Below are 56919 nucleotides of genomic sequence, written 5' to 3' on the forward strand. Positions count from 1 at the left end.
TATTGCGCAGTCATGTGTGAACGAGCGGTGACTTTGTCCGACCAGTCGGAGGACTCGCTCTGGAACAGGCGCATGCCACCGACCCGCAACAGCGGCAAGATGGCCACGGCCATGCCGATGAAGCCGATGCCCCCCAGCCAGTGCAGCATCGAGCGCCAGATCAGCAGGCCGGGCGAAGCCGTATCGAGGCCGGTGAGTACAGTAGAGCCGGTGGTGGTGATACCCGACATCGTTTCGAAGAACGCATCCGTGTAGCTGATGTGCTGCAATAGCACCATTGGCAGGGCACCAAAGGCGCAGACGACCACCCAGCTGGCCGTTGTCAGAAAGTACATGTGCCGGGGTCGCAGATGCGTGTCCTTCGGCTGGCCCTTGACGACCAGCGCCAAGCCACATGTGAAGGTAATCAGGCTCGACCAGAGAAAGGCGGAAAGTCCGTCGTTGCGGTCATAAATCATTAACGTCAGCATGGGGAGGGTCATGCTCACGGCCAGGGTGATCAGAAAAATCCCCAGGATGAAGCCGACAAGACGCAAAACCGCTAGGGACATGGAGAGACTCTGTCTATTGATCGAACCCGAGCAGTGTCGGCGTGGCAGTTATTATGCGGTGAAATATTTAGTTTCATAAGCGCTATCACGGGAGTGTAGGGGAGACTACTGAGTACCTTCCAGCCATGGGCCTGAGGCGCGTGGGCTGACAGAGTAAACTGCGGGTAGCTATATCTTGTCGAAGGAGTGGTCATGATCGGTGCCGAACTGTTGTCCGACGAAAGCCTGACGTTCGGCTGGCTGGCCTACGTGCCGGTGCTGGCCTGGGCCATCGCCAAGGCACCCTGGGTCGAGCTGTTCAGTGACAGCCGGCGTCAGCACCTGATGTTCGGCACCGTTTTCGCCCTGTTCGTGCTCTGGCTGATACGGCGTGATTTCGAGACGGGCGTGTCCTACCACTTTATCGGCATGACGGCCGTCACCCTGCTACTGGACTGGCCGCTGGCAATCGTCGGTGGCCTGGTGGCGCAGGTCGGACTGGTGCTGCTGGGGCGCCAGGATCTGGCAGCGGTGGGGGTCAACGGCTTATTGGTGATCGCTCTGCCGGTGCTGGTCACCGAAGTCTGCGCAATTCTGGTCGAACGGGCGCAGCCGCGAAATCCATTCGTTTACATCTTCTGTTCGGGATTCCTCGCCGCCGCCGTATCGGCACTGCTGATCCTGCTGGCCGGGCTCGGCTTGCTCTGGTGGGATGAGCGGTTCGAAATGCCGTACTGGCTGGAGGACTTCATCGGCTATCTGTGGCTGATCATTTTCCCCGAGGCCTTCATCAACGGCATGATCGTCAGTGCCTTGGTGGTGTTCAGCCCGGAGTGGCTGGAGACCTTCAACCGTACCCGCTACCTGCAGGCACCCTGGAAAGACGACGAACCGCCTCGCGGCGGTTCGTAACAGGGTCAGTGCTGGGGTTGATTGAAATCTTCCGAGAACAGGTCGTCCTCGGCATCAGGGCTGACTGGAATCTTGTGCTCTTCAGCGGCCCAGGCGCCAAGATCGATCAGTTTGCAGCGATCGGAACAGAACGGCCGGTTCGGGTTGGCCGCGTTCCATTCCACCGGGGCCCCACAGGTTGGGCATTCAACGGTCAGGGGTTGGCTCATGACTGGCCTCCACGCAAAGTAAGGTAAAAATGATGCAGGCGGTCGACTTCGGCATGCAGCCAGGCCAGATCGCGGTCATTGACCAGCACATCATCGGCGTGGCGCAGGCGTTCTTCGCGGCTGGCCTGGACCTTGAGGATGGCCTCGACCTGCTCGGGCGAGGTCTGGTCACGCTGCAGGGTGCGTTGCACCTGCAGCTGTTCCGGCGCATCGACCACGAGGATGCGCTGCACCTGGCGATACTGCCCGGACTCGATCATCAAGGGCGACACCAACACCGCATAAGGCGATTCTGCCTTGGCCAGGTAACTGAAGATCTCCTGGCCGATCAACGGGTGCAGCAGTGCCTCGAGCCAGCGCCGTTGTTCGGCGTCCTGGAAAATCAATTGACGCAAGGCGGCCCGGTCAAGCTGACCGTCGCCCTGCAGCACGCCGGGGCCAAAGTGCTCGACGATGCTGGCCAGCGCCGGCCGGCCGGGTTCGACCACCCAGCGGGCGGCCTGATCGGCATCCACCAGATGCACGCCCAGTTCGATAAAACGCTGGGCAGCGGCACTCTTGCCACTGCCGATGCCACCGGTAAGGCCAAGGATCCAGGGTGTGAAAGCAGGCTTCGTCATCTCAAACCAGTGAACTGCAGATAGGAAGTGGTTATTTGACCACCCCAGAGCAGCGCGATCCAGCCTGCAATGGCCAGATAAGGACCAAAAGGAATGGGTGTGCTGCCCTGTTGATTGCGCAAGCGCAGCAGAATCAGGCCCAGCACGGCACCCACCAGGGACGACAACAGCACCGTCAAAGGCACGACCTGCCAGCCGCCCCAGGCCCCGAGCATGCCCAGCAGCTTGAAATCGCCATGGCCCATGCCGTCCTTGCCGGTGATCAATTTGAACAGCCAATACACCGTCCACAGGCACAGGTAACCGGCCACTGCACCCCAGACCGCATCGGCCAACGGCACGAACACACCGAAGGCATTGACGATCAACCCCAGCCATAGCAGCGGCAGCACCAGCACATCGGGAATCACCTGGTGATCGATATCGATCAGACTCATGGCCAGCAGCCCCCAACTGAGCACCATGAAGGCAATGGCCTGGCCACCGAAACCGAAATGCCAGGCCGCATAGGCACCCAGCCCGGCGCAGGCGATCTCGACCAACGGGTAGCGAATGCTGATGGGCGCCTTGCAGCTCGAGCAGCGGCCGCGCAGGCACAGATAACTGAGCACCGGTATGTTCTCCCAGGCGCGAATGCGATGGGCGCAGTGCGGGCATTCGGAGTGGGGCAGCATCAGGTTGTAGGTAGGGCCGGGTGGCACGCCCGGCAGGTCGAGAATGTCCCGGGCCTGGTCCTGCCAGTCGCGCACCAGCATCTTCGGCAACCGATGGATGACCACGTTGAGGAAGCTGCCGATGATCAGCCCGAAGACCACGGCGCAGAGGATAAATGCCGGAGGATAGTCGGCCAGCCACTGGTATGACGTCATGTTCAAACCACTTCGCCAAGCTTGAAAATCGGCAAGTACATGGCAATCACCAGACCCCCGACCAGCACACCGAGTACGACCATGATCAACGGCTCCATCAAGCTGGTCAGGCTATCGACCATGTTATCGACCTCGCTTTCGTAATAACCGGCAACCTTGTCGAGCATGTCATCCAACGCACCGGACTCTTCGCCGATGGCCGTCATCTGCACGGCCAGATTGGGAAAGACACCACTGCTGCGCATGGCCACGCTCAGCTGCATGCCGCTGGCGACATCCTGGCCAACGCGATTGACCGCCTGCTTGAACACCACATTGCCGGTGGCGCCGGCAACCGAGCCAAGTGCTTCGATCAGCGGAACACCGGCGGCGAAGGTGGTGGACAGGGTGCGGGCATAGCGGGCAATGGCCGACCTGGTCAGCAGCGTGCCGACAATTGGCAGTTTGAGCAAGGCCCGGTCGATTGCATCATGCAACCGCGGATTGTGCGTATAGCCATGGCGCAGTGCCCAGACGGCCAGGATCAGGACGCCGAGTATCATCCACCAGGCGAATTGCATGAACTGCGACAGGCCGATAACCCATTGGGTAAACACCGGCAGCTCGGCGCCAAGACCTGCAAACAGGCTCTGGAATTGCGGCACCACATTGACCAGCAGAATCCCCGACACCAGGGTCGCCACCAGCAGCACCAGCACCGGGTAGGTCATGGCTTTCTTGATCCTGGCCTTGAGCACTTCGGTCTTTTCCGTATAGGTCGCCACTCTGTCGAGCAGCGTATCCAGAGCGCCGGCCTGCTCGCCGGCATCGACCAGATTGCAATACAACTCATCGAAGTGGTGGGGCTTGTTGCGCAGTGCATTGGTCAGGCTGCTGCCGGCCGCGATGTCCTGCTTGATCTCAGCCACCAGCTTGCGCATCTTCGGGTTGTCGAAGCCTTCGCCAATGACATCGAAAGCCTGCAGCATGGGCACGCCGGCTTTCAGCATGGTCGCCAGCTGCCGGGTGAACATGGCGATATCCAGTGGCCTGATGCGCTTGCCACTGCTGAACAGCGACACGCTTTTCTTCCTGACCTTGCCGGGCGTGATGCCCTGGCGACGCAGGTGAATCTTGATCAAGGCAGGATTCTGTCCGGCCATTTCCCCACTGACCTTTTCGCCCTTTCGATCTATGCCTTCCCAGACATAGATGCTGACCTTTGCCGCTTTTGACGCCATGGGTGAATCCCTGGTGATGCGCTTGACTGACGCAAGGCCGGTGCTGCCTTGCATGGTTTTGTTGCAATGATCGCAACCCGTGGCTTCGTAGACCCCGCCCATACCAATCCGTTCGTCCAGCCCGCTTGTGCCTTGGCCTGAGGGTAATCGTGCCCTGTGAATCTGTAGCTTAGACGAGGCGCGGAACGGCTTGAACGATTTGGGATGAGCAAAAATGTCAGCTACTCTGCGCGGCGTTTGCCACTTATTCGATCCTTTGCCGGTCAAAGGGCTTTTACCGCATGCAGGGAGTTGTTCAATGAAAGGTCAAAAAGGCTTCACGCTGATCGAGCTGATGATCGTCGTCGCCATCATCGGCATCCTGGCAACCATCGCACTGCCGATGTACACCAAATACCAGGCCCGCGCCAAAGTCACCGCCGGCCTTGCCGAGATCACCGCACTGAAAGTGCCTTTCGAAGACCTGATGAACCAGGGCACCAACGTCGCCAACACCGCAGCGCTCGGTGGCCAGGCGACTACTGCCAACTGCGCGATCGAGGCTACCGGCACGGCGGCGACAGGGGCGGGCAATATCACCTGCACCATCGCCAATGCCTCGGGGCTGGTGTTGGGCAAGACCATTGCGCTGAATCGTACGATGGCTAATGGGTGGGTGTGCAATACCACGGTTGATGCTGATCTGGTGCCTAAAGGGTGCACTGGGCAGTAATCCAGCGGCTGGGCAGGGGGCTGCAATTGGCGTTAATAAACAGTGATTTGCGAAACGCCTTTGGCAGTGGTAGGTTTACTCGCAAGCCGGTGTAGCTCAGTCGGTAGAGCAGCGCACTCGTAACGCGAAGGTCGTAGGTTCGATTCCTATCTCCGGCACCAGGATCTAGAAAACCGGTCGTTTTGGCCGGTTTTTTTTCGTCTTGAAAAAAGTGAGTGTTGCTGTGAGGTGGCGAATTTGAGGGTTATTGGTGCTGATTCCAGAGGGTAGATACGCTTCGATCCTCACCACCTTCGATCGATTATGGCTAGGGTCGAAATTAGAGCAGTAAAAATAAATCTGTCCCCGTTCGTTCACCGGATCTTCGGTCAGCGTCTTGCGCGCCATCGGCTCCATCACGTACTCCTTCGGCTCTGATTCGTTCTGGTGCTAGGGCTTCTTCAATTCCATCATGGGTTGTCATGAAATGTTAAAGAACTGTCGCAAAATGAAATGTTGGCAGCCCTCCCATCTATAAACTCTTCCTCACGATCTGCGCAGTAAGCGCTACTTTCCGTGCTCGCTCCATCGACCCAATGGCTGCCCGAAAAAAGGGAAAAAAGGGGACAAAAAAGGGACAAAAAAAGGGGCAGACCTATTTTTCTTACTCTAATTTTCCGGAAGCAAGGCGTGTTACGAGTATGGGGGAAAACAGAGGGCTCTATTTGAGGCCATGGCAAAAAATTAGAGTGGTAAAAATAAATGTCCCCTTTTCGCACCAACCTTATTTCCAGGCTGAACAATATTGCCAGCAAGCCGAACACCAGCGCGACCACTCAACTCATCACTGATCGGCGCATCTGCCGCGCACTTGTTCAGCGGATCGACTCTTTGCAAACCGAAAGCCGCATCCTGAAGCGCAAGGCGACCAAGCTGAAACAGTCCCTTCCATTCACCAGGCACGCCATCGCCAGCATGGAGCGGCTGACCGCCGAATACGGTCGGGAATCACAGGAGCTTTGTCAGTTGCTGGGCTTGATCGGAGCTCAGCTGATGGCGGACTTGGAGGGGCTGGTGGACAGTCTTGGGTTTGACCGGCTGTGCGACGTGCTGAGCATCAACCCGATACACCGCGACCAGGCACGACAGGAAGGCAAGGCGAGTATCTACAGCCTGGCCTTTTACCAGCGCCTGGAGGATAGCTCCGAGCGGCATGGCGACGCGTGGGGCGACGGCAGCCCCCTGTTCCGGGCATGTTTTCACGGCTGGGTGATGTACGCCGTGGATTGCTGCGCGCTTGGAGTCGATCCGTTCGCACCTGGTGAAGTGTTCGGGCCGGAGTTGCCGCCAAAGCTTCGCCTCGTTGGTAAATGACCCTTTCGGTACCAATAGCGAAGGAAAGGGGACAAATTTATTTTTGGGACTCTAATTTTTGGGCCTTGGCGTTAAAATGCCAAAAGGGGACAGATTTATTTTTACTACTCTAATTTTCGATCTGGCCCTGAAAGAGGGTCCTTCGCTTTCCTCGAATTTATAGCGCGCCTGCTCGGGTAAATTAGAGTAAGGAAAATAAATCTGTCCCCTTTTCCCGTCCCCTTTTCCCTTTGAGTTTCGACTGCTTCCCCTTCCACTACTTTCTCTCCACGTAAAACGGGGCTTATACCACGCAGGTCATGCCCTTGTACTCTAGTGTGTTGCATCTACCGGTTGTATCGACATTCGAAAGCTGCCGCTCATGGATGTAACACCGCATAGGCACTTTTCCCGCTGTTACACCAAGGGAATCAATACGTGTTTCAAGTCAATAAGTCCTTGTAAAACAATACGTTAGCTTTGGCTGAAACACTCGTAACACCTGTAACCCAGAAAGCAGGACACTCTTGACTGACCCATGCCCCATTGCTTGGAAAAGCCATCAGCGCTGAGCGCGAGTGAAGCTCTCAATGGCACGACTCGATAGCTTTGGGGGACCCTGTCGATTTGGACCAAGTGCGGGGTCGGAAACCCGCGGGACTTTGCTAGCGGCTGGGTGCCCAGCTTAGTGAACAGGTGAACACGGTGAACCCGAGTGAACTGTGCAACTTCTTTGAACTGTGATCGCTATCCTTACCGTACTGGTAAGGATAGCTCTGAGGGAGAAGGCGGCTGCAGATTTCAACGATTGAAATTTCAGTAAGCTGGCAGGGCTACCACTAGCTCGAAGGCGCGGGTTTCCGACCCCGTGATTTCGAAAATAGCTCAGGGTCCCCGGCGAATATTTGGATCAGCGATAGCATTTCGAGCGTACAGCATGGCATTGAGCCCCGCCTCGCCAAAGCAGCGAGTCAACACGATACATAGAGGCAGTACGCCTTAAGTCAAAGGCGTCAGTGTGGGTATCGTATTGTTTTTCCGCCATACTCTTCCCATAACTGTCGTAATAGCTGCTGCCAAATGAGAAGGCTCGTATGGAAAGGAAATTTATACAGATCTTGATGGCGATAGCCATATCGCTCACCGTTGCAGGCTGTGCAAATGGCTACAAGGATTTCTATACAGCTGTTCCCCAAGCCACCCCTGAAGCCATTGCTGCCAGTCGCATTTCACCTGCTCCAGTGACCCCGATGGTTGAGCGATCTCAATTTGGCGATTTGGAGCAAATCCTCCTTCCATACTTAAAAAGGGGCTACGTCGCAATTGGGAGCTCCATGTTCAACAGCGGTGAGAGCGTTTCTGAGACGGCAGCAATTGACCAAGGCAGTGCTGTAGGCGCGGACCTCGTCCTGATATTTACTCCGCGTCTTACTAGCTCCGTGACCTCGAGCGTGCCAATCACTACGCCGACAACGAATACGTCGTATACAACCGGATCGGCAACCGCCTACGGGCCTGGCGGTCCGGTCTCCGCGTACGGCAATGCATTAACAACCACCTACGGTAGCAAGACCACCTACATTCCTGTAACGGTCAATCACTCTGACTATGGCGCCATTTACTTTGTGAAGTTGCGGATTCAATTTGGGGCGTTTGTACGCAACCTCAACGATGATGAGCGACAAGCGCTGCAAACCAACCAGGGTGTAGTTGTTCTCACGATTGTGGATGACTCACCGGCATACTTAGCTGACGTGCTTCCCGGCGACATCATCGTATCTATTGATGGCGAGAGGATTTCCAATCAGGAAGGCTTCACCCGTGCGGTTGATTCCAGAAAAGGACGACTAGTCAAGGTGGCGTTGCTTCGACAAGGACGATCTATAGAAAAAAATGTTCAGCTGGGGATATAAAAGTCTAAATCGGCCGTGAGTTCTACATCCTCCTTGGCCGCAGTGGTGGATTTCTGTTTAGGGATACGTTTAGGGATATGATTTGCTTTTGATTTTTGAATATCCCTAATAAACCGTGGTCTGTGGGTGCTATGTTTGGTTCCTATCTCCGCACCAAGATCAAAAAAACCGGTCGTTGGCCGGTTTTTTTTCGTCTTGCAGAAAGTGAGTGTTGCTTGAGGTGACGGTTTTGAGGGTTACTAGTCCTGATTTCAGTGGAAATTTACGCTTTGAACCTCACCGCGATCGATCAAGACTTGGATCGAATTTAGAGTAGTAAAAATTGATCTGGCGCCTTTTCGGCCCAGGCTGTGTGAAAGCATCTGCAATTTACGCGAGGGTATGGCGCTACTAGCTATGAGGCGTTCGTAGCTGGGCCGAAAAGCTATCGATACCTATCTGATAATCACGAAAATGAATCAGGAGGCGGTCGTGAAGCTGGAAAAGCGTAGTATCGAGTTTGTCCCTCACAGTGAACGTTACGGAACGCCACGGCGGTTGTTCACCATCTGGTTCAGTTCCAATTTCCAAGTGACCGCTTTGATGGTCGGTACGCTGGGTATCGCCTCGGGGTTGAGCTTCGGCTGGACATTGCTGGGCCTGCTGATTGGCAATCTGGTCGGCACCGTGTTCATGGCCGCGCACTCCGCCCAGGGCCCTCACTTGGGGGTTCCACAAATGATCCAGAGCCGGGCACAGTTCGGTGTTTACGGAGCCGCGATCCCCTTGCTGGTAATGGTCACGGCGGCGGTGCTATTTCTTGCCGCCAGCGGCGTCTTGATGCGCGATGCCTTAAAGGCGCTGGTGCCAATGAGCGACGACCAGGCTATTGTGGTGGTCGGCGTTCTGACTTTCATCATTGGTTTTATAGGCTACGAGCTGATCCACCGTCTGGGGGCGTGGATGAGCCTGTTATCTACCCTGGTGTTTGCAAGCGCCTTGGCCTTGATCCTGCTGCACCCCAGCGACGCGGCATCAGCAACCGTCTCAGGGACGGGCTTCACGTTGGCGGCCTTTAACCTGGTCATAGCGCAGGCTGCCTCCTGGACGTTAGGTTACGGCCCCTACGTGGCAGACTACTCGCGATACCTCCCCGCGAACGTGAGCACCCGCGCCACGTTCTGGACAACCTATTGTGGTTGCGCACTGGGCTCTTTTGCCATGATGGCATTAGGTGCTTTACTGGCAGTAGCGATACCTGCAGCGCTTGAACACGACCCTGCAACCGCCATTGCCACTTTGTTCGGCCCGTGGGCACCTTTGGCACTGGGCGTTATCGCGCTTGGCGTCATCCAGTACAACGTACTCTGCTTGTACAGCGCCTATATGTCTTCGGTCACGATATTCGGAGCCTTTGGAGGGCTCAAATACGTCACGGCTCCAGCAAAAGCGTTGGTGATGGCCGTGTTGACCGTTGCTGCGACCCTGATCGCCGTAGCCACCCAGTACCGTTTTGACACGTTTTTTGCGGATATTCTGATCGGCCAGTTGTATTTGCTGATTCCCTGGAGCGCGATCAACTTGGTTGATTATTATTGGGTGTGTCGCGGCCATTATGAAGTAGGTGACCTGTACGACCCTAAAGGCCGCTACGCCCGCTTCAACTGGCGAACCCTTATGGTCTATGCCGTTTCGATCATCGGCACGATTCCCTTCATGAAACTCTCGTTCTACACAGGCTTTGTAGCGAACTGGCTAGGCGCCGACATTAGTTGGGCGATGGGGTTGGTGTTGGCCGGGGGGCTGTACTGTATGGTCAACAGCCGACCAGTTGTTAAAAGCTCGCGCATGTTCGGTCAAAGATCTCTCGAATAGGCGAAGCGAGATACGTCGTCGACGCTTTGCCTGCAGGCATTCGACGATACAGGTCCAAAACTTTGACTAGAAAGGGGAGTGTAGAAAGGGGACTAGAAAGGGACTAGAAAGGGGACAGATTTATTTTTGACTAGAAAGGGGACGGACTAGAAAGGGGACAGATTTATTTTTGGTACTCTAATTTTTGGGTCTTGGCGTTAAAAAGAACCCTTCTATTTTCCTACGCTCATGGCGTACCAGCTCTGGACAATTAGAGTAGAGAAAATACATCTGTCACCTTTGTTTTTCCTACTTCTGTGGTCGACACTTTAGGGATGTTCCGTCGACCTCGTAGTTACTGCCGACCTCATTTATAGAAGCAAGACAAAAGCTATCGCCTCCCTGTATTGCGGTTTGATTGAAGGCAATATTCAAAGCATCAGTAGAAGAAGATCCACGAGCAATAATGTGATTAATCACACTACAACCATCCGTAGCGGTGGTGATCAGATCCACTTGCGCTCCTTTGTCTGTCAGTTGCGTAGTACAGCCAGCAGATAGCGCGGTGAAGAATAGCGCGGTGAATGCCGCAGGGATTCGGTTGGGCTTGATTGGGGGCATGAGACCTCCTACAGGTCGCCGCCGCACCAGATGAGGCGGCGTTAAACCAGACTAGCACTCCAAACGAGGAGCACCCGCGCCTGGACATAGGTCGTATCCTGGCGCATCAAGCGATGTGCGTGGTGTTGATCAGAGATCATCTCGAACTGCTGAATAGCCACTACCCCGGAAGATGGGTGAGAACGCCACACTGTGGCGCTGGCGACGTCCCCATATTTTTGTGGAGTCGGTCATACGCTCTGGATTGTGGCGAAGGTTTTTCAAGTAAACCCATGGTCTACAGGCATTGTGTTCAATTCCTATCTCAGCAGTATTCAGAACATCCAACAAAGCCCGCCATTCGCGTCCCTGGATGTTTTTCGAAACATAGTACGTGCGCTGGCTTCGAGCCAACGCGACTCCATTCATCTATGGTGGCGGTGACACCGCAAGGCCGTTCGAAAAGCCACTCCGGACAAGCTTGATCTGAGGGCAAAAAGCGCGATCAAAAGCAATTTTTGCCGGAGCCAGTTTGGTGATTATTTGAACAAATGTCAGAAATCATGATAGATTTCTGACATTGCATCAAACCGCAGTGGTGTCGTCATGAAGAAGCTTCCCGAACTGATCCTCCAGCGCAGCCAGTCTTTGCCAGAAGGCGAAGTGCTGTCGCCGAAAGAGTTTCTGAGCGTGGGCAGTCGCGCAGCGATTGACCAGGCGTTCTCGCGCCTGGCCAGGGCAGGGCAGTTGATGCGCATCTGCCGCGGAATGTACGTCGCGCCGGTTAAGAGTCGTTTTGGCACCCGAGCGCCGGAGCCCGAAAAGGTGATCCAGGCGTTGGCAGAGAAAACAGGTGAGGCGGTGACATCGAGTGGTGCGCGGGCCGCCAACAGTCTGGGGTTGACGCAGCAGGTTCCGGTCCGTCAGGTGTTTCTCACGAGTGGTCGTGCCCGTACCTTGAGGATTGGCAAGGCTGAGGTCCAGATCAACCATGCGCCGCGTTGGATGCTCGCAGCTTCTGCCGCCGGTGAGGCCGTACGCGCACTGGCCTGGTTGGGGGAGAAGCATTCGAGCAGCATGATCCATCAGTTGCATCGTCGACTGCCCGAAAGTGAGTGGGTGCGACTGATGAGCCTTCGTGCAGCGCTGCCATCCTGGATGGCCCGTATGATCGGAACTGAGGCTTTGCATGCCTGAGAATTTCTTCAGCCTGAGCCCGACAGATCAAAGCGAGGCTCTGCTGCAGGCATCCTCTAACCTTGGCCGTCCTGCATTCCTGCTGGAGAAGGATCTTTGGGTGGTGTGGACCTTGGGGAAAATTTTTTCCTCCACAGCTGGGGATCACCTTACTTTCAAGGGTGGGACTTCTCTCTCCAAGGTCTACCGGCTGATCGATCGATTCTCTGAGGACATCGACCTCACCTACGATATTCGCCAGATCCTGCCAGAAGCTCAAAGCGAGATTCCCCCAAGTGGCAGCCAGGCAAGAAAGTGGTCGAGCAAAGTTCGTGATTGGCTTCCTGGCTGGATTCAACAGACGGTTGTGCCATTGCTGACTGATGCACTCGCGAATGAGGGGATGGGGGCAGATCTGGTTCAGGAGGGGGACAAGCTGTATTTGCACTATCCTCCGCGAACCCCAGCTGACGATTATGTTGCTCCCAGGGTGATGCTTGAATTTGGCGCGCGCTCAAGCGGTGAGCCACACGGTCGGAAACACGTGACTTGCGATATGGCTGCGGCCCAGTTGGAGGGTGTTGTTTTTCCCGAGGCTGAACCCATTGTGATGGATGTTGCGCGAACATTCTGGGAAAAAGCTACAGCTGCGCATGTGTACTGTGTTCAAGAGCGCTTGAGGAGCGAGCGGTTTGCTCGGCACTGGCACGATCTCACTGCGATTGTGCAGAACGAAGCGTTCGCGGGTGTTGTTGCGCGCCGTGACATCGCAGCGCTGGTCGCAGATCACAAGTCCTGGTTTTTCAGTGAGAAGGCTGCAGACGGTAGCGTCGTGGATTACCGGCATGCAGTAGGCGGCAATCTTCGGTTGGTGCCGATAGGTGAAGCGCGCGCCAACTTGGCGGATGACTATGCCAAGATGCTCGAGGGCGGGATGTTCGAAAGTCCCCCTCCAACTTTCGATGCCCTGATGGTGGCATGTGCAGAGCTCGAGACGCATCTGAATGCAGCTGCGAAAACTTGGAGGGCCTGATTTTCAGCGTCGCTAAGACCAAAATGGAGGTGGGACCCAAAAGGGCCAGATTTGCTCTTACTGGGTACATTAGAGTAGGGAAATCAAATCTGTCTCTTTTCGCTGCCCTTTCCACTCACGTCACGTTATCCATGGCGGACACACTGTTCATCATCAGAATTTGAGCGCTGTCGCCCACCGCGACGTACCCATGCGGTTGATCCGCATCAAAAAGGATGCTGTCGCCTTCATTTCACAAGGGGACAAGGAAAGGGGACAAGAAGGAAAGTGAAAAAAGAAGGAAAGGGGACAGATTTTTTTCTACTCTAAATTTTTTGCTCTGGCCCTTAAAAAGGGCCCTTCGCTTCCTAGAGTTTATAGTGAATCCGCTCGGGTCATTTAGAGTAAGGAAAATAAATCTGTCCCCTTATAGTCCTTATAGTCATTCCCCTTTCAGTCAAAAGCATTCACATCGTAGAACGGCCTGCGCTGGTAGAACCATTGCAGGCGCGCCTTGGGGGGGCTTTGGCGAAGGTTTTGTCATCCTTGAGCTTCTCCTCGAACTCGACCTTTAGCGCCGGATCCTCGGTCAGAATCTTGCGCGCCATCGGCTCCATCACGTACTCCTCCGGCTCTGACTCGTTCTGGTCCTAGGGCTTCTTCAATTCCATCATGGGTTGTCATGAAATGTTAAAGGACTGTCGCAAAATGAAATGTTGGCAGCCCTCCCATCTATAAACTCTTCCTCACGATCTGCGCAGCAAGCGCTACTTTCCGTGCTCGCTCCATCGACCCAATGGCTGCCCGTATGACCTACCGGGGATAGCGGTGAATTAACAATTCGCTGAATGCGGGTGCCCTGCCTGAGTTGCCGCTGTGATAGGCGAGATTTATCACGCCTGGTTTTTTTCAGTTGGACTGACGTCCTTACCTTTGATGTCAGCTGCCGTGTGGCCAACCACATTTTGCGGACAGAAGGTCTCACCTGCCGTTTGAACGATTCATCCTGGAGTACCTAAGTGATCAGTCAATACCTCGAAGGCTTCCTGAAGACAGCGTCAGCGAACACGGTAACCGAGTGGTTCATAGTTGCCATGTTGGTCATTACGCTGCTGGCGTTTGTTGAGGGCCTACGTGGCAAACACGGCAAATTTCTCGAGCACGCGCCGGCGGTTCTGGTTTCGCTGGGCATTCTGGGCACCTTCATTGGCATCGTAATCGGTCTGCTGGCCTTCGATGCCCATGACATCAAGAACAGCATCGAGGGGTTGCTTGACGGTCTCAAAACGGCCTTTATCACCAGCCTGGTGGGCATGTCGCTTTCCATTGTGCTCAAGGCCCTGGATGCCTGCTGGTTTGCCCCCGCCCGCAACCGTGCGGAGGAGCCCGACGAGGTTACGCCCGAGCATATCTATCACGCGATGAACGAGCAGGTGCAGCTGCTGGAAGGGCTAAACCGTTCGCTCGCCGGTAATGAGGAAGGCTCTGTAGCCGGGCAGCTCAAGCTGTTGCGTGCCGATATGAGTGACTTCCGCAATGGTCTGGCGCGGGATCACAAGGAATTCAAAGAGGCTTTGTTCATTCAGCTCGCCCAATTTTCCGAGATGCTGTCGCGATCCGCGACCGAAGTGGTGATTGATGCATTGCGCCAAGTGATCCAAGACTTCAACCGACATCTGGTGGAACAGTTCGGGGACAACTTCAAGGCGCTGAATGAGTCGGTGGTCAAGATGATCGACTGGCAAGAACTGTACAAATCACATGTGGAAACGCTAGAGGGGCGTATCGAGCTGGCCGTACAGGAGTTGCAGAGAACCGCCACGGCAAATGAGGCCATCAGCCGTGCGCTGGCTGCATCCGAGGAGTCGATTGGCTCGATTGAGACACATTGCCAAAGCATTCCGGTAGCCATTGGCCAACTTGAGCCAGTATTGAGCAGCAACCAGCGTCAAATTCAGAATCTGCATCAGCATCTGGAGGCATTCGTTGCCATGCGCGACCAGGCCACTCGAGCGGTACCTGAACTTCAGCAGCATATGGAAATGCTCTCGCAGCAGCTCTCCGAGAAGATGGGCACGGTGATGTCCACCATGCACGAAGGTGCGCTTGAGTTTGGCCGCTCGGTGGAGCGTACCAACACTGCGCTGACGGACGCGTCGCATGTTATCAGTTCCCAAACCGAGCAGATCAGCCTGAATATGAAGGATGCGACTGAGGAGTTTGGCTCCTCCGTGCGCGAAACGCTGGAGACCATGTTGCGAAATTCGCAGTCTCTCGAGCAGCAGATGGGGCAAGCGGTGGAGCAGATTACCCGTTCCTTGGCCGATGAGTTCAGACGAGTAACAGAGCAGATGCAAGGCAGCCTGTCCTCGGCCATTGATTCCACCATGACGACGCTGCGCACTTCGGTTGAAGGAACCCTCAGCCACACCGAATCGCAGATCCAAGGGACTGCCAATCGCACCCTTGGGGCTGTCGAGGCTCAGGTCAGGGAAGCAACCGAGCGGGCCAATGCATCCCTGCAAGCGCAGCTCAATGCGATGGATCAAGCCATCGGGCGCGAACTTGAGATGGTGTTCAGGGAAATGGGATCGGCTTTAGCGACCATTTCTCGCCGGATTGCTGATGACCACTCGGAGCTGACCCAGCGGGTGAGCATGCAATGAGTACGCTGAACAGGCTGTTCCGGTCCAGCCGAACAAACAAGGAAGATGCCGAACACTGGATTGGCATCTCGGACATGATGTCAGGCCTGATGATGCTGTTCCTGTTTATGGCCGTGGCGTACATGTATTACGTGCAGGTCGAGCGCGAGAACATCAAAGAGATTGCTGTCGCTTACAAGAATACACAGGTCGACATCTACAATGATCTGATGAAGGAATTCGAGGGTGATCTGAAACGCTGGAATGCCGAGATCGAGCTAGAAACGTTGGAAGTGACCTTTAATAATCCCGAGGTGCTTTTCAGCACCGGTTCACCCCAGCTGACCAATCAGTTCAAACTCATCTTGTCGGACTTTTTTCCTCGCTACGTGGCGGTATTGACCCACTACCGCAATGCCATTGAGGAGATCCGCATCGAAGGGCATACCAGCAGCGACTGGGGCACCTTGCACGGCGAACAGGCTTATTTTCCGAATATGGCACTGTCTCAGGACCGGACGCGTTCCGTGCTGGAAAACGTACTGTCACTGCTGACCACCGGGGCAGACAAGGAATGGGTGCGCTCGAATTTTGCGGCAGTCGGGTATTCCTCGTCGCGACGCATTTTGGATTCCAGTACGCAAACTGAGAATGCGACCTTGTCTCGACGGGTCAATTTCAGGGTAATTACCAACTCCGAGCTCCAGATCCGCAACATCATTGAGAGGCTCAATGGAAATCAGGGTTGATTTATCCGAGCTGTGGGGGCAGGTCAATCGGCTGGGCACGCAAGTGATCGAATTTGACTGGACTGCAGCAGCGCAGTTGGATCCGATCGATGTCGAGTTGCAAGACGGCAAAGAGATCGCTTTAAAAGATCTCAACGTCCTCAATGGACTGCTCAGCGTCCATGGCCGCCAGGTGCTGCTTTATATCCCGGATCAATTCTCCCCCGTAGATGTGGTGCAAGGGGCACCGGAAAAGGGAAAGCGCTTTCATGTGGCCGATTGCAAGACGCTCAGCGAAATGCGTTCGAAGGGGCGATTCGAGCGGTATGTTGTAACCAACAATTTGAGTGGTGTGTTCAAAATCACCGGAAAAAACAGTTGCGGCAGTCATGAAGTGCTCGACTCCAGCCTACTGGTATGCAAGAACTGCCTGGAAAAACTGAATTATCAGAACTACTGCCATGACAGCACTCGACCTCACATATGGACGCGATTTGCTATCGCAGAGTTTTTCGAAACCTACAGTACGATCTTCCGCCATCTGCCCCAGCGTCTATCTCAGAGTCTGGGTAACACCGACTATTCGGAGGACTGGCCGAAGATCTCTGCCGAAGTACGGCGTCGCTGTCGATTCAATTGCGATGAATGCTGTGTGAATCTGTCCGAGCATCGGCGCCTGCTGCATGTCCACCATCTCAACGGCGTCAAGTCGGACAACTCCAGCGCCAACCTGCGCCCACTTTGTGCTGATTGCCACCGCAAGCAGCCCATGCATGGGCATCTATTTATCTCCGCTGGCGATATGAAAATGCTCATTCGCTTGCGGCGCGAACAGAGCATTGTCGCCGCTGATTGGAAAGGCGTCATGGGTTTGGCTGACCTGGCGGTTCATGGCGCCTTGTTGCATGCTCAACAAAAGGGATTTGGCGTGCCCATAATCGAATACGAATTCATTAACGACAAAGGTGTGGTCGTGGCAGATGTTAAGGTCGCCTGGCCCGAACAGCGCATCGCAATTTGTGTATCAGATGCGCCGCAGATCGCAAACTGGGACATGCTGAACCCTGTTGAGTTTATCGAGCGGTTCCGGTGACGTGAGCGGGGGACAGATTTTTTTGGTGTTCTAATTTTTGGGCCTTGGCGTTAAAAAGGACCATTCGTTTTTCCTATGCTCATGGCACACCAGCCCTGGAAATTAGATTAAAAAATAAATCTGTCCCCTTTTCACGTAAGATTAAAAAATAAATCTGTCCCCTTTTCACGTACCCTTTTCGGTCTTTCACTCGTAGATCCTGGTTTGATTTGGTCATTCCTCTTACGCTACTTCTTTTGCCGGCACTTTAGGGAAGTTCCGTCGATCTCGTAGCTACTGTCGACCTCATTTATAGACGCAAGACAAAAGCTATCGCCTCCCTGCGATGCAGTTTGATTGAAGGCAATATTCAAAGCATCGGTAGAAGAAGATCCACGAGCAATAATGTGATTAATCACACTACAACCATCCGTGGCGGTGGTGATCAGATCCACTTGGGCTCTTTTGTCTGTCAGTTGCGTAGTACAGCCAGCAGTTAGCGCGGCGAAGAATAGCGCGGTGAATGCCGCAGGGATTCGATTGGGCTTGGTTAGGGACATGAGACCTCCTACAGGTCGCCGCCGCACCAGATGAGGCGGCGTTAAACCAGACTAGCACTCCAAACGAGGAGCACCCGCGCCTTGACATAAGTCGTATCCTGACGCATCAACCGATGTGCGTGGTGTTGTAAGAGATCATCTCGAAATGCTGACTAGCCACTACCCCGGAAGATGGGTAAGAACGCCACACTGTGGAGCTGGCGACGTCCCCATATTTTTGTGGAGTCGGTCATACGCTCTGGATTGTGGTGAAGGTTCTTCAAGTAAACCTATGGTTTGTAGGCATTGTGTTCGATTCCTATCTCCCCTCCAGTCAGAACATTCAACAAAGCCCGCCCAGTGCGGGCTTTGTTGTTTCTAACTGTCTCGTTTCCACGTGAACAGGGCGCTACCGACTACCCTAGGCCGGGTCACTCCGGCGAGCAAGGATGCCCGCAAAGGAATGCAGGTTGTCAGTTGACAACTCGCTGTCTCGTACCCAGAATGGAGAAAAGCCAATGACCCGATCCTCTCATCCCAGAAAGGAGGTCGAACAAGCCCTGAGGCACGCTGAGGCGCAGGGCTGGAGAGTCGAGGTGGGCGGAGGGCACTGCTGGGGCAAGATTTTTTGCCCATACAACGACAGTGAATGCCGCTGTGGAGAGTTTTGCATTGCCAGCGTCTGGAGCACTCCGAAGAACCCGGGCAATTTTGCGAAACAGTTGCGGCGAGTGGTGGATAACTGCACCACTCACCGTGCACAGGAAGAGGTCAGGGAGACGCCGGCCGAAGCGGAGGAATAGCGATGGAATATATCTTTACCTTGAAGTACCAACTGGCGACTGAAGACCAGGACATGGACACACTCGTTGAACGCTTGGGCGAAGCGGGTTGCGATGATGCGTTGGTGGGTATTGGTCAGCCTGGCCGGTTGGCATTGGAGTTCGTTCGCGAAGCCGCGTCGGCGGAGGAGGCGGTGAAGAGTGCACTGGCCGATGTTTGCAAGGCTGTTCCTGGTGCTCGGTTGATCGAGGCAACTCCGGACCTGGTAGGTCTTACCGACGTTGCGGAGATTGTTGGGGTGTCTCGCCAGAATATGCGCAAGCTCATGCTTGCACATGCCAATAATTTCCCGGCGCCGGTGCATGAGGGCAGTGCTTCGATCTGGCATCTTGCGGATGTTTTGAGCTGGATGCAGGCACGGGGTACCTATGCCTTGGCTCAGGATGTATTGGATGTGGCTCGCATTGCGATGCGCGTCAATGTTGCCAAAGAACATCAACGGGTGTTGGGCAGGCACTCGGATTTGGAAGCGTTCGCTTATTGATCCGGGATTAGAAAAAGAGTTTGAACCCGACCATGGCCGCGACCAAAGCGGTGGCGGCGCCCAGAAGAAACGGCAGCAGTGTAGGGCGGGCCGGGCGGCGCATGTCGGCGGCCAGTTGGGCCATCTCTTCGCGCAGCTGTTTCAGAACTTGATCGTGGTTCATGGTCATTCCCTTTGCGCTCTTAACCCAAGCGCTTTTCAAAGTAGACGCGATTAAACCCATCCTCCGAGCGCCGCTGCACTTCGACGTAACCAAGCCGAGGATAGATCGACAGATTCTCGGTCATCTTCTCATTCGTGTAGAGATGAACACTGCCAAGTCCCAAGCGCACCGCCTCTGTCTCGCAAAATTGAATGAGTGCCTTGCCGACTCCTTTCCCTCGCGCGACTTCTGTCACCGCCACGTTCTCAAGAAACAAATGCTGATCCACCGGAAAGAACACGATGAAGCCCAGCAATCCGTCCTGCTCTCCCGTGCATAGGTACACATGGCCCGCTGCAATCTGCGCCCTGTAATCCGCCAACATCGGCGCAGGCTTTCGTCCTATCACGGCAACATATTGGTCATACGCTTGCTCGGCACAAGCGCGTACCGCGACCTCGTCGTCTGCAACTGCCGGGCGGATCAGGTGACGTTCGTTCATGGTCATCCGTTTGTGGGGCTGGAGGAATGCCAGCGAAACTCAAACCCGAGTGTTGCTGGCATTCATCATTTACGAGCATACAACAGGCAACTTAGCTCTTGGCTTTGGCCGCACGCGCTTTCTCTTTAGCCTCAATCCCATCAATCACCGCATCCACCAGTGCCTTGGCCATTTCGATGGAGTGAAGTGTCGACCAGAGCAACCCCGTATTAGCGTCGGTCTCGCTGATACAGATCTGGTAGGTGGTTTCCCGCGCGCATCTGAGCGACAGGGAAGCATGCACCAACGCATCTTCGGCGTTGATGCCGCCGCACACGGAAAACAAGGGTCCATGCCCTGCATCACAGGTGCCGAAGGCGGTCATTACGGTTTTGTAGAGGTCATCTGCAGAAGGTGGATCGGGAACGATTTTGATCATGATGGAGCTCTCAAGTTTGTACATGGGAGCTGCCACTGTTCGCTTGCACACGAATGAGGTGGCAGCTGTACGCGGGTGTGCAAGACCGAGGAACTTGAGAAACCCGGCAGGCCCGAAGACCTCCCACGCACAGCCGCCATAAAACACTTCGCGAAGGAAGAACTCCGAAGAAGGCTATGACGCTGTTTGTTCTCAAGTTACGAGCTTGCACGCTCGGTCGCTGATTTTGCAGCGACCAAACGAGACTAGAGCGCATACCAAACAGACGCAACCTTCAGGAGGGCGACACGAGCCGTAGGATAATTCCTTAATTTGAATTCAAGAAGAAAATTCCTCTTGAATAAAAAATAAGCAGCGCATGGCGCTGCTCGAAGGGGAATGTAACGCGGACCTTATGGCTCTTGCGGCCAATGGAAAACCACGGACTTGGCGCCATTGTCATTGACCGCAACGTTCTGGCGTTTCTCATGGCCATTACTGGTGCTGACCACCGTGTACTGGTCTGCCGGCAACCTCACATAGAGGTAGGGGCCAACATCGCTCAGCGACAGTACCGATTGGCCGTTGGTTTTTTGAATCGCCACATTGTCGACCGGCAGGTATTGGCCTTCAGGGCCGGTGGCGAAGGTCATGCGCAGGTTGTAGCCGCCGTGTATCTGTTTCATGGCGGTGGATTCATCCAGGCCGATACCGCCGGACAGGTAGGCAATGCCGTTCTGTTGCTGCGGTTGCAGTTGCACGGCCGTCGGGTCGACCTGCTGGGGTTGGAGTTTGACGGCCGACGCTTCGACCGGTTTGGTGGTCTGGGCTGCCACGGGCGCGACTGGCTCCAGCCCAGGCGCTTGCGCCCAATGGAAGACCACGGATTTTGCTCCGCTGCTGTCCACTGCAACGTTCTGGCGTTTTTCCTGGCCGTTACTGGTGCTGACGACCGTGTACTGACCTGGCGGCAACTGCACATAGAGGTAGGGGCCGACATCGTTGAGCGTCAGTACCGATTGGCCGTTGGGTTGTTGAATCATCACTTTGTCGACCGGGAGGTATTGGTCCTGCGGGCCGGTGGCGAAAGTCATTCGCAGGTTGTAGCCACCACGTATCTGTTTCATGGCGGTGGATTCATCCAGGCCGATACCGCCGGACAGGTAGGTGATGCCGTTCTGTTGCAGCGGTTGCAGTTGCACGGCCGTTGGGTCGACCGGCTGGGGTTGGGTTTGAACGGCCGAGGAGTCGACCGGTTGGGCGGCCTGGGATATCGCGGGCGAGAGTGTCACCAGCATGCCCAGGACAGCCCCCGAAAGGGCTGATGAGTGGATACGCGTCATGAAAACTACTCCTTGGCTCGTTTAGAACCCAGGTTTCGCCCGCGTATAACCACGGGCGTGCAAATGAAGCGGTACATAGGTTTCGATGACGGGGTTTCGTGAGGGTTCCAATTATTTGGTTCAGCGCAGGGTGAAAGCTGCGTGACCAAATCGGGAAGGGCTGACATGGACTCTGTGGGAGCGGGTCTTGCCCGCGATGGGCTGCGCAGCGGCCCCTGCTGCATCAGGCCGGACATCGCAGGGGAAGGCTGCGCCTTCCATCGCGGCGGTCCGGCGATCCGGCAAGACCCGCTCCCACAGGTTCAGAGGCTCAGGCGCATCGACAGGTCTACTGCCTTGATGTCCTTGGTCAGCGTACCGATCGAGATGTAGTCGACACCCGTTTCGGCGATGACCCGCAGTGTGCTTTCGTTGACGCCACCGCTGGCTTCGAGCTTGGCGCGGCCGGCGTTGAGGCGTACGGCTTCGCGCATGTCGTCCAGGCTCAGTTCGTCGAGCATGATGATGTCGGCGCCACCGTCCAGGGCCTCTTTGAGTTCTCCCAGGCTTTCGACTTCGATTTCCACGGGCTTGCCCGGGGCGATGCGGTGCGCGGCGCTGATCGCCTCAGGGATGCCGCCACAGGCAGCAATGTGGTTTTCCTTGATCAGGAACGCGTCGTACAGGCCGATGCGGTGGTTGTGGCAACCGCCGCAGGTCACTGCGTACTTCTGCGCCAGGCGCAGCCCGGGGATGGTCTTGCGGGTATCGAGCAGTTTCACCTGGGTGTCCGCGACCATGTCGGCGTAGAACTGCGAGCGGGTGGCAACCCCCGACAGCATTTGCAGGAAATTCAGGGCGCTGCGTTCGCCACTGAGCAGCGATCGGGCCGGGCCTTCTAGGTTGAACAGCACCTGGTTGGCCCTGGCGCGGTCGCCGTCGCTGACCTGCCAGTGCACCGCCACCCGTGGGTCGAGCTGGCGAAACACGCTGTCGACCCAGGCCGTGCCGCTGATGACGCAGTCGTCGCGGGTGATGATGGTGGCCTTGGCCAGGCGTTCGGCCGGGATGAGTTGCGCGGTGATATCCCCGCTGCCGATGTCTTCCAGTAACGCACGGCGCACGTTGGCTTCGATTTCGGCAGTCAGGTCGGCGAGGCGTAGATTCGGCATGGAAGGCTCCACAAAACAAGTGGCCGGATTATAGGGCAGCGAATCGACGCGGGCGACCCTTGCCGTGTATTGGCCCGTTGAACAGCCTTTTGTCTGGTGGATTGAGCTTTTTCGGTTTTTTGCTGTCCACCACAGATGGCCCCTCTGCGGTGCGGGCCGCCGTATCGGTTTTGACCAGATCCGTCAGGAGGCCGTGATGTTCAACGACGCAAAGGTGGTGCCCTTGAAGGCAACCACCGCCCCGGCGCCGCATGCACCGCTCGCGCGCCTGCCCGTGGCACTGTTGCAGGTGCGCGACAGCGCCGTGGCGGAGCTCAAGCATGGGCTGCAGGTCTTGTTCGACAACGCCGCCGACACCTTGTACGAGCTGGCCGACAAGGCGCCCAACAACGCCGACCAGGCCTTCTTCCTGCAAGCCGCGCGTGACGTACGCCGGGAGCGCCAAGGCGTCGAGCGCGGATTCATCGAACACTTCAATGCAGCCTTCATGCGCATCGGCCAGTCCGATGTTGCCGAGCTTGCCACCTTCGACAGGCTTACCCTGGTCGCCAATGATGAGCTGCAGCGTACCGTGGCCCTGGATGCCATGGTCGCCAAGGTCCTGGCCCGTGACGGCGTGGCCCTGGGGCAGCTCACCCGGCGCTTCAATACAGTGCTCGGCAAGCCACTCGATGATCATGACAATCCCTTGGGCCCGGCGCAGTTGTGTGACTGTTTTCTGCGTGCCGGGCGCAGTTATGGGGTGGATCTCAAGATCAAGTTGATCATCCTCAAACTGTTCGAGACTGCAGTGCTCAATGAAACCGGGCAGCTGTATGCACTGGCCAATCAGCTGCTCGGCAACCTTGGCGTGCTACCCGAACTGCAGGCCCTGCCAAACCGGCGAGCCTCGGATCAAACTATCGGGACGCCGCGTCGCTCGGCCAACGAGGCCTCGGCCAAGGCGTCCAGCTGCCAGTATGAAGCGGGCGTGCAGGCGGTCTTCGCCTCGTTCCAGGCGTTGTTGCCTCCCGTGCGGGGTGGCTTGAAAGTTGGCAAGCGGGCGTCGCTGCTCACCACCCGCGATCTGATGCGGTTGCTGACGCATCTGCAACATTGCCTGCCACTGTCGAGCTCCCTGCAGGATTACGACCTGCGCTATGAGCTCGAGCGGCTGCTCACGCGCCTGAGCATGAGAAGTGGCGTGGGGCACCGCGTGGGTGCGGTCGAGGACGACGTGATCAGTCTGGTCTCGCTGTTGTTCGCAGCGATTGCCGCTGACAGCAATCTGGCCGAGTCGCCCAGGCGTCTGATCGGTCGCCTGCAGATTCCGCTGCTCAAGGTTGCGCTGCTCGACAAGAGCATTTTCAGCCGGGGCAATCATCCGGCCCGGCGCCTGCTGAACGAGATTGCCGGCGCAGCCCTTGGCCTCGATGGCCGTGAAGCGGGGCCGTGCGACAGTCTCTATCTGCGTATCGAGCATATTGTGCAGCGGCTCACGGATGAGTTTGTCGACGACCCGGCGATTTTTTCCGAGCTGTTGGCCGATTTCCTGCTGTTTCTCCACGACGAGCGTCGCCGCAGCGAACTGCTCGAACAGCGCACCCGCGATGCAGAGCTCGGGCGCGCCAACACCGAGCAGGCGTTGCAGCGGGTGGAGCACGAGCTCAATCGGCGCCTGCATGCGCGGATACTGCCGCAGCGGGTCATCGGGTTTATCCAGGAGGCCTGGAGCCAGGTGCTGTTGCTCGCCTGGCTCAAGCAGGGTGAAGACTCTGCACAATGGCAGCATGGCTTGAGTACCCTGGACGACCTGATCTGGAGCGTCGAGCCCCACACTGATGTCGAATCACGTTTGCGTCTGCTCGAGATCATGCCGGGTCTGCTCAAGTCCCTGCGCGAGGGCCTGGTCAGTTCGGCCTTCGATCCGTTCGCCACCGGTGAGTTTTTCAGCCATCTGCAGGCCCTGCATGTGCTGGCGTTTGAAACGACGTCCGTGAGCGACAGCGACATTCAGCAACTGGTGGTGGTCGATGAAATCACCCTGGGTGGCGCCGCACCGGCACGCCCGTCACCGCTCCACGAGCAGCAGGTCGGCGATGCGCAGGCAAGGGCTCGGGTTGATGCGCTGCGTCCAGGCGTCTGGGTCGAAGTCCAGCAAAACGGGGCACCCAGCCTGCGTTGCAAGTTGGCGACCATCATCGACATCTCCGGGCAGTACATCTTCGTCAACCGCAACGGCTTCAAGGTCCTCGAGAAAACCCGCGGGGAGCTGGCCTTGCTCTTTCATCAAGGACAGATCCGCCTGCTCGATGACGCCCTGCTGTTCGATCGGGCGCTGACATCGATGGTCAGACGTTTGCGTGCTCTAAAGGATTGAGCCAAAGGACTTGTAACACCGCATCAATGGGTGCTGCCCAGCGGGCGAGCATCGCGGCATACTGGGCCTGTCGATTCTACTGTTCAAGGAACCCGTATGCAGTTGGACTCCGCAAGCGGCTGGTGCCGTGGTGTGCAGCATTGTCCCTCCCCAAATTTCAATGCGCGCCCCGAGGGTGAAATCTCGCTGCTGGTGATTCACAACATCAGTCTGCCGCCGGCGCAATTCGCCACGGGCAAGGTCCAGGAATTTTTCCAGAATCGCCTGGATGTCACCGAACACCCCTATTTTGAAGGCATCGCCGAGTTGCGGGTGTCTGCGCATTTTCTGATCGAACGTGACGGTACGCTGACCCAGTTTGTCTCCTGTCTGGAGAGGGCATGGCATGCCGGCGTGTCGCGTTTCGACGGGCGCGAAGGCTGCAATGACTTTTCCTTGGGGATAGAACTTGAAGGCACTGACGATCTGCCCTTCACTGACGCACAGTACCGGACGTTACAGGCCCTGACGCGACAGTTGCAGGCCGCTTACCCGGCCATCACGCTGGACCGTATCTGCGGTCACAGCGATATCGCCCCGGGTCGCAAGACCGACCCCGGGCCGGCATTCGATTGGGCACGGTACCGTGCCGGGCTGCTGGACAAAGAGGACGCACGATGAGTTTTCTGGTGTTGCTGCTGGTGTTATGGATAGAGAAGTTTTCAGCCCTGCGCCACCGTATCCAGCACGATGGTTTCTTCCTGCGCGAGCTGGCCAGGGTCGAACGGAGCCGGCAGATGGCAGGGCACCCCTGGTGGGTGCTGGCGATCATGGTTTTTCTTCCGGTTGCGGTGCTGGCCCTGCTGCTGCTGGTGCTAAAGCCGGTCGCTTATGGCTGGCTGGCGTTTCCACTGCATTTCGTGGTGGTGATCTACAGCCTGGGCCGGGGTGACTTCATGGCAGCCCTGGGGCCGTTTCGCGATGCCTGGCGGCGCGGCGATGAACAGGCCGCAATTCATGTCGCCGAGCGTGACCTGAAGCTTGGCGCCGACGATGCCGGGCAATTGCTCGAGCGGGTTCAGGGGCATCTGTTGTGGCAGGCCTACCAAAGCTTCTTTGCAGTGATTTTCTGGTACTTCCTGCTCGGGCCGGCGGCAGCGCTGTGCTATCGGTTGTTGGCGCTGGTCGCCGAACAGGGCCACAACCGGGCCGTGGTGGAACGCGCCGAGCAGCTTCGACATGCTTTCGACTGGATACCGGTGCGCCTGCTCGCGGTCAGCTTTGCCCTGGTCGGCAACTTCCTGGCGGTCAGTCGGGTCTTGCTCCATGAACTGCTCAATTGGCACATCAGCGCGGCCAGGTTGATCGAAAATGTCGGTCGCGTTGCCGGCGAACTGCCCGCGCCGGTTCCCGGTGAAGAAGGGCTGGTCAGCCTCAATACCCTCTGGGAGTTGCTGCTGCGCGCGGCAGTGCTCTGGTATGCGGGTTTTGCCGTCTGGACCGTGCTGGGGTAGGGCGGTTTCGCGTCTTGGTGGGGATTCGGCCATTCTCCGGATCTCCACTGTCTTAACCTTTAGTTACAAACCTTCCGACCGATATGGGTTATACAGGGGCAGCGTTTTCGCGAGTGGCCTTCTGCAACCGCGCACGTATAAAAATAAGATAAAAGAGGGGACGACTTGTGAAGAGCGTGTTGTATCCGGCTGTCGCGTTGATGAATCGCCTGAGTTTCGGCATGAAGTTCAGCCTGATCAGCGTCATGTTTTTCCTGCCCATGTCGGTCACCAACTTTTATCTGGTACGGGATTCCTGGCGCGAGTTCCAGGGCACCCGCGTCGAGTTGCAAAGCCTGGATTTGCTGGGCAGCAGCATGACATTGCGGCGTGATCTGGAAGCACTGTCCAACCTGGTCAGCATCAACGTCGTGATGGGGCAATCGTCCAAGGCTGGTGATCTGGAACCGAAAATCACCCACCTCGAGCAGACGATTGCTGGCCAGATGCAGGGCCTGGTTGCCGTCAGCAAGGACGAAGCGCAGATCATTGCCTTCAATACCAAGCGTGATGAAATGCTCGCAGCCTTCAAGGCCGCGCAAAGCGAGAGCTCCCTGCAAACCAAAAATGCCATGACCGAAAAAGTGCTCGCCCATGCGCAAGTCCTGAGCAAGATCATCGTCAGCCAGGCGGGTTTGAACCAGGACAGCGACAATGTCGTGCGCCAGCTCATTGAATTGATCACCAACGTCACGCCGCAGGTGACCCAGACCCTCGGCGATGGCCGGGCGATGGGCTCGTACTCCCTGGGACAGGGGTTTCTCAACTCTGTCGTCAGCAACCGTTTCGAAGAGTTGCAGCAAAGCCTGGACAAGCTGCAGGCCGACTACGCCCTGAAACTTCAGGATGCACTGGGCTCAAGTCCCAAGGCACAGGCTGAACTGGGCGGGCTCGCCGAGAGCAGCCGGGCCACCCTCAAGCAAGGCAGCGAGCTGTTCGAGAGTCAGGTGGTCATGGCCGATTCCCTCGATGCGCCATGGCAAGGCTTCTACGACCAGGTCAGCGGGTTGATGGACAAGACCTATCAGCTGAACGGGGCCACCTCAGGTTTTATCAATGAGCAGCTGCAACACCGGCTTGAGGAAAAACGCCTGCAGATGGTGCTGCTGGTTGTGGCGCTGGCCCTGGTTTTCCTGACGATTGTCTACCTGTACGGCGGTTTCTATGCCTCGACCCGTACCACGTTGAGCAATCTGGGCGCGGTCATGGACAAGGTCGCGGCCGGCGACATGACCGTCAGCTTCAAGGCGCAAAGCCGTGATGAGCTGGGTGAGCTGGGGCAGGTGTTCAACAGCACCGTGCAACGTATTCATGATTTGATCGAGCAGGTCGGGCTCACCGTGGTCGAGGTCGAGCGTCAGGCCAGCCAGGTCCATACCGTCTCGGCTCAAAGCAACCAGGCGGTTTCCGGACAACGCAGCCAGATCGAGCAGGTGGCCACGGCGATGAACCAGATGTCGGCCACTGCCCTGGAAGTGGCACGCAGCGCCGCGGCGGCCGTGAGCAGTGCCCACAGCGTCAACCAGGAAACCGCCAGTGGGCGCGGCCTGGTCGAGTCGCAGCAGGGCAGTATCGTGCAGCTGGCCGGCGAGATCGATCAGTCGGTACTGGTGATCAACCAGCTGGCAACCGACAGCCAGGCCATCAGTCGCGTACTGGAAGTGATCAAAAGCATTGCCGAACAGACCAACCTGCTCGCGCTCAATGCCGCGATCGAGGCGGCGCGTGCCGGTGAGCAGGGCCGTGGTTTTGCCGTTGTCGCCGATGAGGTACGAACCCTGGCCAAGCGCACCCAGCAATCGACCGAGGAAATCGAACAGATGATTTCCCGGTTGCAGACGGGCGTCGGCGCGGCAGTCAAGGCCATGGGCACCAGCCATGAGATGGCGGCAGGTACCGTCAGCCAGTCGGAGAAAGTCCAGAAGGCGTTGGAAAACATCCTTGGTGCGGTCGGCATGATCGTCGATCAGAACCAGCAGATTGCCGCTGCTGTCGAGCAGCAGACCGCGGTGGCCCATGACATCGACCAGAATATTGTCGAGATCAACCGCGCCGGCGAGCGCACGGCCCAGGGTGCCAATCAGACCGAGGATGCCAGCCGGCAGTTGTCGTCGCAGGTCGTGGTGTTGAAGGGGTTGATCGGGGCGTTTCGCGTCTGACCCAACTATGCGTGGCCAGCTGTAGGATTTGTCTTTTTTTCGTAACAGGTATGTCCCTATCTTCGAATGAAGGTAAGAATAGCTGCTTCGGAAAATAAGAATATATGCCATGAATAACAGGAAGTTAGGCATTTCCGGCATTTGCACTCATTGCCGGAACAAACTGGAGCTGGCCAGTTGGCAGATCAATGCCATCGCAATACGGGTAGATATCGTCTGCCCGCATTGCAATCAACCCTTGGGTTTGAAGTGCTCACGCCAGCGCAAGGCGCTGAAGAACCTGGACCATCTGACGACGCTTCGGGTCAGTATGCTGATCTTCACCGCCAGCAGCATGCTGGTGGCGTTGGTACTGGAATGGATAGGCCTGATCAGCGTGCTGGCGCAGCTCAACTTTTCATTGATCATGTTCTACTTGTATCTGTACACCTTGCGCCGCACCCGGGAGAAGCATCGGCTCACCTTGACCCTGCAGGCCGGCGGCAAGAAGTCTCAAGCCCAGTGAAACACTTCGCAGGCATTGCGGCTGCTGGCTGAGGCCAGTTCGTCGACGCTGATACCCATCAGTTCGGCATGGGCCTGGGCTATTTGGGTGAGGTGCTCGGGGCTATTGCGCACACCGGGGAACATGGCCGGGGCCATGTCCGGCGAGTCGGTCTCCAGGACTACGCTGCCCAGCGGCAGCGCCGCAATCACCTTGCGCAGGCGTAATGCCTGGGGCCAGGTGGCAGCGCCACCCAGGCCGAGCTTGAAGCCAAGCTTGATGTATTCGCGGGCTTCTTCGTAGCTGCCGGAAAACGCATGAATGATGCCGGCACGCTGCAGGCGAAAACGCTTGAGGCTGGCGATCACCGGGGCATGGCTGCGCCGCACATGCAGCAGGGCAGGCAGGTCGAAATCGGCGGCCAACTGCAATTGAGCATCGAATAACGCTTGCTGACGCTCCCGGTCCAGTTCTGGCAGGAAATAATCCAGGCCGAACTCGCCCACGGCACACAGTTGCCGATGCCCCTTGAGGCGCGTCAGCCAATCCCCCAGTTCAGTCAAATCCTCGGGGCGATGCTCATCGAGATAGACCGGGTGCAAGCCGAAGGCGGCGTAGAGGTGCGGGTCGCCCAGCACCAGGTCCCAGACCCGCTGCCAATTGCGTTGATAGACCCCCAGTACCACCATGCGTTCGACACCCAGGGCCCGGGCGTTGGCCAGAACCTCGGGCCGATCGGCGTCGAAGTCCGGAAAATCCAGGTGCGTGTGGGTGTCAATCAGCCTCATGTTCAGGCCTCGAAAATGCGCTGCTTGAAGGTCCTGGCGATGGCGTGGACGCCGGGCTCGTATTGCTTCTGTTCGATGGCGGCGACCGCCAGGCGCAAGGCGGTTTCTGCCATCAGGCCGTGTTGCTGGGCCATGGCGTTGACCGGCAGCGGCAGGAAATCCAGCAATTGCGTATCGCCAAAGGTGCCCAGGTGCAGCGACCTGGAGTCAGCCGCCCTGGCTTGCAGCACATCGAAGACACCCTGCAGCAGCACGTAGGAGGTGGTCACCAGCGCATCGGGCAGGTGGCCGAGACGATCGACCAGGTCGTTCATCAGTTGCCGACCGCAGTCGCGGCTGAAGGCTTCGCCCTGCTGGATCAGGATCTCGCCGCCGAAGTCGCTCAGTGCCTGTTCAAAACCGCCGGTACGTTCCTGGCTGACGCTCAGTTCGGGGCGCCCGCCGATCAGGGCGATATGCCGCGGCATCGGTACCAGCAGGCTGCGGGTGAGCTGCAGGCTGGCATGGCGGTCGTCGCTGACCACCGAGCAGAAGCGGGCAGGGTCCATGGTCCGGTCGATACCAATGACCGGCAAGCCCTTGGCTTGCAGTTCAAGGTAGCTGTCGTCGCTGGCTGGCAGGCAACTGGCGACGAACAGGGCATCGCAGCGGCGGGCGCGGAACAACTGCTGCAGTTGCCGTTCGCTTTCGGGGTTGTCGTCGCTGCTGGCGATCAGCAGTTGATAGCCCTGGGCCCGGGCACCTTGTTCCAGCTGCTTGGCAATGCGCGCATAACTGGGGTTTTCCAGGTCCGGCAGGATGAAACCCAGCGTGCGCGTGTGCCGGCTGCGCAAGCCCGCCGCCTGGGGGTTGGGCGTGAAGCCGTGTTGCTCGACCACAGCCCGCACCCGTTCGACGGTGCTGTTGCTGATGCGCTGCTGTTCGGCCTTGCCATTGATGACATAGCTGGCCGTGGTGACCGACACCCCGGCCAGGCGGGCGATATCGCTGAGTTTCAACCGAAGATTCCTTTTGTTACGGCAAAGGCATGCCTGAGCATTCTCGCTGATCTTTTTGACTTCGGGCAGCCGACCATTGTCGCGACGTAGCGACGAACTGGGGCTTCATAGTTTCCAGATTATCGAGTAACGTGCATACAAGGATAGATTAAACGATTCAGCAAGCGAATTTACTGCCCTGAAATCTCGTATCTCGCAGGCTGATGGTGCTTCGAAGCGTGGGTCGATCCCCCCAGGGTGAATCACCCTATGCTGAATTATCCACAACAATACCTCAGCGCCGACCGTGCGCTGCAAAGGAGAAAGGCATGCTCGAGCTCACTTTAGAGCAGATATCCATGGGCCAGACGGCAGTGGACAAGTCTGCCGCCCTGCAGTTGCTGGCCGACCACCTGGTGTCCGACGGGCTGGTTGCCGAGGGATATCTCGCCGGCTTGCAGGCACGCGAAGCGCAGGGATCGACCTTTCTCGGCCAGGGTATTGCGATCCCACATGGCACTCCACAAACGCGCGATCTGGTGTTCACCACTGGCGTACGCCTGATGCAGTTCCCCGAAGGCGTGGACTGGGGCGATGGCCAGATCGTTTACCTGGCCATCGGCATTGCCGCCAAGTCCGACGAGCATCTGCGCCTGCTCCAGCTGCTGACCCGGGCCTTGGGTGAAACCGATCTGGGCCAGGCATTGCGCCGGGCCAGTTCGGCCGAGGCCTTGCTGAAGCTGCTGCAAGGCGCCGCGCAAGAACTCGCCCTGGATGCCCAGATGATTGGCCTGGGCGTGGTCGCCGACGATTTCGAAGAGTTGGCTTGGCGAGGTGCTCGCCTGTTGCGCCAGGCCGACTGCGTCGGCAGCGGCTTTGCGGCGGTGTTGCAGCAGGTCGAGGCGCTGCCTCTGGGGGATGGGTTGTGGTGGCTGCACAGTGAGCAGGCGGTCAAGCGGCCAGGGTTGGCCTTTGTTACACCGCACAAGCCCTTGCGTTATCTCGGCCAGCCGCTCAACGGGCTGTTTTGCCTGGCCAGCCTGGGCGAGGCCCACCAGGCCTTGCTCGAGCGGCTGTGCGCGTTGCTGATCGAAGGCCGGGGAAATGAATTGTGCCGGGCCACCAATACCCGGGCCGTGCTGGAAGTGCTGGGCGGCGAAGTACCGGCCGACTGGCCGAGCGCTCGCATCGGCCTGGCCAATGCCCATGGCTTGCATGCCCGCCCGGCGAAAATCCTCGCGCAACTGGCCAAGCAGTTCGAAGGCGAAATTCGTCTGCGCATTGTCGACAGCCCGGAGAATCCGGTATCGGCCAAGAGCTTGAGCAAACTGTTGGGGCTGGGCGCGCGACGCGGCCAGGTACTGGAGTTCATCGCCGAACCCGCCATTGCCGGCGATGCCTTGCCGGCATTGGTCGAAGCGGTCGAGCAGGGGCTGGGCGAAGAAGTCGAGCCGCTGCCCGTGGTTGCTGCCGGGGTTGAAGAGACCGTCCCGGAGCTGCCGCCATTGCTGGCGCCGATTGCCGGTGCGGTGATCCAGGGCATCGCGGCGGCACCGGGGATTGCCGCAGGCCCGGCGCACATGCATGTGCTGCGCGAGATCGACTACCCCTTGCGCGGTGAATCGCCAGCGCTTGAGCGTGAGCGCTTGCAGCAGGCCCTGATCGAGGTGCGCGAGGATATCCAGGGTCTGGTCCAGCGCAGCAAGGCCAAGGCCATCCGCGAGATTTTCATCACCCACCTGGAAATGCTCGACGATCCGGAACTGACCGACGACGTCGACAATCGCCTCAAGCAGGGCGAGAGCGCGGCCGCGGCATGGATGTCGGTGATCGAAGCGGCCGCCAGGCAGCAGGAGTCTCTGCACGATGCCCTGCTGGCCGAACGCGCGGCGGATCTGCGTGACGTGGGGCGTCGTGTGCTGGCCCAGCTGTGCGGCGTCGCCACCCTCGAGGAGCCTGAGGAGCCCTATATTCTGGTCATGGACGAAGTCGGCCCGTCCGACGTTGCCCGCCTCGATCCGGCCCGGGTCGCCGGCATTCTCACCGCACGCGGTGGCGCGACGGCGCACAGTGCCATCGTCGCGCGTGCACTGGGCATTCCGGCAGTGGTCGGGGCCGGTGATACGGTGCTGTTGCTGGCGTCGGGCTGCCCCTTGCTGATCGATGGCCAGCGTGGCCGTCTGGTGGTTGCACCCGCGGCTGACGTGCTGCGCAATGCCCTGGCCGATCGCGACAGCCGCGCCCAGCGTTTGCAGGCCGCCGCTGCCCGGCGCCTGGAGCCGGCCTTGACCCGCGATGGTCATGCGGTCGAAGTGTTCGCCAATATCGGTGAAAGCAGCGGTATTGCCGCCGTGGTCGATCAGGGCGCCGAAGGCGTTGGCTTGCTGCGTACCGAACTGATCTTCATGGCCCACCAGCAGGCCCCGGATGAAGCGACGCAAGAAGCCGAGTACCGCCGTGTGCTCGATGGCCTGGCCGGACGGCCGCTGGTCGTGCGGACCCTGGATGTCGGTGGCGACAAGCCGTTGCCTTATTGGCCGATCCCCAAGGAAGAAAACCCCTTCCTCGGTGTGCGTGGCGTTCGTCTCACACTGCAACGCCCGCAGGTCATGGAAACTCAGTTGCGGGCGCTGCTGCGAGCCGCCGACAACCGGCCCCTGCGGATCATGTTTCCCATGGTCGGCGGTGTCGAAGAGTGGCGCCAGGCGCGCGACATGACCGAACGCCTGCGCCGGGAAATCCCCGTGGCCGACCTGCAACTGGGGATCATGATCGAAGTCCCGTCAGCGGCCTTGCTGGCTCCGGTACTTGCCCGTGAAGTGGACTTTTTCAGTGTCGGTACCAATGACCTGACCCAATACACCCTGGCCATCGACCGTGGCCATCCGACACTGTCGGCCCAGGCCGACGGCCTGCACCCGGCCGTGCTGCAATTGATCGATATCACCGTGCGCGCCGCCCATGCCCATGGCAAGTGGGTCGGCATCTGCGGCGAACTGGCCGCCGATCCCGTCGCCGTGCCGGTGTTGGTCGGGCTGGGTGTCGATGAGCTGAGCGTGGCGGCGCGCAGCATTGCCGAGGTCAAGGCCGGGGTCCGCGAACTGACCCTGGCCGACGCCCAGGCCCTGGCGCAACAGGCGCTGTTACAGGGGACCGCCGCACAAGTGCGGGCCCTGGTGGAGAAACCATGATGGCCAGGATTCTGACAATTACCCTCAACCCGGCGCTGGACCTGACCGTCGAATTGCCCGAGTTGCGTCTGGGCGAGGTCAATCGCAGTGAGGTCCTGCACAGTCATGCGGCGGGCAAGGGCTTGAACGTAGCGCAGGTGCTGGCCGATCTTGGCCACACGTTGACCGTGAGCGGATTTCTCGGAGAGGACAATCAGCAGCCGTTCGACGCGCTGTTTGCCCGGCGCGGCTTCGTCGACGCCTTTATCCGCGTACCCGGCGAGACCCGCAGCAATATCAAGCTGGCCGAACGCTCAGGGCGCATCACCGACCTCAACGGCGTTGGCCCGTGGGTCGATGAACAGGCCCAGCAAGCGTTGCTGGCGCGCCTGGAACAGATTGCGCCCGGTCATGATGCGGTGGTGGTGGCCGGCAGCCTGCCGCGCGGAGTGAGCGCACAATGGCTGCAGGCCCTGATTGAATGGCTCAAGGACATGGGCCTGAAAGTTGCCCTGGATACCAGCGGCGCCGCCTTGCGTGCCGGGCTCGCGGCGGTGCCATGGCTGGTCAAACCGAACGCTGAAGAACTGGCCGAAGTCATGGGCACGGCGGTCGATCCCGTGGCAGCTGCGCAACAACTGCGTGACCAGGGGATCGAGCACGTGGTGGTTTCCCAAGGTGCCGAGGGGGTGAGCTGGTTCAGCCGCCAGCCGGCGCTGCAGGCGCTGCCGCCCAAGGTCCGGGTGGCCAGCACGGTAGGGGCGGGTGACTCGCTGGTGGCGGGCATGGTGCATGGGCTGCTGAGCGATCACAGCGCCGAGCAGACCCTGCGCACGGCCACCGCCATCGCGGCGATGGCCGTGACCCAGATCGGCTTCGGGATCAGCGACACCCTGCAGCTTGCTCAGCTTGAGAACGAAGTCAGCGTACGCGCCCTGACAGAACAATAAGAGGGTTTGAGATGAAACTTGCCATTGTCACCGCCTGCCCCAACGGCATGGTCTCCAGCGTTCTCAGTGCCCGCTTGCTGGATGCGGCCGCCCAGCGCCAGGGTTGGAGCACCAGCGTCGAAATTCATGATCGGCAGCACCCCGAGCGACAACTGTCGCAAGCGACCATCGATGCGGCCGAGTGGGTGCTGGTGGTCAGCACTGGCGCCCTGGACCTGTCCCGGTTCGTCGGCAAGCGCCTGTACCAGAGCAGCCCGGCCCAGGCCCTGCAGGACGTCGAGGCGTTTCTGCGCAAGGCTGCCGAAGAAGCCCAAGTGTATGAAGCGCCCGCGGCTGCACCGGCCGCCGCGGTGCGCTCGCCCCGCATCGTCGCGGTGACCGCCTGCCCTACGGGTGTCGCCCATACCTTCATGGCCGCCGAGGCGCTGCAACAGGCTGCCGGGCAACTGGGCTACAGTTTGCAGGTCGAGACTCAGGGCTCGGTGGGTGCGCGTAACCCGTTGGCTGCCAGTGCTATTGCCGATGCCGATGTGGTGTTGCTGGCGGCCGATATCGAGGTGCCGACCGAGCGCTTTGCCGGCAAGCGCATCTATCGGTGCGGTACCGGCATTGCGCTCAAGCAGGCTCAGGCAACGTTGAACAAGGCACTGGCCGAGGGCAAGGAAGAAACCGCCGGGGCCGCGACCAGCCCGAGTGCAGGGGGAGCTCGCGGGGAAAAGACCGGGGTGTATAAACACCTGCTGACCGGTGTGTCATTCATGTTGCCGATGGTGGTAGCCGGCGGCTTGATGATCGCCTTGTCCTTTGTATTCGGCATCGAAGCATTCAAGGAGCCGGGTACCTTGCCAGCTGCCCTGATGCAGATCGGTGGCGAGGCCGCGTTCAAACTGATGGTGCCGCTGCTGGCTGGCTATATCGCGTACTCCATTGCCGACCGCCCGGGGCTTGCGCCGGGAATGATCGGCGGCCTGCTGGCCGGCACCCTGGGCGCCGGGTTTATCGGCGGGATCATCGCCGGCTTTCTGGCCGGCTACAGCGCCAAGGCCATCAATCGCTGGGCGCGGCTGCCGACCAGCCTGGAAGCGCTCAAGCCGATCCTGATCATCCCGTTGCTGGCGAGTCTGTTCACTGGCCTGGTGATGATCTATGTGGTCGGCAAACCGGTGGCCGGATTGCTCGAAGGCCTGACGCATTTTCTCGACAGCATGGGCACCACCAACGCGATTCTGCTGGGTGTGCTGCTGGGCGGCATGATGTGTGTGGATCTCGGCGGGCCGATCAACAAGGCCGCTTATGCTTTTTCGGTCGGCTTGCTCGCATCGCAAAGCTACGCACCGATGGCCGCAACCATGGCGGCCGGTATGGTGCCGCCGATTGGCCTGGGTATCGCCAGTTTCATCGCCCGACGCAAGTTCGCCCAAAGCGAGCGCGAGGCCGGCAAGGCAGCGCTGGTGCTGGGGTTGTGCTTTATCTCGGAAGGGGCGATCCCGTTCGCGGCCAAGGACCCGCTGCGGGTGATCCCGGCCAGCATCGCCGGAGGCGCGCTGACGGGGGCCTTGTCCATGTACTTCGGCTGCAAGCTGATGGCGCCCCATGGCGGGCTGTTCGTCATGCTGATCCCGAATGCGATCAACCATGCGCTGCTCTATCTGCTCGCGATCGTGGCGGGCAGCTTGCTGACGGCTGTGATGTATTCGGTGCTCAAGCGAAGTGAGGTGGTGGAGATGGCGGTGGAGCCGGTGAAGGCTTGAGGGCCTGACGGCTCTATCGCTGGCAAGCCAGCTCCTACAGAGTTCGGAGGCGCATGCACCTCTGTGGGAGCTGGCTTGCCAGCGATGAGGCCAGGTCAGACAATATAAATCCCAAGCCTTGCGGGCACCTCAATAGACATCCCGCCGATACCGCCCAGCCTCGATCAACCGCTCAACCTCTTCAGCCCCCAGCACCTCACAAAGCACCTCATCAACCCCCGAAGCCATCCCCTGCAAACTGCCGCAGATATAAATCGCGGCGCCGTCCGCCAACCAGCGCCGCAGTTCCTCGGCCTGTTCGCGCAAGCGATCCTGCACATAGATCTTCTGTGCCTGGTCACGGGAGAACGCCAGGTCGAGTCGGCTTAATTCACCGCTCGCCAACCACCCTTGCAGCTCGGCGCGGCAATGGAAGTCATGGGCGCCATTGCGTTCGCCGAACAGCAGCCAGTTACGCTGTTGCCCTTTGGAGATGCGCGCCTTGAGCAAGCTGCGCAGCCCGGCAAGGCCGGTACCGTTACCCAACAGGATCATGGGTACCGGCGACTGCGGCAAATGGAAGCCGCTGTTGCGCCGCAGCCGCAGGCTGATCGCCGAGCCCGGCTGTGCGTGTTCAGTGAGCCAGCCCGACCCCAGCCCGAGGCTGCCATCGGCATGGCGCTCCTGACGCACGATCAGTTCCAGTACGCCGTCGCCGGCAATCGAGGCGATCGAGTATTCCCGGGCAGTGATGGGGATCAGCGCATCGACCAGGGCCTGGGCGTGCAGGCCGACCAGGTGTTCACGGCTTCGCGGCAATTGCCGGTTGGCCAGTGCCTGGGCCAGGGTTTCCTGCAGGCCGTCGAGGACAATGGGGGTTTGCGCGGCAATACCCAGCCCGGCGAGAAAGTGTTCGACCGCGGCATCGCTGTTGCGTGGCAGGATCTCGACCAGGTCACCGGCCTCCCAGGTTTGCGCCTGGTCAGGTTGGAGACCCAGCAGATAAACCGCCGAACCCTGGCTGCCCGGGTTCAGGTGTTCGCGACGGACCAGCGACCAGTTGCGGAAACTTGACGCTTGCCATGTGTTGGCCGGCTGGCTGCCGGTCAGTCGGGCAAGTTCCTGCTGCCAGTGCTGCAATGCCGCCGGGTCGGCGCTGTCGACTTCGATCGGGGTGAAGGCCGCGCTGGCACCGCGTTCGCTCAGCCAGCGCTGCAACCGATGGGCAAAGCCGCAGAACTGCGGGTATTGCCGATCACCGAGTGCCAGCAGACCGTAGTTCAGTTTGTCCAGCGTCCAGGGTTGGCCAAGCACCTTGCGCTCGAACCCGCGAGCGCTGTCCGGTGCTTCGCCGTCGCCAAAGGTGCTGACCACGAACAAGGCTTGTTGCGACTGCTGCAAGTCGTCTTCGGTCAGTTGCGCCAGCGGCTGGACTCGCACCGGTAGTCCCGCCGACTGCAACTGGCCGGCCGTCTGCCAGGCCAGTTGTTCGGCAAAGCCACTCTGGCTGGCAAAGCCGATCAGCCAACCGTCGGCATCGCCGTTGTTCGCGCTCAGACCGTTGCGCGCTTCACGCACCTGGCGTTTCTTGCGCCGACGGTCGAGGTACAGCAACCAGCCGGTGACAAAGAACAGCGGCATGCTCAGGCTGGCAATGGTCACCAGGATCCGCCCGGTCAGGCCGAAGTAACTGCCCACATGCAAGGCGTAGACACTGGTCAGCAACTGCGCCTTGAACGACTTGTCGGCGTAGCGTTCGACTTTGCCGACCTTGCCGGTGGCCGGGTCCAGGCTGATCTGGTTCAGCGCGCGTTCGTGTTCAGAGTTTTCCAGCAGGTAGAAGACCGTAGCCGGCTGTTTACCCACCGGCGGCAGGCGCAGGTTATAGGCCGTCAGGCCGGGGCCGGCGGTGCTCTGGATGCTGTTCCACACGGCGTCATAGTCGACGATCAGCGGCGGTGCATCGGCCGCAGGTTTCGGTGGTCGGCCGCGACCTTCGCTGCCCTTGCGATGCTGACCGGCAGCGGGGCCGTCGCCCAGCAGTTGGGTTGCCCCCTGGCGGAACCAGTCATAAGACCAGAACAGACCGGTCAAGGCGAACAGGAGATAGAACAGCAGACACCAGGTACCGGCCACCGCATGCAGGTCCCAGTTGAAGCTGCGCCCTTTCCTGGCCCAGTCCAGCGTCAGCCAGACGCGCCAGTTCAACGCCTTGCGCGGCCAGCGGAGGTACAGGCCGGAGAGGCAGAAGAAAACCAGAATCAGCGTGCAGGCACCGGTGATTTGACGCCCGGTGTCACCCATGGCCAGAAACCTGTGCAACCGCAGCATCAAGCCGAAAAAGTCCTGGCCGCTGACATCGCCCTTGAGCGTGCCGGTGTAAGGGTCGAAATAGCGCATCGGCCCGCGGCGTTCGCCGGGGGGCGGGGTGAAGAAAACCCGCGAGGCAACGTCGCTGGTGGTTTCGACCCAGAGCGCTGAAACCGTGTTGTCGGCTTCGGCTTCGATCTTGCGCACCAGTTCGGCCGGCGGCAAGACGCCGCTGTCCTGCACCTGGACGTGAAGGGCATCGGGGTTGAGCAGGCGCAGCAGTTCGTCCTGGAAGGACACGGTCGCGCCGGTGATCCCCATCAGTGCCAGTACCAGCCCAGCGCTGATGCCGAAGAACCAGTGCAGCTGAAAGAGGGATTTCTTCAACACGTCGACCGCCTTGCTCTTGGGAAAAAAATCGTCACGGCGCGCATTATGCCGTGAGTTGTCGAGAAGCATTCGTTTTTACACACAAAAGCCCCGCTCATGTAAATGAACGGGGCTCGGTTTTACGCTTCCATCAGAAGTGGAAGTTGGTGCTCAGCAATGCCGTACGACCCGGCGCCTGGTTGGCGAAGTGGGTGGAGAAGGCCTTGTCGTAGTAGGTTTCGTCGGTCAGGTTCTGCACGTTCAGCTGCAGGTCGACGTTTTTGCTTAGCTTGTAGGCGGCCATGGCGTCGTAACGAACATAGGAATCAACCATGGTGGTGTTGGCTACGCTGCCGAACACATCATCGACGTAGAACGCGCCACCACCGATGGTCAGCCTCGGCGTGACCTGATAGGTCGTCCAGAGGGTGCCGCTGTTTTTCGGCGTGTTAGGCAGTTCGTTGCCATTGGTAACGCTGAGCGGACCGCCATCGACTTGCTCGCTGTCCATATAGGCGTAGCCGGCGAAGACCTGCCATTTGTCAGTGAGCTTGCCGCTGGCCGAAAGCTCGATACCTTGAACGCGGGTTTTGCCGGCGTTTTCGAACGAGGTGCTATCGACTTGAACGCGGGCGTTGTCTTTCTCGGTGCGGAAGATATCGGCGGTCAGCGACAGGCGCTCGTTCAGCAGGTCCCACTTGGTACCGATTTCGTAGTTCTTGGTGGTTTCCGGCTCCATGTCGCTCTTGAGCAGGTTGCCGTTACGGTCCGGTGTGCCGCCCAGCGGATTGATCTCCGAGCCTTCACCCAGGGAGTTGCCTGGTGGCGTGGCAGAGGTGGCGTAGGACGCGTAGATGCTGCCGTTTTCGGCTGGCTTGTAGACGACGCCGAACTGACCGGTGACGAACTCGCTGGTGTCTTCGCCTTTGACGGGTACTCCGTTGGTCACGACAGTCGCGCCGGAAGCTGCACGGGAGCGGTACTTGGTTTCGAAATGGTCATAACGCAGGCCCATGTTCACCAGCCATTGCGACGACAGTTCCAGGGTGTCGAACACGTAGATGGCACGTGTGTTGGCATCGGTGTCGATGCTGGCATAGTTGCGCGAGATTGCACCGTTCCACGGATCGCTCGGCGTCGGGTTGGACAGCGAGGTGCAGTTGAAACCGCTCGGCGCGCCGATCATTGCCGGTGTGCAGTTGGTGCTAGGCGTTCCGCCCGGGGTTGCCGGTGTGGTGTCAGTGTTGACGTTGTACGAGGACCGCTCGCCTTCTTCACGGGTGAACTCGATACCGGTGGAGAAGCTGTTCTTGAAGCCAGCGATGTAGACGTCACCAAACAGATCGGTCTGGTTGGTGGTGGTGCTGGTGTTGCTGACACGGGTGTTGGCCCGGCGCCAGACGCTACCGTTATTGACGTTGCCCTTGCTGTCGTCTGGCTGGGTCAGGATGTAGTCCTGCATGGTGCTGCCGTGACGCAGGGTGTTCTTGACGGTCAGCGCTTCGCTCAGGTCGTGCTCGATGGCGATGGTCGCGATATCGGCGCGGGTCTTGCGGAAGTCGCGATCGGTCAGGCCATAGAAGTTGCTGCTGTCGCCGCCGTCGTCAGGCTTGTCCGGATTGGCCTTGGTGCGAGCCGGCGCAAGGCCGGTAGGGATGGAGTAAGGAATGCCCGAATCCGGCAGGTCGTCGCTTTCCAGGTGGTAGAAATCGAGGTTGAGGCGGGTTTCGGTACCCAGGCCAAACGCCAGGGATGGGGCGACACCCCAGCGATCGTAATTCACGCTGTCGCGGCCGGCGACGTTGCTCTGGTGGCTCAGCAGGTTCAGACGGCCAGCGGCGTTGTCAGTGAACTGATAGTTGCCGTCGATGGTGTAGCGTTGGGTCTGGTCGGAGCCCCATGTGAAGCCACCGTCGAACGAGTCGCCCAGGTGCGCCTTCTTGCTCACCATGTTGATGGTGCCGCCGGCTGCGCCACGGCCGCCGATGGCGGAGTTCGGGCCTTTGCTCACTTCGATCGATTCAATGGCGAAGATTTCGCGGGTCTGGGAGCCGGTGTCGCGCACGTTGTCCAGGTAAGTGTCGCCCTGGGCGTCGAAACCACGGATGAACGGACGGTCGCCTTGCGGGTTGCCGCCTTCACCGGCGCCGAAGGTGATGCCTGGGATGGTGCGCAGCGCGTCCTGCATGGTCAGGGCACCGGTGTCCTTGATCACTTGCTGCGGGATCACGGTCACTGAACGAGGGGTGTCTACCAGCGGCTCGGTGTATTTCTGCGAAGAAGCCTTGTCGACCTTGTAATCGGTGCTTTCCTGCTGCGCTTCGCCGGTGATGCTGGTGGCATCCAGGGCGATGGCCTTGTCTTTGCTCGAAGCATCTGCTGCGTAGGCCAGGTGTGGTGCAGACGTGGCTGTAATCGCCATGCCGATTGCAGAGGCAAGCAGGCGTGGTGAAGTAGCAGGTGAGACAAGTTGGCGCGACATTGTAGGACCTCTCCCCAAGGTTTGAAGGCCGCGGAATATAGGGTAAATGTGTATCCCTATCAATTGAGATGCATTGCTATTTGCGTTCTATTTACATTCTTTACACATTCGGTTGAGTGATTTTTCTTTTTCGTCTGCTACAAATGGCGCAAGGGCTTGTGCGTAGTCACTGAGAATCAATATCATTGGCATCTTTTTTGTTCTCAGGTGCCGCGCCATGCTGTTACACATTCCCGGCCTGTTTTCTCGCGAGGAAGTGCTGCGCATCCGCGAAGCTCTGGAACAGGCCGATTGGGCCGATGGCAAGATTACTGCCGGTCACCAATCGGCCAAGGCCAAGCACAACCTGCAGCTGCCCGAAGGGCATCCCCTGGCCAAGGAAATCGGCGCGGCCATGCTCGAGCGGTTGTGGGCCAACCCGCGATTCATGTCCGCAGCTTTGCCGCACAAGGTGTTCCCTCCACTGCTCAATTGCTACCGGGAAGGGGGCAATTTCGATTTCCATATCGACAACGCCATTCGCCAGCCCAAGGGCAGCCACGAACGGGTGCGCACTGACCTGTCGTCGACCGTTTTCTTCAGCGATCCGGATGACTACGACGGCGGTGAACTGGAAATCCAGGACACGTTCGGTTTGCAAAGGGTCAAATTGCCGGCCGGGGACATGGTCCTGTACCCCGGTACCAGCCTGCACAAGGTCAATGCCGTCACCCGGGGCGCGCGCTATGCCTCGTTCTTCTGGACGCAGAGCCTGGTGCGCGAAGACAGCCAGCGTACCCTGCTGTTCGAGATGGATGGGGCGATTCAGAACCTGACCCGGGACGTGCCGGATCATCCGGCGCTGATTCAGTTGACTGGCACCTACCATAATCTGTTGCGTCGCTGGGCAGAGGTCTAGGTCGTGGGAATCCGTCTGCGACACAAGGAAATGCTCGACGGCGAGCAATTTGCCGCGATGCTCGGGAAAAGTCCGGCCCATGCCGCGCAGGGGATTCTTGCCGCTGCTGCGCAGAATGTCGTTCAGGCCCAGACCCTGCTGGGACAAATTCTGCTCGACGGGCATGGCATCGAACGGGATGAAGCATTGGCCCGGCGCTGGTTCGAGATCGCGGCCAACCAGGGCGATGCGATGGCCCGCAACATGTTCGGGCGCTGTCTGGAACATGGCTGGGGTGGGGCGGCGAACGCCTCTGCGGCGGCGCAGCACTACCGTATTGCGGCCGAAGCCGGGTTGGATTGGGGCCTGTACAACTTTGCCAATCTCCTGGCGACGGGCCGTGGTATTGCCCAGGACAATGGCTTGGCACTGACCTGCTATCGCCGGGCAGCCGAAATGGGCCATGCCAAGTCCATGAACCTGTTGGGGCGTTATCTGGAAGAGGGACTGCATTGTGCCGTTGACCGGGCCGCCGCCGCCGACTGGTACCGGCGTTCGGCCGAAGCCGGGGATTTTCGTGGGCAGTTCAGCCATGCGGCCGTGCTGGTCGACCAGGGACATATCGAGCAGGCCATCGTTTGGCTGCGCAAGGCGCTGGCAGAGGGCAACGTGAATTTCCTGCGGGTCAGCAGCCAGGCACTGTTACAGGCCGGCCACGCGCAAATTCGCGCCCTTGCCGAGGATTATAGGACGCGCTTGCTGGAGCTCGAACGCCAGGCATAGACAGGTCCTTTGCGAAATTGCGGGGTCTTCGTGGCAAACGGCGGACCCTGTAGCAGCTGCCGTAAGGCTGCGTCGAGGTCCGCAGGACCTCCAACAATCTCGAAATCCAGCGCCCGCTACGCGCGCGGACGCAGCCTGACGGCAGCTGCTACAGTTGATTGCGGCAGGCATAAAAAAGCCCGGGTCAGTGCCCGGGCTTTTTCCATCCTGCGTAAAGTAAACGCTTAGATGTAGAAGGATTTCAGCGGTGGGAAGCCGTTGAATTCCACAGCGCTGTAGCTGGTGGTGTAGGCGCCGGTCGACAGCCAGTACAGGCGGTCACCGATGGCCAGGTTCAGCGGCAGGCCGTACTTGTAGTTCTCGTACATGATGTCGGCGCTGTCGCAGGTAGGGCCGGCGATGACCACTTCTTCCACTTCACCGTTCTTCTCGGTCCAGATCGGGAATTTGATGGCTTCGTCCATGGTTTCGATCAGGCCGCTGAACTTGCCCACGTCGGTGTAGACCCAACGTTCGACGGCGGTACGCGATTTACGCGCAACCAGCACGACTTCACTGACCAGAATGCCGGAGTTGGCAATCAGCGAACGGCCCGGCTCCAGGATGATTTCCGGCAGGTCGTCGCCGAAGTCTTCCTTGAGGAAGCGGATGATCTCTTCGGCGTAGGTTTCCAGGCTGTTGGTACGGGTGATGTAGTTGGCCGGGAAGCCGCCACCCATGTTGATCAGCTTGAGTTCGATGCCGTCTTCTTCTTTCAGGCGCTCGAAGATCACCTTGACCTTGGCGATGGCCGCGTCCCAGACGCTGATGTCGCGCTGCTGGGATCCCACGTGGAACGACACGCCGTAAGGCACCAGGCCCAGGTCGCGAGCCAGGATCAGCAGGTCCATGGCCATGTCGGTCTGGCAGCCGAACTTGCGCGACAGCGGCCAGTCGGCCGTGGTCGAGCCTTCGGTGAGGATACGTACGTAGACTTTCGAACCCGGGGCGGCCTTGGCGATGTTGCGCAGGTCGGCTTCGGAATCGGTCGCGTACAGGCGCACGCCCTTCTCGTAGAAGTAGCGGATGTCCTTGGATTTCTTGATGGTGTTGCCGTAGCTGATGCGATCGGCGCTGACGCCGCGGTCCAGGACCTTGTCCAGCTCGTAGATCGAGGCGATGTCGAAGCTCGAGCCTTTTTCCTTGAGCAGGTCGATGATCTCGACGGCCGGGTTGGCCTTGACCGCATAGTAGACCTTGGCGAATTCGAAACCGGCGCGCAGGTCGTCATAGGCCTGGCTGATCATCTGGGTATCGATGAGTACGAACGGGGTTTCTTGCTTGTCGGCGAACGCCTTCATTTTCTTGAAGGTATCACGCGCGAAATAGTCTTCGACCTGAATCGACATGCTAGGGACTCCATGGGCAAACTGAAAAAATAAGTGGCTGCAAATGAACGCCCTCCGTATCCCCACTTTGGTTCGCCTACTTCCCAAGGCATGTCGCCGAAAGCAAAAAGGTCATCCGTGCCCTCTGAACCGGGCGTTACGGGTGACCTTGCTGTCTCGTCGTCAGTACTTGAGCCGGATGGATCGTTTCCAGCATGGACGTTCGGCGCGAACTTTAGGACCTGAGAGCGTTGAGATCAACAAAAAATGTCGCATTTCTACACGCGCTCGTCGCGGGAGCAGGGTCAGGTACTGGTTTAACTGACCTTGATGACAGGCTGACGTTCCCCGCAGCCGGGGGTTGCTGGATGGAAATTCGACGACCGGGGGTCGTCCCTCGGATCAGACAACTGCTTGCACCAGGCAGTGTTTGGAAGAAACCAGAGACCGGTTGGATGAGCAAACTCGTTGCGCGAATGGGTTAAGCGTTTGCCTTTTACTGAGGTTGTCAGAAATATCTTTCGTTGTAAGCGGAAGCAACTTGCAGTGGTCTCGGATGCATGTGTAAAGGCCATCATTTACCATTAAATCGTCCTGAACAAAACCACGCCAAGCAAATGCACCAACAACAATAGATCCAATGACAGGTTTTTTGACGCTGCGTTCAGTTCAGGGGCTTTTGGCTCGATAATAATATTTGCGATAAGGGAGTTAACATTCATGGATGTATCAAGGTCACAATTAATAACGCTGGCAATCACTGCGGTCACTGCTGCGGGTTCGGCTCAGGCTGGCCCGTCAGTCTCAGTGACATTCAAGAATTTTGGGGCTGCTGACGCGCTTTACAAACCCGTCACGAAAAATGAGCTCTCTACTCAGCTCAATGCGAAATCGAAGCCTCATGCTTCAGTCAAGAGTGGAGGTGTTGATAGTTATACTGTGCAGAGCAATATTTCCCCGGATGCCAACTACGCTAGTTTGCGCTACACGATAGGTGGTAAGACCTGCATTTTTCATACAACTTTTGTTGCTGCGCCAGGAGCGCTGGGCTCGAAAGTGCCGAAGTGGAAAAACACCGCTACCCCTAGCGGTGGAGCAACCTGTACGGCGAAGACTACTGCACGGAACGCAACAACGTACGATTGGTCAGTCGAATATACGATGAAGTAATACGCAAGGCGTGCCTCATGGTGCGTTCGCTTCAGGCCACAATTTGCCATGGATGATTGGCTAGGTGGCCTGACGCACTCCCGGGAAGCTTTAATAAAAAGAGGTGTCATCATGATAACTTTAGCAAGTTTGTCTATGCTCGTTAATCGCCAAGCTGCCAATGTTTCTGCATCTTCAACTCAAGCAATTGCGAGGTCCAGCGCTGGTGCGGTAGATCAAGGTGCAAAAAAAACCGAAGGCTCTAGCACTATTTCTTCGCTTGCCCAGCAATTAAGTGAAAGTGCCGCGCGGGCCGAAGTGCGTGATGCTTCTTTGAGTAGGAAAGAACTTGGCATGAAGGCTGTGGGATTGCTTGGCCAAATTACGGGGGACGACTACTTTGCCAAAAAAGCCCATCATGATGCTGAAGTTCCGAATACAGATGATCCTGAGCTTCTGGCTCGCGCCAGAGAAGCAACGGAGCACGTTAGCGGCAACGGGGCGAACCCTTTTGCAGGTCTGTCACGACATCAACTTGCATTGATTACCTATGATACGAGCGGAGCCTTCACAGTCAATGAACGAAGAGCCGCGTGGAGTGAGGCGTTTGACCAAGAGTCAACATGGCGTCAAAAGGTCGTAGCCAGGGCGTGGGATGAAATTAATGCCACAGGAAAACTCACCAACTTTTTTTCTGCTGTACTTGATCATTATGAATCGTTGCCCGGTATCGAGCAGGTGCAGTACCCCAGCAGTTACAGAGCCCAGTTGCAAGGATGGATAGACTTGGACTTCAACTATTGGACACACTCGGCTGAAGGACGCGGCAGCCCACAGAGCGTACTGGATAAAATTCTTGATCGAAGCGCCTTCAGTGAACCCAAGAGCTGAGGGCCTCAGGCGACGTACGGTCGATTGCGCACGCTAATAAGAAACATTACTATTCGCACCATTCCCCCATAGCGCACGCCGATGACCTGCAAATCGCCTCGCGACAAAGGCTTCCTTGATCACTATCAAGAGCTGATCGGAACCTGGACTCGCAGGCTGAGCAACCGTCAGCAGGCCGAGGACCTGGCCCATGACGCTTTTGTGCGGGTGCTGGAATCCGCCCCGGTGGCCGTCGAGCAGCCGCGTGCCTATTTGCATCGAACCGCTCGCAATATCGCCGTGGACAGCTATCGCCGCGAAGATCGCCGCGCACTGCTGGAGCAGGAGACGGTCGAATTTTGCGAACCCGACAGCGGTGACCCGGAGGCTTTCGTGCACGCCATCGAACTTGCCGATACCATTGAGCGCGCCTTGGCCCAGTTGCCGCTCAATTGCCGCAAAGTGTTCATCTGGCAGAAGCTGGAAGGTTTGACCCAGGCGGAAATCGCCGAACGCATGGGGCTGACCAAGAACATGGTCGAAAAGTATATGATCCGCACGCTCCGGCATTTGCGTGAGCAAATGGATGTGCCCACGAAATGAGTCAGGCAGAAGATTCCATGAAGGAAAATGCTCAATGCCCCTGCGGGACACAAGCTGTCAGCGAGCGCGCAGCCTGGTGGTTCGCCCGCGAGCAGGACGGTGCGCTCGAGCCTGAGCAGCGTACGGCATTGGACGCCTGGCTGGCCGAGCACCCGCAACATCGCCACGAATACGCACTGCTGCAGCATGTCTGGAATGCCACGGACCTGCTGTCGCGTGCGCGTCTGCAAGCCTTGTGCGAGCCGGACCCGGTGCCGCAGTTGCCTGTCCGTGCCTGGCGCCGCTATGCAGTGGCCGCGAGCTTCATGGTAGTGGCGATAGGTGCGGGGCTGTGGAGTTGGCAGCAGGGTGCCAGTGACTACCAGGCCAGTTTCCAGACGGCGATGGGCGAGCGGCGGCAAGTGGTCCTGCCCGATGGCTCGAAACTGGATCTCAACGGCCGCACCCGAATCGACGTGCACTTCGAGGCACGTCGGCGCTCGATCGAGTTGCAGCAGGGCGAGGTCATGTTCAGTGTCGAGCACGACAGTGCCCGGCCCTTTGTGGTGCAGGCCGGCGGGGGCTCGGTGACTGTGACCGGGACCCGCTTCGACGTGCGCCGTGACCCTGAGCAAACCCGCGTCGCGGTCGAATCCGGCACGGTGCGCGTGCAAGGTCGCGAAGGCGGGCAGGGGGCGCCGGTGACACTCACTGCCGGTCTCGGTTCGCGCATCAGCACCGGGGGCGATGTGGCTGCGGCCTATGCGGTGAACACCGATGACCTCACGGCGTGGCGCTCCGGCAAGCTGGTCTTCAACGATGCGCCGCTCAGTGAAGTGGTGCTGGAAGTGTCGCGCTACCGTGACAAGCCGGTCTCGGTGGCCGCCGGCAAGGCCGCCAATCTGCGCCTGAGCAGTGTCTTCAAGGCCGACGATACCGATGCCCTGTTACGGGTCTTGCCAAGCATCCTGCCGGTGAAGGTACAGACGCTCGCCGACGGCTCGACAGAAATTATTGCCCGATAGATTCAGGTTTTTTTTCAGTTGTTCGTCTTCTTTCGCAACTGCAATTGCTTGGCATTTCCAGTTGCATTTGAGACCACTGAATCATCAGGACAATTCTTCGAAGTGAAAAACCATAAACCCGCTGCGTTATCTTCAGCCGTCCGCGCAGTCTCGCGTTCATCGACTCAATCACGTTGGCTACCCTGGGTGTTGGCATTGGCCATGAGCGGCGGCGCGGCTGTCGGTCACGCCGATCAAACGCCTGCACCGATCGAGATTCCGGCTCAATCGCTGAGCACGGCCCTGAGTCAGCTCGGTCGACAAACGTCGCTGCAACTTTTCTTCAGCCCTGAGCTGGTCGCTGGCAAGCAGGCACCGGCGGTATCGGGCAATCTCTCGCCGGAGCAGGCCCTGCAGGCGCTGTTGGTGGGCAGCGGGTTGGTTTATGAAATGTCCGAAGGCACCGTGGTGCTGCATTCCCAGGCGCAAACCTCGGGGCTGAACTCCGGCGGCACCATGGAGATCGCACCGATGGACATCAAGGTGGTTGGCGACTGGCTGGACAATGCCGAAGAGAGTCTGGTGCAGAACCATCCGGGTGCCCGTACGGTGGTCCGGCGTGAAGCCATGATCGAAGAAGGCGCGATGAACGTGCGCGATGCGTTGCGCACGGTTCCGGGTGTCCAGGTGCAGGAATCCAACGGCACCGGTGGCAGTGATATTTCCCTGAACGTTGGCGTGCGCGGGTTGACCTCACGTTTGTCGCCACGCTCCACTGTGTTGATCGATGGCGTGCCGGCAGCGGTTGCGCCTTATGGCCAGCCGCAATTGTCGATGGCGCCGATTTCCTCGGGCAACCTGGACAGCATCGATGTGGTGCGTGGGGCCAGCTCCGTTCGTTACGGGCCGCAGAACGTCGGCGGGGTGATCAACTTCGTCACCCGGGCAATTCCCGAAAAGGCCACCGCTGAGATCGGCACGACGCTGGAAACCTCCCAGCACGGCGGCTGGAAGTATCTGAATTCGGTATTTGCCGGCGGCACGGCCGACAACGGCCTGGGCGTTGCCCTGTTGTATTCCGGCGTCAATGGCAGCGGCTACCGCAGCAGCAACAATGGCAATGACATCGACGATGTCTTGCTCAAGACCCATTGGGCGCTGACTGAGAGCGACGATCTTTCGCTGAATTTCCACTATTACGACGCCACGGCCGATATGCCCGGCGGCCTGACCCAGGCGCAGTACGACGCCGATCCGTTTCAATCCGACCGGGACTACGACAACTTCAGTGGCCGGCGCAAGGATGTGTCCCTCAAGTACCTGCGCCAGATCGACGATGCGACCCAGTTCGAGGTCCTGACCTACTACACAGATAGCTTCCGTGGCAGCACCATCGCCGCGCGCGATCAGAAAACCCTGGTGTCGTACCCGCGCAACTATCACACCTTCGGCATCGAGCCCCGGGTCTCGCATATCTTCTTTACCGGCCCAGCCACCCAGGAGGCCAGCGTCGGTTATCGCTACCTCAAAGAGGCCATGCATGAACAGAGCAGCCGCCTGGCCCTGATCAACAACACGCCGACGGTCACGCCGTCCTCCGATGGCCATGTGTTCCAGGACCGCACCGGCGGTACCGAAGCCAGTGCTTTCTACATCGATGACAAGATCGATATCGGCAACTGGACCGTTACCCCGGGCATCCGCTTCGAGCGGATCAACACCGACTGGCATGATCGCCCCGTGCGCGGGACCAATGGCGTGCCGGTCCAGGAGAAAAATCGCAGCATCGACAGCAATGAGCCGCTGCCGGCGCTGAGCGTGATGTACCACGTCTCTGAGGCCTGGAAACTGTTTGCCAACTACGAAACTTCGTTTGGCAGCCTGCAGTACTTCCAGCTGGGCCAGGGCGGGGTCGGTAATGAGACAGCCAATGGCCTGCAACCGGAAAAGGCCAAGACCTATGAGCTGGGGACGCGCTACGACAATGGCACCTGGGGTGGCGAGCTGACGGCGTTCTACATCGACTTCGACGATGAGCTTCAGTTCATCAGCAACGACATCGGTTGGACCAACCTGGGCGCGACCAAGCACCAGGGTATCGAAGCGTCGGCGCACTACGACCTGGCGGCACTGAATCCAATGCTGGAGGGCTTGACCGCCAACGCCGGTTACACCTACACCCGCGCCACCTACGAGGGTGACATCCCCGGGTTCAAGGGGCGTGACCTGCCGTTCTATTCGCGCCAGGTGCTCAACGCCGGGCTGCGCTACCAGGTCAACCGCTGGACCTGGAACCTCGACGCCTTCGCCCAATCAAAACAGCGCGCGCCAGGTACCGGCATGAACGCCGACGGCAGCTTCAACGGCAACTACATCACCGAACCGAGCGCCGATGGCCAGTTCGGCGATATCCCGGGCTACGTCACCTGGACCGCCCGCAGCGGCTATGACTTCGGCCCGCAGCTGTCCAACCTGAAGCTGGGCGCAGGGGTCAAGAATATCTTCGACAAGCAGTACTTCACTCGCTCGAGCGACAACAACTCGGGGATCTACGTTGGGGAGCCACGGACGTTCTTCGTGCAGGCCAGCGTCGGGTTCTGAGTTCAAGGAGGTGTGGTAGCCCAGAAGGCTGAATTTCCTGACGGCACTACCGGTTGATTCAGGCGCAGCGTAGCGATGTGCTCTCATTACGAGGGCCGTGGTGCGTGGTTAGGATTGACCGGTAGCCTCAAGTTAGTCGCTTGATGGAATAGTCCTTTAAGGGTATTGTTTGGTGAGATGGCTTGTCGAATTGTGCGATGAGTTCGTACCTGACTTCGAGGTAATGGTCGAAGCTGTGCAGGACGAGCTGCTGGCGCAGCTCAAGGTACTGGAGAGGTTCGGGCCGGATCTCGGGCGCCCGCATGCAGACACGCTCAACGGTTCAAGACATAGCAATATGAAAGAACTGCGTTTCAAGGCGGACGGTGGCGTCTGGCGTGTAGCTTTCGCTTTTGACCCGCATCGCAAGGCAATCGTGCTGGTGGCGGCTGACAAGGCAGGCGTCGGCGAGCACAGGTTTTACAGAGCGTTGATCAAGCGTGCAGATGTGCGTTTTGATCGGCATCTAGCGGCATTGAAGGAGGAGCAGGTCAATGGCCAAGTCACTTGACCAAGTAATGAATGCGCTCCCGGCTTCGCGCAGGGAGAGGATCGAGCAGCGCGGCCATGAGTTGATTCAGGAGCATATGACGTTGCAACAATTGCGCAAGGATCTGAAACTCACGCAAGAGGCGATGGCCGATCTTCTCGATATCAAACAGGCTAATGTTTCCAAAGTAGAGAAGCGTGACGATATGCTGATTTCCACACTGCGCAGTTATGTCGAGGCCATGGGCGGGACCCTGGAATTGATAGCTCGACTTCCCGACCGCGGCCCGGTGAAGCTTGAAGGCTTTCGCGATCTGAAAACGCAACACGACTAGAAAAACGATCAAACGACCGTCCAGACCCCTGGACTTTGGTCCACTCACGACTTCGGGTATGATACTGGCCCTTTTTGAATCACCTGCCAGGCGATTTCCCATGACCAACCAGGCCGCCGAAGTCGCGAAACGCCGCACCTTCGCCATTATTTCCCACCCGGATGCGGGTAAAACCACCATCACCGAAAAGCTCCTGCTGATGGGCAAGGCCATTGCCGTCGCCGGTACGGTGAAATCGCGAAAGTCCGACCGCCATGCCACGTCCGACTGGATGGAAATGGAGAAGCAGCGTGGTATCTCCATCACCACCTCGGTGATGCAGTTCCCCTATCGCGAGCACATGATCAACCTGCTCGACACCCCGGGCCACGAAGACTTCTCCGAAGATACCTACCGCACCCTGACAGCGGTGGACTCGGCACTGATGGTCCTCGACGGCGGTAAGGGTGTAGAGCCACGTACCATTGCCCTGATGGATGTCTGCCGCCTGCGCGATACGCCGATCGTCAGCTTCATCAACAAACTCGACCGCGATATCCGCGACCCGATCGAGTTGCTGGACGAAATCGAAGCGGTCCTGAAGATCAAGGCTGCGCCGATCACCTGGCCGATCGGTTGCTATCGCGACTTCAAGGGCGTGTACCACCTGGCCGACGACTACATCATCGTCTACACCGCCGGCCACGGCCACGAACGTACCGAAGTGAAAATCATCGAGAAGCTCGACTCCCCTGAAGCGCGCGCGCACCTGGGTGACGAGTACGATCGTTTCCTCGATCAACTGGAGCTGGTGCAGGGCGCCTGCCACGAATTCAACCAGCAGGAATTCATGGACGGCCAGCTGACGCCGGTGTTCTTCGGTACTGCACTGGGCAACTTCGGTGTCGATCACGTGCTCGACGCGGTGGTCGACTGGGCGCCCAAGCCGCTGGCACGGGTGGCCAACGAGCGTACCGTGGAACCGGTCGAAGAGAAGTTCAGCGGCTTCGTGTTCAAGATCCAGGCGAACATGGACCCGAAACACCGCGACCGTATCGCGTTCATGCGGATCTGCTCGGGCAAGTACGAGAAAGGCATGAAGATGCGCCACGTACGTACCGGCAAGGACGTGCGGATCGGCGATGCACTGACGTTCTTCTCCTCCGAACGTGAGCAGCTGGAAGAGGCGTACGCCGGCGACATCATCGGCTTGCACAACCACGGCACGATCCAGATCGGCGATACCTTCAGTGAAGGCGAAGTGCTGGGCTTTACCGGTATTCCGCACTTCGCCCCGGAACTGTTCCGTCGCGTGCGCCTGAAGGATCCGCTCAAGTCCAAGCAGTTGCGGCAGGGGTTGCAACAACTGGCCGAAGAAGGCGCGACCCAGGTGTTCTTCCCCGAGCGCAGCAACGACATCATTCTCGGCGCCGTGGGTGTGCTGCAGTTCGATGTGGTCGCCAGCCGCCTGAAGGAAGAATACAAGGTGGAGTGTGCCTACGAGCCGATCACCGTGTGGTCGGCTCGCTGGATATCCTGCGACGACAAGAAGAAGTTCGAGGAATTCAAGGTCAAGGCGGTGGAGAACCTGGCGCTCGACGGCGGTGGTCACCTGACCTACCTGGCGCCGACGCGGGTCAACCTGGCGTTGATGGAAGAGCGTTGGCCGGATGTGAAATTCCGCGCTACTCGCGAGCACCACTAACCGCCCGCCTCAGTCCTCGTTCCCACGCTCCGCGTGGGAACGAGGTGGTCTATATCAACTCCCCGTCTTGATCTTCGTCCACAGCCGCGTCCGAATACGGTCGATATTCAGCGGCATCGCCTCCAGGGCAAACAACTTGCCCATCATCGCCTCGCTCGGATACACCTTGGTATCGGCCTTGATCGCCGGGTCGATCAATTTGTCGGCCGCCTCGTTGCCATTGGCGTAATGCACGTAATTGGTGATGCCGGCCATTACCTGCGGTTCCAGCAGGTAGTTCATGAAGGCATACCCGGCCTTTTCATCCGGTGCATCGGCCGGCATCGCCACCATGTCGAACCAGATCGCCGCGCCTTCCTTGGGGATCGAGTAACCGATGTTCACCCCGTTGTTGGCTTCCCTGGCGCGGTTTTCGGCTTGCAGGATATCGCCGGAAAAACCGACGGCCACGCAGATGTTGCCGTTGGCCAGATCGCTGGTGTACTTCGAGGAGTGGAAGTAGCTCACATACGGCTGCACTTTCATCAGCAGGGCTTCGGCTTTCTTGTAGTCCTCGGGGTTCTTGCTGTGATGGGGCAGCCCGAGGTAGTTCAGCGCAGCGGGCAATAACTCCGGCCCATTGTCGAGGATCGCCACGCCGCACTGTTTGAGCTTGCTCATGTTCTCGGGCTTGAAGATCAGGTCCCAGGAGTCCACGGGGGCATTGTCGCCCAGCACCGCCTTGACCTTGTCCACGTTGTAGCCGATGCCGGTGCTGCCCCACAGATAGGGGAAGCCGTGCTGGTTGCCCGGGTCGTTGCCTTCCAGGGCCTTGAGCAGCACTGGGTTGAGGTTCTTCCAGTTCGGCAGTTGGGACTTGTCCAGTTGCTTGAGTGCCTTGCCCTGAATCTGCCGGGCCATGAAGTGGTTGGAGGGGAACACCACGTCATAGCCGGAGTTGCCGGTCATCAACTTGCCGTCGAGGGTTTCGTTGCTGTCATAGACGTCATACACCGGCAGGATACCGCTGGCGCCCTGGAAGGCCTTGAGCGTGTCCGGTGCGATGTAGTCCGACCAGTTGTAGATTTTCACCGTCTCGGCAGCCTGGGCGATGGAGGCGACCAACATCAGCGGGGCAATGGTCAATCGGAGCATGTCTGGATTCCTTGTCTTGGCTTTTTTGTTGAAGGATCTTTGGCAGGCGATCAGAGGATCAGAACGTAGGTCTTGCGCACCGTTTCCTGGATGTCCCAGATGCCGGTGCTGTTGGCCGGCAACATCAGGGCATCGCCAGCGTTGATTTCCAGCGGTTCACCGCCATCGGGGGTGAAGGTGCAGCGGCCCTGGATGAAATGACAGAACTCCTGGGAGACGATCTGCCGCCGCCAGCGCCCGGGGGTGCATTCCCAGATGCCGGTTTCGACGCCGTCGTTGCGTTCCACCGAGGTTGTCGAAGCGATGGCCACGGGTTCGCCCAGCGGCACGGCGACCGGGTTCGATTCTTCCAGCGCTATGCTCGCGGTGTTCTTGAAATGGGAAATGGTCATGCCGGGTATACCTGTTCGTTGAGAGAGAGTTCAGTGCATGAAGCCTTCCATGAAGTCGGCCAGGCGGCTGGCCAATTGGCGACGCCACGGCGGGCTGGCAGGGTTGGCCAGGGTCTGGTCTTCATGGACGAAGCTGCGGATGATCGCGTTGTAGCCCAGCCAGCGGCACGGCTCCGGTTCCCAGCGGCGCAAGGCTTGAATGCGGCCGGGTTGCAGCACCCAGGGCTGACGAGTCAGTTCGCTGTCGCGGCCCAGGATCAGGTCGGCCAGGGTGCGCCCGCCAAGGTTGCTGGCGCCGACGCCTTCGCCGCCATAGCCGCCGGACAGGGCGATGCCATTGGACGGATCGCAGAGCATGTGCGGCCGGAAATGGCGGGACATGCCCAGGTTGCCGCCCCAGGAGTGCGTGATGCGCACATCCTTGAGTTGCGGGAACAGTTCGCCGAACAGGTAGCGACGCAGCTCGATTTCACTGTCGGTGAGGTTGAAGTCCTCGCGCAGGCGACCGGCAAAGCGATAGCCGCCGCGTGCACCGAAGACCAGGCGGTTGTCGGCACTGCGCTGGCCGTAGGTAACCTGGCGGCTGTTCTCACTGAACGCCTGGCCCTGATTCAGGCCGATCTGTTCCCAGACCTGCTCTGGCAGTGGCTCGGTGGCGACCAGCAGACTCTGCACCGGCATTTGATAACGGCCCAGCGGTGGCAAGGTGACGGAATAGCCTTCCACGGCCGGGACGACCCAGCGCGCATTGACCTGCGCCTCCGCGGTGCGCACATAGCCTGGCTGCCAAGCGGTGACCGGACTGTTTTCATACAATCTGACGCCCAGGCGCTCGACGGCCCGGGCCAGCCCTCGCACCAGCCTGGCCGGTTGGATCGTTGCGCAATGGGGTGTGTGGATACCGCCAAAGGGCGTGGCAACGCGCAGTTGTTCGTTCAGCTCGGCGGGGCTCAACCAGCGATAGTCGCTCTCATCCAGTCCTTGGCTATACAGCTTCTTGAGGTAATTGCGCAGGGTGACTTCCTGCTCGCGATAGCGTGCGGCACAGTACAGCACACCGCCCTTGCGGTAATCGCAGGCGATACCTTCGCGATCCAGCACGCTTTTTACTTCATCGGGAATGCCATGCAACAGGTCGAAGGAAGCGCGCCGTTGCTGCGGCGAGAGCCCAGCCAGCAAGCGGTCTTCGCCGAGCAGGTTGCCCATCAGCCAGCCGCCATTGCGCCCGGACGCTCCGAAGCCTGCGGTCTGGGCTTCGACAATGGCGATGTTCAGGGCGGGCTTCAGCAGCTTGAGGTAATAGGCGGTCCAGAGCCCGGTATAGCCGGCGCCGATGATCGCGACATCGACATCCAGGTCCTCGCGCAGCGGTGCACGGGCGGTCAGCGGCTCTTCGAGCTGATCCATCCACAGGCTGATATTGCGCCATGCCGACATTGCTGACTCCACATCCACAAAAGGTCTGTGGTGATCCTAGAGGCAGCGGGCGTGGCCTGTCTTACGTGCGTGTCCGCAGAGA

Annotated in this window: 51 protein-coding genes, 1 tRNA gene and 2 pseudogenes (2 of these 54 running past the window's edge); 31 read left to right on the forward strand and 23 right to left on the reverse strand. The window is 58.8% G+C overall.

The window, feature by feature from the left end; all coding sequences use genetic code 11:
* Positions 1–551, reverse strand: partial view of a TrkH family potassium uptake protein gene (locus tag F2S13_RS11070; protein ID WP_166360625.1) — the start only. Its footprint begins 904 nt before the window's first position; 551 of the gene's 1455 nt are visible here — the first part of the coding sequence; the start codon lies at positions 549–551; its stop codon lies off the left edge, out of view.
* Between the two features lie 192 nt (positions 552–743).
* Between F2S13_RS11070 and F2S13_RS11075 the strand changes: the two genes are divergently transcribed.
* Positions 744–1442, forward strand: a complete 699-nt coding sequence (locus tag F2S13_RS11075) for an energy-coupling factor ABC transporter permease (RefSeq protein WP_166360627.1) — start codon at positions 744–746, stop codon at positions 1440–1442.
* Between the two features lie 5 nt (positions 1443–1447).
* Here F2S13_RS11075 and yacG read toward each other — a convergent pair whose 3' ends face one another.
* Genes yacG through F2S13_RS11095 form a run of 4 tightly spaced genes read right to left on the reverse strand, consistent with a single transcriptional unit; the run spans position 1448 to position 4360 of the window.
* Entirely contained in the window at positions 1448–1651 is a 204-nt protein-coding gene (gene yacG / locus F2S13_RS11080) for a DNA gyrase inhibitor YacG (RefSeq protein ID WP_166360629.1), read from the reverse strand.
* A complete protein-coding gene (coaE, locus tag F2S13_RS11085; RefSeq protein WP_166360631.1) occupies positions 1648–2271 on the reverse strand; it encodes a dephospho-CoA kinase in 624 nt (207 codons plus the stop codon). The genes yacG and coaE overlap by 4 nt, the downstream gene beginning before the upstream one ends.
* Positions 2268–3140, reverse strand: a complete 873-nt coding sequence (locus tag F2S13_RS11090; protein WP_166360633.1) for a prepilin peptidase — start codon at positions 3138–3140, stop codon at positions 2268–2270. Before F2S13_RS11090 ends, coaE begins: the two co-directional genes overlap by 4 nt.
* Before the next feature lie 2 nt (positions 3141–3142).
* Positions 3143–4360, reverse strand: a complete 1218-nt coding sequence (locus F2S13_RS11095; RefSeq protein WP_166360635.1) for a type II secretion system F family protein — start codon at positions 4358–4360, stop codon at positions 3143–3145.
* A 298-nt stretch (positions 4361–4658) separates the two neighbouring features.
* On the opposite strand from F2S13_RS11095, the gene F2S13_RS11100 reads away from it, so the two are divergent.
* Together F2S13_RS11100 and F2S13_RS11105 are read left to right on the forward strand one after the other, a co-directional pair.
* Positions 4659–5072 carry a pilin gene (locus F2S13_RS11100; protein ID WP_166360637.1) on the forward strand — a complete coding sequence of 138 codons (414 nt, stop codon included), beginning with the start codon at positions 4659–4661 and terminating at the stop codon, positions 5070–5072.
* Between the two features lie 85 nt (positions 5073–5157).
* Positions 5158–5233 (forward strand) — tRNA-Thr (locus F2S13_RS11105).
* A 4-nt stretch (positions 5234–5237) separates the two neighbouring features.
* Here F2S13_RS11105 and F2S13_RS11110 read toward each other — a convergent pair.
* Positions 5238–5468: a hypothetical protein gene (locus F2S13_RS11110; protein WP_166360639.1), complete on the reverse strand. Its 231-nt coding sequence runs from the start codon at positions 5466–5468 to the stop codon at positions 5238–5240.
* A gap of 345 nt (positions 5469–5813) precedes the next feature.
* Here F2S13_RS11110 and F2S13_RS11115 point away from each other — a divergent pair, with 345 nt between their 5' ends.
* From F2S13_RS11115 to F2S13_RS11125, 3 genes are all read left to right on the forward strand, one after another.
* Positions 5814–6425: a hypothetical protein gene (locus tag F2S13_RS11115; RefSeq protein WP_166360641.1), complete on the forward strand. Its 612-nt coding sequence runs from the start codon at positions 5814–5816 to the stop codon at positions 6423–6425.
* A 1073-nt stretch (positions 6426–7498) separates the two neighbouring features.
* The gene (locus tag F2S13_RS11120) at positions 7499–8317 is read left to right on the forward strand and encodes a PDZ domain-containing protein (protein ID WP_166360643.1); all 819 of its coding nucleotides are present in this window, start codon (positions 7499–7501) and stop codon (positions 8315–8317) included.
* Positions 8318–8788: 471 nt separating this feature from the next.
* Entirely contained in the window at positions 8789–10171 is a 1383-nt protein-coding gene (locus F2S13_RS11125; RefSeq protein ID WP_166360645.1) for a cytosine permease, read from the forward strand.
* A 288-nt stretch (positions 10172–10459) separates the two neighbouring features.
* Here the strand turns inward: F2S13_RS11125 and F2S13_RS11130 are convergent, their stop codons facing one another.
* Positions 10460–10771: a hypothetical protein gene (locus F2S13_RS11130; RefSeq protein ID WP_166360647.1), complete on the reverse strand. Its 312-nt coding sequence runs from the start codon at positions 10769–10771 to the stop codon at positions 10460–10462.
* A gap of 585 nt (positions 10772–11356) precedes the next feature.
* Here F2S13_RS11130 and F2S13_RS11135 point away from each other — a divergent pair.
* Complete coding sequence (locus F2S13_RS11135) at positions 11357–11947, forward strand: DUF6088 family protein (RefSeq protein ID WP_166360649.1); 591 nt, start codon at positions 11357–11359, stop codon at positions 11945–11947.
* A complete protein-coding gene (locus tag F2S13_RS11140) occupies positions 11940–12959 on the forward strand; it encodes a nucleotidyl transferase AbiEii/AbiGii toxin family protein (protein WP_166360651.1) in 1020 nt (339 codons plus the stop codon). Before F2S13_RS11135 ends, F2S13_RS11140 begins: the two co-directional genes overlap by 8 nt.
* 432 nt (positions 12960–13391) lie before the next feature.
* On the opposite strand, the pseudogene F2S13_RS11145 reads toward F2S13_RS11140, so the two are convergent.
* A pseudogene (locus F2S13_RS11145) lies at positions 13392–13573 on the reverse strand (hypothetical protein); the annotation flags it as partial.
* Between the two features lie 384 nt (positions 13574–13957).
* Here F2S13_RS11145 and F2S13_RS11150 point away from each other — a divergent pair.
* The 3 genes from F2S13_RS11150 to F2S13_RS11160 are packed head-to-tail and all read left to right on the forward strand — an operon-like array spanning position 13958 to position 17404.
* Entirely contained in the window at positions 13958–15604 is a 1647-nt protein-coding gene (locus tag F2S13_RS11150) for a coiled-coil domain-containing protein (protein WP_166360653.1), read from the forward strand.
* Positions 15601–16332: an OmpA/MotB family protein gene (locus F2S13_RS11155; RefSeq protein WP_166360655.1), complete on the forward strand. Its 732-nt coding sequence runs from the start codon at positions 15601–15603 to the stop codon at positions 16330–16332. Before F2S13_RS11150 ends, F2S13_RS11155 begins: the two co-directional genes overlap by 4 nt.
* Positions 16316–17404 (forward strand): HNH endonuclease, encoded by a 1089-nt coding sequence (locus tag F2S13_RS11160; RefSeq protein ID WP_166360657.1) that lies wholly within the window; start codon positions 16316–16318, stop codon positions 17402–17404. Before F2S13_RS11155 ends, F2S13_RS11160 begins: the two co-directional genes overlap by 17 nt.
* A gap of 227 nt (positions 17405–17631) precedes the next feature.
* Here F2S13_RS11160 and F2S13_RS11165 read toward each other — a convergent pair whose 3' ends face one another.
* Positions 17632–17943 (reverse strand): hypothetical protein, encoded by a 312-nt coding sequence (locus F2S13_RS11165; RefSeq protein WP_166360659.1) that lies wholly within the window; start codon positions 17941–17943, stop codon positions 17632–17634.
* A 497-nt stretch (positions 17944–18440) separates the two neighbouring features.
* On the opposite strand from F2S13_RS11165, the gene F2S13_RS29400 reads away from it, so the two are divergent.
* Together F2S13_RS29400 and F2S13_RS11175 are read left to right on the forward strand one after the other, a co-directional pair.
* Positions 18441–18725: a hypothetical protein gene (locus F2S13_RS29400; RefSeq protein ID WP_166360661.1), complete on the forward strand. Its 285-nt coding sequence runs from the start codon at positions 18441–18443 to the stop codon at positions 18723–18725.
* Between the two features lie 2 nt (positions 18726–18727).
* Positions 18728–19249 carry a helix-turn-helix transcriptional regulator gene (locus tag F2S13_RS11175; RefSeq protein ID WP_166360663.1) on the forward strand — a complete coding sequence of 174 codons (522 nt, stop codon included), beginning with the start codon at positions 18728–18730 and terminating at the stop codon, positions 19247–19249.
* Positions 19250–19256: 7 nt separating this feature from the next.
* Here the strand turns inward: F2S13_RS11175 and F2S13_RS11180 are convergent, their stop codons facing one another.
* From F2S13_RS11180 to nadC, 5 genes are all read right to left on the reverse strand, one after another.
* On the reverse strand, positions 19257–19412 hold the full coding sequence (locus F2S13_RS11180; RefSeq protein WP_166360526.1) for a hypothetical protein: 156 nt from the start codon (positions 19410–19412) through the stop codon (positions 19257–19259).
* A 19-nt stretch (positions 19413–19431) separates the two neighbouring features.
* A complete protein-coding gene (locus F2S13_RS11185) occupies positions 19432–19893 on the reverse strand; it encodes a GNAT family N-acetyltransferase (RefSeq protein ID WP_166360665.1) in 462 nt (153 codons plus the stop codon).
* A gap of 91 nt (positions 19894–19984) precedes the next feature.
* The gene (locus F2S13_RS11190) at positions 19985–20311 is read right to left on the reverse strand and encodes a DUF3077 domain-containing protein (RefSeq protein ID WP_166360667.1); all 327 of its coding nucleotides are present in this window, start codon (positions 20309–20311) and stop codon (positions 19985–19987) included.
* 392 nt (positions 20312–20703) lie between these two features.
* A complete protein-coding gene (locus tag F2S13_RS29700) occupies positions 20704–21633 on the reverse strand; it encodes a hypothetical protein (RefSeq protein WP_343047411.1) in 930 nt (309 codons plus the stop codon).
* Positions 21634–21935: 302 nt separating this feature from the next.
* Positions 21936–22784, reverse strand: coding sequence for a carboxylating nicotinate-nucleotide diphosphorylase (gene nadC, locus F2S13_RS11205; RefSeq protein WP_166360669.1), 849 nt, complete (start codon positions 22782–22784; stop codon positions 21936–21938).
* A 196-nt stretch (positions 22785–22980) separates the two neighbouring features.
* Here nadC and F2S13_RS11210 point away from each other — a divergent pair, with 196 nt between their 5' ends.
* The 5 genes and pseudogenes from F2S13_RS11210 to F2S13_RS11230 all read left to right on the forward strand — a co-directional run bounded on the left by F2S13_RS11210 (position 22981) and on the right by F2S13_RS11230 (position 29339).
* Positions 22981–25143, forward strand: coding sequence for a DUF1631 domain-containing protein (locus tag F2S13_RS11210; protein WP_166360671.1), 2163 nt, complete (start codon positions 22981–22983; stop codon positions 25141–25143).
* Between the two features lie 96 nt (positions 25144–25239).
* On the forward strand, positions 25240–25803 hold the full coding sequence (gene ampD / locus F2S13_RS11215; protein WP_166360673.1) for a 1,6-anhydro-N-acetylmuramyl-L-alanine amidase AmpD: 564 nt from the start codon (positions 25240–25242) through the stop codon (positions 25801–25803).
* The gene (ampE, locus tag F2S13_RS11220; RefSeq protein ID WP_166360675.1) at positions 25800–26636 is read left to right on the forward strand and encodes a regulatory signaling modulator protein AmpE; all 837 of its coding nucleotides are present in this window, start codon (positions 25800–25802) and stop codon (positions 26634–26636) included. Before ampD ends, ampE begins: the two co-directional genes overlap by 4 nt.
* Positions 26637–28315: 1679 nt before the next feature.
* A pseudogene (locus F2S13_RS29795) lies at positions 28316–28834 on the forward strand (methyl-accepting chemotaxis protein); the annotation flags it as partial.
* 109 nt (positions 28835–28943) lie between these two features.
* Positions 28944–29339: a hypothetical protein gene (locus tag F2S13_RS11230; protein WP_166360679.1), complete on the forward strand. Its 396-nt coding sequence runs from the start codon at positions 28944–28946 to the stop codon at positions 29337–29339.
* Here the strand turns inward: F2S13_RS11230 and F2S13_RS11235 are convergent.
* Positions 29327–30106 (reverse strand): TatD family hydrolase, encoded by a 780-nt coding sequence (locus tag F2S13_RS11235; RefSeq protein ID WP_166360681.1) that lies wholly within the window; start codon positions 30104–30106, stop codon positions 29327–29329. The two genes, F2S13_RS11230 and F2S13_RS11235, sit on opposite strands and share 13 nt — an antisense overlap.
* 2 nt (positions 30107–30108) lie before the next feature.
* Positions 30109–31104 carry a catabolite repressor/activator gene (gene cra, locus F2S13_RS11240; protein WP_166360683.1) on the reverse strand — a complete coding sequence of 332 codons (996 nt, stop codon included), beginning with the start codon at positions 31102–31104 and terminating at the stop codon, positions 30109–30111.
* Between the two features lie 308 nt (positions 31105–31412).
* Between cra and ptsP the strand changes: the two genes are divergently transcribed.
* From ptsP to F2S13_RS11255, 3 genes are read left to right on the forward strand one after another with little or no spacing between them, the layout of a single operon-like run.
* Positions 31413–34274: a phosphoenolpyruvate--protein phosphotransferase gene (gene ptsP, locus F2S13_RS11245; protein ID WP_166360685.1), complete on the forward strand. Its 2862-nt coding sequence runs from the start codon at positions 31413–31415 to the stop codon at positions 34272–34274.
* Positions 34274–35203 carry a 1-phosphofructokinase gene (gene pfkB, locus F2S13_RS11250; RefSeq protein ID WP_166360861.1) on the forward strand — a complete coding sequence of 310 codons (930 nt, stop codon included), beginning with the start codon at positions 34274–34276 and terminating at the stop codon, positions 35201–35203. The genes ptsP and pfkB overlap by 1 nt, the downstream gene beginning before the upstream one ends.
* A gap of 11 nt (positions 35204–35214) precedes the next feature.
* Positions 35215–36954, forward strand: coding sequence for a PTS fructose-like transporter subunit IIB (locus tag F2S13_RS11255; RefSeq protein ID WP_166360687.1), 1740 nt, complete (start codon positions 35215–35217; stop codon positions 36952–36954).
* A 129-nt stretch (positions 36955–37083) separates the two neighbouring features.
* On the opposite strand, the gene F2S13_RS11260 is transcribed toward F2S13_RS11255, so the two are convergent.
* The gene (locus F2S13_RS11260; RefSeq protein WP_166360689.1) at positions 37084–39633 is read right to left on the reverse strand and encodes a PepSY domain-containing protein; all 2550 of its coding nucleotides are present in this window, start codon (positions 39631–39633) and stop codon (positions 37084–37086) included.
* Between the two features lie 130 nt (positions 39634–39763).
* Complete coding sequence (locus tag F2S13_RS11265) at positions 39764–42094, reverse strand: TonB-dependent receptor (protein ID WP_166360691.1); 2331 nt, start codon at positions 42092–42094, stop codon at positions 39764–39766.
* Between the two features lie 217 nt (positions 42095–42311).
* On the opposite strand from F2S13_RS11265, the gene F2S13_RS11270 reads away from it, so the two are divergent.
* Positions 42312–42992 carry a Fe2+-dependent dioxygenase gene (locus F2S13_RS11270; protein WP_166360693.1) on the forward strand — a complete coding sequence of 227 codons (681 nt, stop codon included), beginning with the start codon at positions 42312–42314 and terminating at the stop codon, positions 42990–42992.
* A 3-nt stretch (positions 42993–42995) separates the two neighbouring features.
* Positions 42996–43754, forward strand: coding sequence for an SEL1-like repeat protein (locus tag F2S13_RS11275; protein WP_166360695.1), 759 nt, complete (start codon positions 42996–42998; stop codon positions 43752–43754).
* A gap of 224 nt (positions 43755–43978) precedes the next feature.
* Here F2S13_RS11275 and F2S13_RS11280 read toward each other — a convergent pair whose 3' ends face one another.
* Positions 43979–45142 (reverse strand): type III PLP-dependent enzyme, encoded by a 1164-nt coding sequence (locus tag F2S13_RS11280; protein WP_166360697.1) that lies wholly within the window; start codon positions 45140–45142, stop codon positions 43979–43981.
* 699 nt (positions 45143–45841) lie between these two features.
* On the opposite strand from F2S13_RS11280, the gene F2S13_RS11285 reads away from it, so the two are divergent.
* The 8 genes from F2S13_RS11285 (at position 45842) to F2S13_RS11320 (ending at position 53874) form a co-directional block, all read left to right on the forward strand.
* The gene (locus F2S13_RS11285; protein ID WP_166360699.1) at positions 45842–46291 is read left to right on the forward strand and encodes a hypothetical protein; all 450 of its coding nucleotides are present in this window, start codon (positions 45842–45844) and stop codon (positions 46289–46291) included.
* A gap of 111 nt (positions 46292–46402) precedes the next feature.
* The gene (locus tag F2S13_RS11290) at positions 46403–47161 is read left to right on the forward strand and encodes a hypothetical protein (RefSeq protein WP_166360701.1); all 759 of its coding nucleotides are present in this window, start codon (positions 46403–46405) and stop codon (positions 47159–47161) included.
* An 81-nt stretch (positions 47162–47242) separates the two neighbouring features.
* Complete coding sequence (locus F2S13_RS11295) at positions 47243–47743, forward strand: sigma-70 family RNA polymerase sigma factor (protein WP_166360703.1); 501 nt, start codon at positions 47243–47245, stop codon at positions 47741–47743.
* A gap of 17 nt (positions 47744–47760) precedes the next feature.
* Positions 47761–48747, forward strand: coding sequence for a FecR family protein (locus F2S13_RS11300; RefSeq protein ID WP_166360705.1), 987 nt, complete (start codon positions 47761–47763; stop codon positions 48745–48747).
* A 201-nt stretch (positions 48748–48948) separates the two neighbouring features.
* On the forward strand, positions 48949–51327 hold the full coding sequence (locus F2S13_RS11305; RefSeq protein WP_166360707.1) for a TonB-dependent siderophore receptor: 2379 nt from the start codon (positions 48949–48951) through the stop codon (positions 51325–51327).
* A gap of 172 nt (positions 51328–51499) precedes the next feature.
* Positions 51500–51877, forward strand: a complete 378-nt coding sequence (locus F2S13_RS11310) for a type II toxin-antitoxin system RelE/ParE family toxin (RefSeq protein ID WP_166360709.1) — start codon at positions 51500–51502, stop codon at positions 51875–51877.
* Positions 51861–52190, forward strand: a complete 330-nt coding sequence (locus tag F2S13_RS11315; RefSeq protein ID WP_166360711.1) for an XRE family transcriptional regulator — start codon at positions 51861–51863, stop codon at positions 52188–52190. Before F2S13_RS11310 ends, F2S13_RS11315 begins: the two co-directional genes overlap by 17 nt.
* Positions 52191–52290: 100 nt before the next feature.
* Complete coding sequence (locus F2S13_RS11320) at positions 52291–53874, forward strand: peptide chain release factor 3 (protein WP_166360713.1); 1584 nt, start codon at positions 52291–52293, stop codon at positions 53872–53874.
* Between the two features lie 54 nt (positions 53875–53928).
* Here F2S13_RS11320 and F2S13_RS11325 read toward each other — a convergent pair whose 3' ends face one another.
* The 4 genes from F2S13_RS11325 to F2S13_RS11340 form a co-directional block, all read right to left on the reverse strand.
* Complete coding sequence (locus F2S13_RS11325; RefSeq protein WP_166360715.1) at positions 53929–55008, reverse strand: polyamine ABC transporter substrate-binding protein; 1080 nt, start codon at positions 55006–55008, stop codon at positions 53929–53931.
* 50 nt (positions 55009–55058) lie between these two features.
* Entirely contained in the window at positions 55059–55400 is a 342-nt protein-coding gene (locus tag F2S13_RS11330) for a cupin domain-containing protein (RefSeq protein ID WP_166360717.1), read from the reverse strand.
* Positions 55401–55430: 30 nt separating this feature from the next.
* The gene (locus F2S13_RS11335; protein ID WP_166360719.1) at positions 55431–56837 is read right to left on the reverse strand and encodes an NAD(P)/FAD-dependent oxidoreductase; all 1407 of its coding nucleotides are present in this window, start codon (positions 56835–56837) and stop codon (positions 55431–55433) included.
* A 61-nt stretch (positions 56838–56898) separates the two neighbouring features.
* A protein-coding gene (locus F2S13_RS11340) for a helix-turn-helix domain-containing protein (RefSeq protein ID WP_166360721.1) crosses the window boundary here: on the reverse strand, positions 56899–56919 show its 3' end. It continues 789 nt past the right edge of the window; the window shows 21 of its 810 coding nt (coding positions 790–810); the start codon falls outside the window, past its right edge — the gene reads right to left on this strand; its stop codon occupies positions 56899–56901.

The sequence above is a fragment of the Pseudomonas akapageensis genome, assembly GCF_011355085.1.
Lineage (GTDB): Bacteria > Pseudomonadota > Gammaproteobacteria > Pseudomonadales > Pseudomonadaceae > Aquipseudomonas > Aquipseudomonas akapageensis.

Excerpts from the sequence above, each read along its gene's own strand:
- F2S13_RS11300 (WP_166360705.1), top strand. The coding sequence starts at position 47,761 with ATGAAGGAAAATGCTCAATGCCCCTGCGGGACACAAGCTGTCAGCGAG.
- nadC (WP_166360669.1), bottom strand. The coding sequence starts at position 22,784 with ATGCCGAATCTACGCCTCGCCGACCTGACTGCCGAAATCGAAGCCAAC.
- F2S13_RS11115 (WP_166360641.1), top strand. The coding sequence starts at position 5,814 with ATGTCCCCTTTTCGCACCAACCTTATTTCCAGGCTGAACAATATTGCC.
- F2S13_RS11305 (WP_166360707.1), top strand. The coding sequence starts at position 48,949 with ATGAGCGGCGGCGCGGCTGTCGGTCACGCCGATCAAACGCCTGCACCG.
- F2S13_RS11180 (WP_166360526.1), bottom strand. The coding sequence starts at position 19,412 with ATGAACCACGATCAAGTTCTGAAACAGCTGCGCGAAGAGATGGCCCAA.
- F2S13_RS11185 (WP_166360665.1), bottom strand. The coding sequence starts at position 19,893 with ATGAACGAACGTCACCTGATCCGCCCGGCAGTTGCAGACGACGAGGTC.
- F2S13_RS11130 (WP_166360647.1), bottom strand. The coding sequence starts at position 10,771 with ATGCCCCCAATCAAGCCCAACCGAATCCCTGCGGCATTCACCGCGCTA.
- yacG (WP_166360629.1), bottom strand. The coding sequence starts at position 1,651 with ATGAGCCAACCCCTGACCGTTGAATGCCCAACCTGTGGGGCCCCGGTG.
- F2S13_RS11110 (WP_166360639.1), bottom strand. The coding sequence starts at position 5,468 with ATGGAGCCGATGGCGCGCAAGACGCTGACCGAAGATCCGGTGAACGAA.
- coaE (WP_166360631.1), bottom strand. The coding sequence starts at position 2,271 with ATGACGAAGCCTGCTTTCACACCCTGGATCCTTGGCCTTACCGGTGGC.
- F2S13_RS11235 (WP_166360681.1), bottom strand. The coding sequence starts at position 30,106 with ATGAGGCTGATTGACACCCACACGCACCTGGATTTTCCGGACTTCGAC.
- F2S13_RS11330 (WP_166360717.1), bottom strand. The coding sequence starts at position 55,400 with ATGACCATTTCCCATTTCAAGAACACCGCGAGCATAGCGCTGGAAGAA.
- F2S13_RS11095 (WP_166360635.1), bottom strand. The coding sequence starts at position 4,360 with ATGGCGTCAAAAGCGGCAAAGGTCAGCATCTATGTCTGGGAAGGCATA.
- ampE (WP_166360675.1), top strand. The coding sequence starts at position 25,800 with ATGAGTTTTCTGGTGTTGCTGCTGGTGTTATGGATAGAGAAGTTTTCA.
- F2S13_RS11290 (WP_166360701.1), top strand. The coding sequence starts at position 46,403 with ATGATAACTTTAGCAAGTTTGTCTATGCTCGTTAATCGCCAAGCTGCC.
- ampD (WP_166360673.1), top strand. The coding sequence starts at position 25,240 with ATGCAGTTGGACTCCGCAAGCGGCTGGTGCCGTGGTGTGCAGCATTGT.
- F2S13_RS11190 (WP_166360667.1), bottom strand. The coding sequence starts at position 20,311 with ATGATCAAAATCGTTCCCGATCCACCTTCTGCAGATGACCTCTACAAA.
- F2S13_RS11140 (WP_166360651.1), top strand. The coding sequence starts at position 11,940 with ATGCCTGAGAATTTCTTCAGCCTGAGCCCGACAGATCAAAGCGAGGCT.
- F2S13_RS11255 (WP_166360687.1), top strand. The coding sequence starts at position 35,215 with ATGAAACTTGCCATTGTCACCGCCTGCCCCAACGGCATGGTCTCCAGC.
- F2S13_RS11075 (WP_166360627.1), top strand. The coding sequence starts at position 744 with ATGATCGGTGCCGAACTGTTGTCCGACGAAAGCCTGACGTTCGGCTGG.
- F2S13_RS29700 (WP_343047411.1), bottom strand. The coding sequence starts at position 21,633 with ATGACGCGTATCCACTCATCAGCCCTTTCGGGGGCTGTCCTGGGCATG.
- ptsP (WP_166360685.1), top strand. The coding sequence starts at position 31,413 with ATGCTCGAGCTCACTTTAGAGCAGATATCCATGGGCCAGACGGCAGTG.
- F2S13_RS29400 (WP_166360661.1), top strand. The coding sequence starts at position 18,441 with ATGACCCGATCCTCTCATCCCAGAAAGGAGGTCGAACAAGCCCTGAGG.
- F2S13_RS11100 (WP_166360637.1), top strand. The coding sequence starts at position 4,659 with ATGAAAGGTCAAAAAGGCTTCACGCTGATCGAGCTGATGATCGTCGTC.
- F2S13_RS11160 (WP_166360657.1), top strand. The coding sequence starts at position 16,316 with ATGGAAATCAGGGTTGATTTATCCGAGCTGTGGGGGCAGGTCAATCGG.
- F2S13_RS11265 (WP_166360691.1), bottom strand. The coding sequence starts at position 42,094 with ATGTCGCGCCAACTTGTCTCACCTGCTACTTCACCACGCCTGCTTGCC.
- F2S13_RS11285 (WP_166360699.1), top strand. The coding sequence starts at position 45,842 with ATGGATGTATCAAGGTCACAATTAATAACGCTGGCAATCACTGCGGTC.
- F2S13_RS11325 (WP_166360715.1), bottom strand. The coding sequence starts at position 55,008 with ATGCTCCGATTGACCATTGCCCCGCTGATGTTGGTCGCCTCCATCGCC.
- pfkB (WP_166360861.1), top strand. The coding sequence starts at position 34,274 with ATGGCCAGGATTCTGACAATTACCCTCAACCCGGCGCTGGACCTGACC.
- F2S13_RS11230 (WP_166360679.1), top strand. The coding sequence starts at position 28,944 with ATGAATAACAGGAAGTTAGGCATTTCCGGCATTTGCACTCATTGCCGG.
- F2S13_RS11280 (WP_166360697.1), bottom strand. The coding sequence starts at position 45,142 with ATGTCGATTCAGGTCGAAGACTATTTCGCGCGTGATACCTTCAAGAAA.
- F2S13_RS11210 (WP_166360671.1), top strand. The coding sequence starts at position 22,981 with ATGTTCAACGACGCAAAGGTGGTGCCCTTGAAGGCAACCACCGCCCCG.
- F2S13_RS11165 (WP_166360659.1), bottom strand. The coding sequence starts at position 17,943 with ATGTCCCTAACCAAGCCCAATCGAATCCCTGCGGCATTCACCGCGCTA.
- F2S13_RS11155 (WP_166360655.1), top strand. The coding sequence starts at position 15,601 with ATGAGTACGCTGAACAGGCTGTTCCGGTCCAGCCGAACAAACAAGGAA.
- F2S13_RS11320 (WP_166360713.1), top strand. The coding sequence starts at position 52,291 with ATGACCAACCAGGCCGCCGAAGTCGCGAAACGCCGCACCTTCGCCATT.
- F2S13_RS11315 (WP_166360711.1), top strand. The coding sequence starts at position 51,861 with ATGGCCAAGTCACTTGACCAAGTAATGAATGCGCTCCCGGCTTCGCGC.
- F2S13_RS11335 (WP_166360719.1), bottom strand. The coding sequence starts at position 56,837 with ATGTCGGCATGGCGCAATATCAGCCTGTGGATGGATCAGCTCGAAGAG.
- F2S13_RS11270 (WP_166360693.1), top strand. The coding sequence starts at position 42,312 with ATGCTGTTACACATTCCCGGCCTGTTTTCTCGCGAGGAAGTGCTGCGC.
- F2S13_RS11120 (WP_166360643.1), top strand. The coding sequence starts at position 7,499 with ATGGAAAGGAAATTTATACAGATCTTGATGGCGATAGCCATATCGCTC.
- F2S13_RS11295 (WP_166360703.1), top strand. The coding sequence starts at position 47,243 with ATGACCTGCAAATCGCCTCGCGACAAAGGCTTCCTTGATCACTATCAA.
- F2S13_RS11175 (WP_166360663.1), top strand. The coding sequence starts at position 18,728 with ATGGAATATATCTTTACCTTGAAGTACCAACTGGCGACTGAAGACCAG.
- F2S13_RS11090 (WP_166360633.1), bottom strand. The coding sequence starts at position 3,140 with ATGACGTCATACCAGTGGCTGGCCGACTATCCTCCGGCATTTATCCTC.
- F2S13_RS11135 (WP_166360649.1), top strand. The coding sequence starts at position 11,357 with ATGAAGAAGCTTCCCGAACTGATCCTCCAGCGCAGCCAGTCTTTGCCA.